The 57,045-nt window shown below is 66.4% G+C and carries 56 protein-coding genes and 1 pseudogene (1 of these 57 only partly in view); 34 read left to right on the forward strand and 23 right to left on the reverse strand.

Annotated features, from left to right (window positions below):
* From ON19_RS26005 to ON19_RS26025, 4 genes are all read right to left on the reverse strand, one after another.
* Nucleotides 1-3,964: non-ribosomal peptide synthetase (locus tag ON19_RS26005; protein ID WP_043698480.1), on the reverse strand; the 3,964-nt coding region annotated here is incomplete at its 3' end.
* Between the two features lie 450 nt (nt 3,965-4,414).
* Nucleotides 4,415-4,630 carry a hypothetical protein gene (locus tag ON19_RS26015; RefSeq protein ID WP_043698390.1) on the reverse strand — a complete coding sequence of 72 codons (216 nt, stop codon included), beginning with the start codon at nt 4,628-4,630 and terminating at the stop codon, nt 4,415-4,417.
* 67 nt (nt 4,631-4,697) lie between these two features.
* On the reverse strand, nt 4,698-5,432 hold the full coding sequence (locus ON19_RS26020) for a cache domain-containing protein (protein ID WP_157229846.1): 735 nt from the start codon (nt 5,430-5,432) through the stop codon (nt 4,698-4,700).
* Between the two features lie 3 nt (nt 5,433-5,435).
* The gene (locus ON19_RS26025) at nt 5,436-6,182 is read right to left on the reverse strand and encodes a FadR/GntR family transcriptional regulator (protein WP_218006478.1); all 747 of its coding nucleotides are present in this window, start codon (nt 6,180-6,182) and stop codon (nt 5,436-5,438) included.
* Nucleotides 6,183-6,480: 298 nt separating this feature from the next.
* On the opposite strand from ON19_RS26025, the gene ON19_RS26030 reads away from it, so the two are divergent.
* A complete protein-coding gene (locus ON19_RS26030; protein ID WP_157229847.1) occupies nt 6,481-6,723 on the forward strand; it encodes a hypothetical protein in 243 nt (80 codons plus the stop codon).
* 139 nt (nt 6,724-6,862) lie between these two features.
* Here the strand turns inward: ON19_RS26030 and ON19_RS26035 are convergent, their stop codons facing one another.
* On the reverse strand, nt 6,863-8,464 hold the full coding sequence (locus tag ON19_RS26035) for an aldehyde dehydrogenase (NADP(+)) (RefSeq protein ID WP_043698397.1): 1,602 nt from the start codon (nt 8,462-8,464) through the stop codon (nt 6,863-6,865).
* Nucleotides 8,464-9,378: a 5-dehydro-4-deoxyglucarate dehydratase gene (kdgD, locus tag ON19_RS26040; RefSeq protein WP_043698400.1), complete on the reverse strand. Its 915-nt coding sequence runs from the start codon at nt 9,376-9,378 to the stop codon at nt 8,464-8,466. Before kdgD ends, ON19_RS26035 begins: the two co-directional genes overlap by 1 nt.
* Nucleotides 9,379-9,483: 105 nt before the next feature.
* On the opposite strand from kdgD, the gene ON19_RS26045 reads away from it, so the two are divergent.
* The 10 genes from ON19_RS26045 to ON19_RS26090 all read left to right on the forward strand — a co-directional run bounded on the left by ON19_RS26045 (nt 9,484) and on the right by ON19_RS26090 (nt 19,531).
* Complete coding sequence (locus ON19_RS26045) at nt 9,484-10,407, forward strand: LysR substrate-binding domain-containing protein (protein WP_043698403.1); 924 nt, start codon at nt 9,484-9,486, stop codon at nt 10,405-10,407.
* A 125-nt stretch (nt 10,408-10,532) separates the two neighbouring features.
* On the forward strand, nt 10,533-11,939 hold the full coding sequence (locus ON19_RS26050) for an MFS transporter (protein WP_051169318.1): 1,407 nt from the start codon (nt 10,533-10,535) through the stop codon (nt 11,937-11,939).
* Complete coding sequence (gene gudD / locus ON19_RS26055) at nt 11,936-13,282, forward strand: glucarate dehydratase (protein WP_043698406.1); 1,347 nt, start codon at nt 11,936-11,938, stop codon at nt 13,280-13,282. Before ON19_RS26050 ends, gudD begins: the two co-directional genes overlap by 4 nt.
* A gap of 200 nt (nt 13,283-13,482) precedes the next feature.
* The gene (locus ON19_RS26060) at nt 13,483-14,043 is read left to right on the forward strand and encodes a hypothetical protein (protein ID WP_043698408.1); all 561 of its coding nucleotides are present in this window, start codon (nt 13,483-13,485) and stop codon (nt 14,041-14,043) included.
* Nucleotides 14,040-14,738, forward strand: coding sequence for a hypothetical protein (locus ON19_RS39205; protein ID WP_051169319.1), 699 nt, complete (start codon nt 14,040-14,042; stop codon nt 14,736-14,738). Before ON19_RS26060 ends, ON19_RS39205 begins: the two co-directional genes overlap by 4 nt.
* Before the next feature lie 16 nt (nt 14,739-14,754).
* Entirely contained in the window at nt 14,755-15,630 is an 876-nt protein-coding gene (locus tag ON19_RS26070) for a 1-acyl-sn-glycerol-3-phosphate acyltransferase (protein ID WP_051169320.1), read from the forward strand.
* A 187-nt stretch (nt 15,631-15,817) separates the two neighbouring features.
* The gene (locus ON19_RS26075) at nt 15,818-17,590 is read left to right on the forward strand and encodes a hypothetical protein (protein ID WP_227955002.1); all 1,773 of its coding nucleotides are present in this window, start codon (nt 15,818-15,820) and stop codon (nt 17,588-17,590) included.
* A complete protein-coding gene (locus ON19_RS26080; protein ID WP_043698411.1) occupies nt 17,587-17,775 on the forward strand; it encodes a hypothetical protein in 189 nt (62 codons plus the stop codon). Before ON19_RS26075 ends, ON19_RS26080 begins: the two co-directional genes overlap by 4 nt.
* Nucleotides 17,775-18,161 (forward strand): hypothetical protein, encoded by a 387-nt coding sequence (locus ON19_RS26085; protein WP_043698413.1) that lies wholly within the window; start codon nt 17,775-17,777, stop codon nt 18,159-18,161. Before ON19_RS26080 ends, ON19_RS26085 begins: the two co-directional genes overlap by 1 nt.
* Nucleotides 18,158-19,531 carry a hypothetical protein gene (locus tag ON19_RS26090; protein ID WP_051169322.1) on the forward strand — a complete coding sequence of 458 codons (1,374 nt, stop codon included), beginning with the start codon at nt 18,158-18,160 and terminating at the stop codon, nt 19,529-19,531. The genes ON19_RS26085 and ON19_RS26090 overlap by 4 nt, the downstream gene beginning before the upstream one ends.
* A gap of 141 nt (nt 19,532-19,672) precedes the next feature.
* Here the strand turns inward: ON19_RS26090 and ON19_RS26095 are convergent, their stop codons facing one another.
* The gene (locus ON19_RS26095; RefSeq protein WP_218006479.1) at nt 19,673-21,256 is read right to left on the reverse strand and encodes a PstS family phosphate ABC transporter substrate-binding protein; all 1,584 of its coding nucleotides are present in this window, start codon (nt 21,254-21,256) and stop codon (nt 19,673-19,675) included.
* 504 nt (nt 21,257-21,760) lie between these two features.
* On the opposite strand from ON19_RS26095, the gene ON19_RS26100 reads away from it, so the two are divergent.
* Nucleotides 21,761-22,111, forward strand: coding sequence for a peptidase inhibitor family I36 protein (locus ON19_RS26100; protein ID WP_043698416.1), 351 nt, complete (start codon nt 21,761-21,763; stop codon nt 22,109-22,111).
* 195 nt (nt 22,112-22,306) lie between these two features.
* Here ON19_RS26100 and ON19_RS44755 read toward each other — a convergent pair.
* A pseudogene (locus tag ON19_RS44755) lies at nt 22,307-22,606 on the reverse strand (transposase); the annotation flags it as partial.
* 361 nt (nt 22,607-22,967) lie between these two features.
* On the opposite strand from ON19_RS44755, the gene ON19_RS26105 reads away from it, so the two are divergent.
* Genes ON19_RS26105 through ON19_RS39215 form a run of 4 tightly spaced genes read left to right on the forward strand, consistent with a single transcriptional unit; the run spans nt 22,968 to nt 25,920 of the window.
* On the forward strand, nt 22,968-23,258 hold the full coding sequence (locus ON19_RS26105; RefSeq protein WP_043698419.1) for a hypothetical protein: 291 nt from the start codon (nt 22,968-22,970) through the stop codon (nt 23,256-23,258).
* A 2-nt stretch (nt 23,259-23,260) separates the two neighbouring features.
* Complete coding sequence (locus ON19_RS39210) at nt 23,261-24,952, forward strand: alpha/beta hydrolase (RefSeq protein WP_051169324.1); 1,692 nt, start codon at nt 23,261-23,263, stop codon at nt 24,950-24,952.
* A gap of 10 nt (nt 24,953-24,962) precedes the next feature.
* Nucleotides 24,963-25,532, forward strand: coding sequence for a hypothetical protein (locus ON19_RS26115; protein ID WP_157229849.1), 570 nt, complete (start codon nt 24,963-24,965; stop codon nt 25,530-25,532).
* A 13-nt stretch (nt 25,533-25,545) separates the two neighbouring features.
* Complete coding sequence (locus ON19_RS39215; protein WP_051169325.1) at nt 25,546-25,920, forward strand: YbaB/EbfC family nucleoid-associated protein; 375 nt, start codon at nt 25,546-25,548, stop codon at nt 25,918-25,920.
* Between the two features lie 397 nt (nt 25,921-26,317).
* On the opposite strand, the gene ON19_RS26125 is transcribed toward ON19_RS39215, so the two are convergent.
* Nucleotides 26,318-27,061, reverse strand: a complete 744-nt coding sequence (locus ON19_RS26125) for an HAD family hydrolase (RefSeq protein WP_051169333.1) — start codon at nt 27,059-27,061, stop codon at nt 26,318-26,320.
* Between the two features lie 44 nt (nt 27,062-27,105).
* Nucleotides 27,106-27,564 carry a MerR family transcriptional regulator gene (locus ON19_RS26130; protein ID WP_051169326.1) on the reverse strand — a complete coding sequence of 153 codons (459 nt, stop codon included), beginning with the start codon at nt 27,562-27,564 and terminating at the stop codon, nt 27,106-27,108.
* A 95-nt stretch (nt 27,565-27,659) separates the two neighbouring features.
* Here ON19_RS26130 and ON19_RS26135 point away from each other — a divergent pair, with 95 nt between their 5' ends.
* On the forward strand, nt 27,660-28,433 hold the full coding sequence (locus tag ON19_RS26135) for an SDR family NAD(P)-dependent oxidoreductase (RefSeq protein WP_043698424.1): 774 nt from the start codon (nt 27,660-27,662) through the stop codon (nt 28,431-28,433).
* 89 nt (nt 28,434-28,522) lie between these two features.
* Here ON19_RS26135 and ON19_RS26140 read toward each other — a convergent pair whose 3' ends face one another.
* Entirely contained in the window at nt 28,523-28,879 is a 357-nt protein-coding gene (locus ON19_RS26140; RefSeq protein ID WP_218006480.1) for an alpha/beta fold hydrolase, read from the reverse strand.
* Nucleotides 28,880-28,952: 73 nt separating this feature from the next.
* Between ON19_RS26140 and ON19_RS42220 the strand changes: the two genes are divergently transcribed.
* The 11 genes from ON19_RS42220 (at nt 28,953) to ON19_RS26190 (ending at nt 42,809) form a co-directional block, all read left to right on the forward strand.
* Nucleotides 28,953-29,405 carry a hypothetical protein gene (locus ON19_RS42220; protein ID WP_169334222.1) on the forward strand — a complete coding sequence of 151 codons (453 nt, stop codon included), beginning with the start codon at nt 28,953-28,955 and terminating at the stop codon, nt 29,403-29,405.
* 551 nt (nt 29,406-29,956) lie between these two features.
* Nucleotides 29,957-30,928, forward strand: coding sequence for an AraC-like ligand-binding domain-containing protein (locus ON19_RS26150; protein WP_043698430.1), 972 nt, complete (start codon nt 29,957-29,959; stop codon nt 30,926-30,928).
* Between the two features lie 160 nt (nt 30,929-31,088).
* Nucleotides 31,089-31,361: a hypothetical protein gene (locus tag ON19_RS26155; protein ID WP_043698432.1), complete on the forward strand. Its 273-nt coding sequence runs from the start codon at nt 31,089-31,091 to the stop codon at nt 31,359-31,361.
* Nucleotides 31,362-31,477: 116 nt separating this feature from the next.
* Nucleotides 31,478-31,663 (forward strand): hypothetical protein, encoded by a 186-nt coding sequence (locus ON19_RS42225; protein WP_157229851.1) that lies wholly within the window; start codon nt 31,478-31,480, stop codon nt 31,661-31,663.
* Nucleotides 31,664-32,046: 383 nt separating this feature from the next.
* A complete protein-coding gene (locus tag ON19_RS26160) occupies nt 32,047-32,433 on the forward strand; it encodes an SseB family protein (protein WP_043698434.1) in 387 nt (128 codons plus the stop codon).
* 24 nt (nt 32,434-32,457) lie between these two features.
* Nucleotides 32,458-33,117, forward strand: coding sequence for a hypothetical protein (locus ON19_RS26165; RefSeq protein WP_043698437.1), 660 nt, complete (start codon nt 32,458-32,460; stop codon nt 33,115-33,117).
* A 2-nt stretch (nt 33,118-33,119) separates the two neighbouring features.
* On the forward strand, nt 33,120-39,119 hold the full coding sequence (locus tag ON19_RS39220) for a putative T7SS-secreted protein (RefSeq protein ID WP_051169327.1): 6,000 nt from the start codon (nt 33,120-33,122) through the stop codon (nt 39,117-39,119).
* Nucleotides 39,119-39,616, forward strand: coding sequence for a hypothetical protein (locus ON19_RS26175; RefSeq protein ID WP_043698440.1), 498 nt, complete (start codon nt 39,119-39,121; stop codon nt 39,614-39,616). Before ON19_RS39220 ends, ON19_RS26175 begins: the two co-directional genes overlap by 1 nt.
* Before the next feature lie 270 nt (nt 39,617-39,886).
* Complete coding sequence (locus ON19_RS42230) at nt 39,887-40,774, forward strand: Rrf2 family transcriptional regulator (RefSeq protein WP_157229852.1); 888 nt, start codon at nt 39,887-39,889, stop codon at nt 40,772-40,774.
* A gap of 447 nt (nt 40,775-41,221) precedes the next feature.
* Nucleotides 41,222-42,055: an AraC family transcriptional regulator gene (locus ON19_RS26185; protein WP_051169328.1), complete on the forward strand. Its 834-nt coding sequence runs from the start codon at nt 41,222-41,224 to the stop codon at nt 42,053-42,055.
* Nucleotides 42,056-42,275: 220 nt separating this feature from the next.
* Entirely contained in the window at nt 42,276-42,809 is a 534-nt protein-coding gene (locus ON19_RS26190; RefSeq protein WP_157229853.1) for a hypothetical protein, read from the forward strand.
* A gap of 373 nt (nt 42,810-43,182) precedes the next feature.
* Here ON19_RS26190 and ON19_RS26195 read toward each other — a convergent pair whose 3' ends face one another.
* The 7 genes from ON19_RS26195 to ON19_RS26225 form a co-directional block, all read right to left on the reverse strand.
* The gene (locus ON19_RS26195; protein ID WP_083899646.1) at nt 43,183-44,943 is read right to left on the reverse strand and encodes a sensor histidine kinase; all 1,761 of its coding nucleotides are present in this window, start codon (nt 44,941-44,943) and stop codon (nt 43,183-43,185) included.
* A 109-nt stretch (nt 44,944-45,052) separates the two neighbouring features.
* Nucleotides 45,053-45,706: a response regulator gene (locus ON19_RS26200; RefSeq protein ID WP_043698535.1), complete on the reverse strand. Its 654-nt coding sequence runs from the start codon at nt 45,704-45,706 to the stop codon at nt 45,053-45,055.
* Between the two features lie 170 nt (nt 45,707-45,876).
* Entirely contained in the window at nt 45,877-46,527 is a 651-nt protein-coding gene (locus ON19_RS26205) for a DUF2267 domain-containing protein (protein WP_043698445.1), read from the reverse strand.
* Nucleotides 46,528-46,741: 214 nt separating this feature from the next.
* Nucleotides 46,742-47,749: an Acg family FMN-binding oxidoreductase gene (locus ON19_RS26210; protein ID WP_043698448.1), complete on the reverse strand. Its 1,008-nt coding sequence runs from the start codon at nt 47,747-47,749 to the stop codon at nt 46,742-46,744.
* Nucleotides 47,750-47,997: 248 nt separating this feature from the next.
* Entirely contained in the window at nt 47,998-48,321 is a 324-nt protein-coding gene (locus ON19_RS26215; RefSeq protein WP_051169329.1) for a hypothetical protein, read from the reverse strand.
* Nucleotides 48,322-48,865: 544 nt separating this feature from the next.
* The gene (locus ON19_RS42235) at nt 48,866-49,009 is read right to left on the reverse strand and encodes a hypothetical protein (RefSeq protein WP_157229854.1); all 144 of its coding nucleotides are present in this window, start codon (nt 49,007-49,009) and stop codon (nt 48,866-48,868) included.
* 64 nt (nt 49,010-49,073) lie between these two features.
* Entirely contained in the window at nt 49,074-49,730 is a 657-nt protein-coding gene (locus tag ON19_RS26225) for a TetR/AcrR family transcriptional regulator (protein WP_043698541.1), read from the reverse strand.
* 183 nt (nt 49,731-49,913) lie between these two features.
* Here ON19_RS26225 and ON19_RS43365 point away from each other — a divergent pair, with 183 nt between their 5' ends.
* The 5 genes from ON19_RS43365 to ON19_RS44765 all read left to right on the forward strand — a co-directional run bounded on the left by ON19_RS43365 (nt 49,914) and on the right by ON19_RS44765 (nt 52,501).
* Nucleotides 49,914-50,426: an MFS transporter gene (locus ON19_RS43365; protein WP_218006481.1), complete on the forward strand. Its 513-nt coding sequence runs from the start codon at nt 49,914-49,916 to the stop codon at nt 50,424-50,426.
* Between the two features lie 60 nt (nt 50,427-50,486).
* Nucleotides 50,487-51,323, forward strand: coding sequence for an MFS transporter (locus ON19_RS43370; protein WP_218006482.1), 837 nt, complete (start codon nt 50,487-50,489; stop codon nt 51,321-51,323).
* Entirely contained in the window at nt 51,320-52,009 is a 690-nt protein-coding gene (locus ON19_RS39225; protein ID WP_051169330.1) for a helix-turn-helix domain-containing protein, read from the forward strand. The genes ON19_RS43370 and ON19_RS39225 overlap by 4 nt, the downstream gene beginning before the upstream one ends.
* A gap of 27 nt (nt 52,010-52,036) precedes the next feature.
* Entirely contained in the window at nt 52,037-52,270 is a 234-nt protein-coding gene (locus ON19_RS44760; protein WP_368854287.1) for an aromatic-ring hydroxylase C-terminal domain-containing protein, read from the forward strand.
* A gap of 63 nt (nt 52,271-52,333) precedes the next feature.
* Entirely contained in the window at nt 52,334-52,501 is a 168-nt protein-coding gene (locus ON19_RS44765; RefSeq protein ID WP_368854288.1) for a GNAT family N-acetyltransferase, read from the forward strand.
* A gap of 94 nt (nt 52,502-52,595) precedes the next feature.
* Here ON19_RS44765 and ON19_RS26240 read toward each other — a convergent pair whose 3' ends face one another.
* Nucleotides 52,596-53,357, reverse strand: coding sequence for an enoyl-CoA hydratase (locus tag ON19_RS26240; RefSeq protein ID WP_043698547.1), 762 nt, complete (start codon nt 53,355-53,357; stop codon nt 52,596-52,598).
* Nucleotides 53,358-53,527: 170 nt separating this feature from the next.
* Between ON19_RS26240 and ON19_RS26245 the strand changes: the two genes are divergently transcribed.
* A complete protein-coding gene (locus ON19_RS26245; RefSeq protein WP_043698454.1) occupies nt 53,528-53,719 on the forward strand; it encodes a hypothetical protein in 192 nt (63 codons plus the stop codon).
* On the opposite strand, the gene ON19_RS26250 is transcribed toward ON19_RS26245, so the two are convergent.
* The 4 genes from ON19_RS26250 to ON19_RS26265 form a co-directional block, all read right to left on the reverse strand.
* Nucleotides 53,709-55,013 (reverse strand): MFS transporter, encoded by a 1,305-nt coding sequence (locus ON19_RS26250; protein WP_063709493.1) that lies wholly within the window; start codon nt 55,011-55,013, stop codon nt 53,709-53,711. The two genes, ON19_RS26245 and ON19_RS26250, sit on opposite strands and share 11 nt — an antisense overlap.
* Before the next feature lie 84 nt (nt 55,014-55,097).
* Nucleotides 55,098-56,084: a glycine betaine ABC transporter substrate-binding protein gene (locus ON19_RS26255; protein WP_043698457.1), complete on the reverse strand. Its 987-nt coding sequence runs from the start codon at nt 56,082-56,084 to the stop codon at nt 55,098-55,100.
* Nucleotides 56,081-56,818 carry an ABC transporter permease gene (locus tag ON19_RS26260; protein ID WP_043698459.1) on the reverse strand — a complete coding sequence of 246 codons (738 nt, stop codon included), beginning with the start codon at nt 56,816-56,818 and terminating at the stop codon, nt 56,081-56,083. Before ON19_RS26260 ends, ON19_RS26255 begins: the two co-directional genes overlap by 4 nt.
* Nucleotides 56,815-57,045, reverse strand: partial view of an ABC transporter ATP-binding protein gene (locus ON19_RS26265; protein WP_043698462.1) — the final stretch only. It continues 1,050 nt past the right edge of the window; the window shows 231 of its 1,281 coding nt (coding positions 1,051-1,281); its start codon lies off the right edge, out of view; it ends in the stop codon at nt 56,815-56,817. Before ON19_RS26265 ends, ON19_RS26260 begins: the two co-directional genes overlap by 4 nt.

Raw genomic sequence — 57,045 nt, forward strand, 5'->3', positions numbered from 1 at the left:
AGCGGGAGGTCAGGTAGTCGACCACGACGACGGTGCCGCCGTTGGCCAGCGCGCACCACAACTCCCACACCGAGAAGTCGAACGCGAAGGAGTGGAACAGCGTCCACACGTCGGTTTCGTCGAACTCGAACAGCGACTGGGTGTTGGCGAACAACTCCACCACGTTGCGGTGCGCCACCCCCACACCCTTGGGCACACCCGTGGAACCGGAGGTGTAGATGACATACGCCAGATTGTCCGGACGCAACCGTGACACCCGCTCCGCATCACCCACCGGCGCCGCGGAATACGTTCCCGCCTCCGACAACAGCACCACCGGCAACTCACCCGCCGGTACCGCGTCACGCTCCTCGGCGGTGGTCAGCACACACACCGGCGCGGCGTCTGCCAGCATGAACTCCAACCGCTGCACCGGATAAGCAGTGTCGATCGGCAGATACGCCGCACCCGCGATCAACACACCCAACAACGCGACCGGCAACTCCTCGGTGCGCGGCACCGCCACCGCCACCAAAGATTCCGGACCCGCGCCGTGGGCGATCAACGCACGCGCCACCTGATTGGCGCGCCGATGCAACTCACCGAACGTCAGCGACCGGTCACCGAAGCGGATCGCGACCGCGTCCGGACGGGTGCGTGCTCGGGTGGCGATGACCTCGACCAGGGTCGCTTCCGGCACGATCGCACCCGGGGTGGACCACTCGTGTAACACCAGTTCCCGCTCACCGGGGGCCAGCACATCGATATCACCCACGACCACCGACGCGTCCGCGGCGACCGCGGTCAGGATTCGGGTGAACCGGTCGGCGAAATCCCGCACCGTCGCGGAATCGAACAGATCGGTGGCATACGTGAACGCCGCCGACAACCCCCCGACCTCACCGTGGCGGTCGATGTTTTCCGCGATCGCCACCTGCAGATCGAACTTCGCCAACGGCACCGCCAGATCCACCGCCGACACCGACAGCCCCGGCAACTCCAACTCCGTCGCCGCGAGGTTCTGGAAGGTCAACATCACCTGGAACAGCGGATGCCGCCCCGGCGAACGCGGCGGATCCAGCAACTCCACCAACCGCTCGAACGGCACATCCGCGTGCCCGAACGCCTCCACATCCACCGAACGCACCGCAGCCAGCAGTTGGTCGAACCGCGCACCGGGATCGATGTCGGTGCGCAACACCAGCGTGTTGACGAACATGCCGATCAGATCATCCAACGCCGCCTCGCCGCGCCCGGCGACCGGAGTGCCCACCGCGATATCCCGGCTGCCCGACAACCGCGCCAGCAGCACCGCCAACGCCGCGTGCACCACCATGAACAACGTCGTATTGTGTTCGTGCGCAACCCGGCTCAAGGCGGCACGCACATCGGCATCGATCTCGAAACCCAGCGTGGCACCGTGATGCGAGGCCACCGCCGGACGCGGCCGATCCACCGGCAACTCCAGCTGCTCGGGAAGCCCCGCCAATCCGCTACGCCAGAACGCGATCTGCTGCGCGAGCACGGACTCCGGGTCGTCCTCGTGGCCCAAAATCTCCCGCTGCCACAACGCGAAATCGGCGTACTGCACCTCCAACGCCGCCCACTCCGGTGCGCCACCACCCAGCCGGTCGACATAAGCGCTCATCAGATCCCGCGTCAACGGACCCATCGAAAAACCATCCCCCGCGATGTGATGCACCACACACACCAGCACATGCTCGGTTCGGCTCACTTCGAGCAACCGCACCCGCACCGGCGGCGCCACCGTCACGTCGAAACCCTCACCCACCACGGCGGCGACCAGCGCGGGCACCTCCGACTCCTGGGCCCGCTCCACTACCACCTCCGGCACCGCCCGCGGATCCGCTACCGGCAATACCACCTGCCGGCCCTCACCGTCGAGGTCCGGGTAGACGGTGCGCAGCACCTCGTGCCGCTCGGCCAGATCCCCCACCGCCGCCCGCAACGCCGCCACATCCAACCGCCCCGACAACCGCACCGCGACCGGGATATTGTTCACCCCGCTCGCGGGATCGAATCGGTTCAAAAACCACATCCGCTGCTGCGCGTACGACAACGGCACCCGCTCCGGCCGCGGCTGCGCCACCAACGCCCGGCCCGCCGCCGACCCCGCATGCTGCTCCACCCGAACAGCCAGCGCCGCGACCGTGGTCGCCTCGAACAACAACTGCACCGGCACCCGCACACCCAACGCCGCACCCACCCGCGCCGCCGCCTGCGCCGCCAACAACGAATTCCCGCCGAGCTCGAAGAAATCGTCGTCCGCACCCACGCGCCCGTCCTCCTCGGGCACCAGCAACGTCGCGAACACTTCCGCGACGATCTCCTCCACCGGCGTCGACGGCGCACGAAACGCCCGCGCGGCGAACACCGGCTCCGGCAACGCCGCACGATCCAGCTTGCCCACCGGCGTCAACGGAATCTCATCCAAGACGATGATGGACGCGGGCAGCATATAGGCGGGCAAGGTCTCGGAGATGAAGTCGAAGAGTTCGGTGGTGTCGAATTCGATCCCGGCCGCGTACACCTCGGCCCCCTTGGGAAGGACATAGGAGACCAACATGGTCGTGCCGTTCGGTTGCCGCTTGCCCAGCGTCACCGCGAATTCGACATCCGGATGGCGGCTCAGCGCGTCATCGATCTCGCCCAGTTCGACACGGAAGCCACGCACCTTCACCTGGAAGTCGGAACGTCCGAGGACCTCGATCCCCCCCGAACTCAGTCGGCGCGCCAAGTCGCCGGTGCGGTACATGCGTGATCCCGGATTACCCGCCTCGCTGCCGAAAGGGTTGGTCACGAAGCGTGCCGCAGTGAGGGCCGGGCGGTTCAGATAGCCCGCTGCCAGCGCGGGACCGGAAAGATACAGCTCCCCGACCACTCCGGCGGGGGCCGGGCGCAAGCGTGAATCCAGCACGAACAAACCGAATCCGGGTATCGCGTTACCGATGGTGATCGTCGCACCCGGCACCAGCGGCGCGCTGCTGGTCGCAATGACCGTGGCTTCGGTCGGGCCGTAGCCGTTGATCATCGCGCGGCCGTCACCGGCCCAGCGGTTCACCAGGTGGGGGCCGAACCTGTCCCCGATGACCATGACGACCCGGAGGTCCTCCAGACCCGCGGGATCGACCGATTCCAGCGCGCCGGGTGTGATGAGCATGTGCGTGACGCGTTCGCGTCGCAGCAGATCGGCGAGTTCGAATCCGCCGAACACCGTCGGCGGCGCGATCACGAGAGTCGACCCGGTGGCGAAGGCGAGCAGCAGTTCCAGCACCGACACGTCGAAGTTCGGCGAGCAGATGTGCATCACCCGCGAGCCTTCGGTGACGTCGTAGCGCTCCCGTTCGGACGCCACCATCGCGCCCAATCCGGCGTGCGTGACCACGACACCCTTGGGACGACCGGTCGAACCGGAGGTGAAGATGACGTAGGCCGGGTGCTGTTCGGTGAGTGGCCGCACCCGATCGGTGTACGACACCGGGTGCGCGGGCCGCCGCCCGATTCGCTCCTGGTGCTGCGGATCGTCGAGTTCTATCCAGGGGATGGACGTGCCGAGCGCTTCGCGGTATGCGGACGTGGTCAGACCCAGCGCGGCTCCGGAATCGGAGGCCATGTAGGCGATCCGCTCGGGCGGATAGGTCGGATCGATCGGCACGTAGGCGGCGCCGGTCTTGGCGATCGCCCACACCGACAGCACCGACTCGATGGAGCGCCGAATGCCGATGGCCACAACGTCGCCGGGCCCCACGCCCCGGTCGATCAACTCCCGTGCCAGCCGAGACGACTGTTCATCGAGCTGCCGATAGGTCAGCTCCACGGCATCGGTGGAGTCACCCGTCGGACTGAATCGAATCGCCACCGTGTCGGCGGCGGGTTCGACCGCGGCGGTGAGCAGTTGCCCGAAGAGTAGACCGCCGGAACGGCGACGGCGATTTCCACGCGCAGAACGGCGGTCCATCTTCATTTCCGGTGCTTTCTCCTTCAGGTGGTGCCGGCTCTCGGCAACCGAATCATCGATCCGGCCCACGAGATCGCTACTTGCTCGCGAGGGTGTCGCAGACAGACTGATAGCCCTCCCGCGAGAAGTCCAGACTGTCCGCCCCCGTCGGGACAGTACACAGCCCGTGACCTGCCAACGGCGCGGCATACTGCAGCGTCGGGCCAAATATGCTGTGTCTCACATCTTTCGCCGACCAGGTGCACCAGTGCGGCGCGGGCCTGCCCGGCGCTGCTCGGTCGGCCTGCTTCTTCCGCTCGCCCGACTCCGTCACGTCGGCGTGGGGCGAGACAGCCGTTGCATCGAAATGACAAGCATGGCAAGCAGTTTCGGCAACATCAAGGGCGCATCCGCGAATTCGCGTTCCGACCGCAGCGTCCCCTCGGGCTGCGCCCATACCGGTTGCCGACCGCGGCGTCAGGGGAATGTGCAGGCGGGGCCGCCACCGGAGCTGTCTACGTACCCGGCGCGCAACATGCGCAGCAGCAGGCACAGCGCTTGGGTTGCCGACCCGGTCGAGGCCGACCCGGTGTCCGCGATGGTCGCCTGCTGCTCGAGTGGCGCGGCGGACGCGGTCGACAGCGGAGCGAGGAGTGTGGCCGTCACGAGGAGGCTCGCGGTGATCGCCTTCATGGCCTCGAGTATTCGGCGAACTCGTCTGGGACGCACGACCCCATTCATCGGGGCGCACCGCATATCGTCAGTGAGATCCCAGCGGCTGCAAAGACCACGGTGTCGCCTCGACCGGCACCGCCGCGGCAGGTCGATGCATCCGGCTCGTCTTGGATCCGGTGGTGAACTCGGAATCGGTTCCCATGATGACGCGGCCCTCGCCGTTGACCAGTACCACCCGCTGACCCGCCGCCCGGAATCGCGGAAGCAGCACCTCTTCGATCGAAGCGACGGGGACGTCGGCACCAGCTATTCCGAGAAAGGTTCCCGATGCGATCGTGACCGGTACCGCGAATGTGCAGATGTATTGATCAGTACACGCGTAGTCGAGGCACGGTCCGTGGGCCCACCGGCGGCCCTGGTCGCGCGGGATCGCGAACCACTCCATTTGCGTGTAGTCGTAGAAGTATTCACTGCGCGGATCCAATTCCAATAACAGGCGTTGCGGTCCGCGCTGCGTGTTCAGGAACCACCACTCCAGATGCCGGGGGCGATCCGCGAGAACGCCGTCAGCCAGCACTACACCTGCGCTTTCGAACAGATTTCCGCGCTGCTCGAGTTCGCCGACAATGGTCTCGCGCAGCGGTGCCAAGTCGGTCGATCGGGGAGTGTGCCGCGGGTTCTCGGCAAAGCCTTCCCACAGTGTCGTCAGCCCGGCCCCGATGATCCCCAGCGACCGGTAGATCTCGTCCGCCAGTGCTGTGACGGCGGAAGCGAGCGACTCGACGGTCACCGGAGTGGGAAAATCATCGGTTTTCCTCATCGATCAACTGAGCTCCAAGCGTAGGGCGACGAGGCGGCGGATTCGTGATTCGGTTTGTGACTCTGCCAGTTCTCTCGCCCTAGCATCGTCTTCTCGCTCGATCGCGTCCACCAAGTCGCGGTGAGCGGTGGCTTCGGCCGCCGGGTCGAGTTTCAGCCGGGGTAACCAGAGCAACGCGGAAAGTTCGGCCTGCAGCGCGACCTCGGCACGGGTCAGTCGGGTGGATTGTGCGCAGACCGCCATCTCGATATGGAATCGGCTGTCGGCCCGGCGTGCCGAAACGGGTTCGCTGCTGTCCTTCAACCGGTCGGCCAAGGACCGCAGCCTGGCTATATCGGCCCGCACCCCGCGTCGCGCGGCGAAAACGGCAGCCGCTCCCGTGACGGCGAAGTGTTCGTCGCCCAGATCGCGCAACTCCTGGATGCTCATCTGCTGCAACCGAGCCAGCGAGCTGCTCTCCAGGACGTCTGCCGCGCCACGGATGAAGCTGCCACCACCGCGGCCGCGTTTGGTGTGCACGATGCCTCGCTGCCGCAGTACGGCCAGCGCCTCACGCAAGGTCATCGTCGACACGCCCAACTGATTGGCGAGGTCGGTCTCGCTGGGCAACTGCTGGCCATCGACCATCAGGCCGAGGCTGATGGCAGCGCACAATCGCTGCACCACGGCCTCGGTTTTCGGACCGCCACCTTCGAGCGGTGACAGCACGGCGCCGAGAGCGGTCAATCCGGCGCTCTCCTGCTTGGACAACGCGACTCCTCGGTGGTGGATGTGCATCGATCCTAGCCAGGAACCCTTGAAATATGAACTCTAATGTCTTAGGTTCTAGACCGTGGAACTTGCCTCCTTGGGTGCATCGACGCGCCGGCGGCACGATCGAAACAGGATTTCTCCATGTTCGAGAACCAAAGCAGTGATAGCGGGCACCTGCGCGCCCGCGACCGTGCGGGCTCGCCGGCCGAGATAGCGGCCCGCAGTGGAATACGGGCCGAGGCCCGTGGTCGGCAGGAGCGGAGCGCACGGCGCCGGGGTGTCGACAATGGATGATGTGCGGCAAACGGAAGTCGACGGAGTACGGGTGACGTGGCGTTTCGTCCACCATCACTTGATCGCCATCGTCGCCGTGAACAACGCGTGCGATGCATCGCCGGTGGTCTGTTTCAGTCCGGACAACTACCCCGATCTCGCGCAGGCACGAGAGCTTCTTCCGGAGCTGACGCGGCTGTGGGACGCGATACGCCGCGAATTCTGGGCGAAGCTCATCCCGCCGCTGCAACAGGCATGGGCGTGAGCTAGGAGCCGATCGCGCCGCGCCCGCCGTCGAGCGCTCCGCGATCCGGACGCACCGTGCCCTCCTGTGGAGTGGCAGGTCACCGCACGCCCGGCCACTCAGCCAGGCGTGCGGCGTCGTACCCGCGCGGGACTGGATCTCAGTCCCGCGTGATGGCCCCGTCCACGCGCCGCCAGATGCCGAGCGGGTTGTCCGCGCGGATCTCGTCGGCCAGTAGATCGTCGGGGACGTTCTGGTAGGCCACCGGGCGGAGGAATCGCTCGATGGCGCGGCTGCCTACGGAGGTGGTCGAGGGAGCGCTCGTCGCGGGGAACGGGCCTCCGTGGACCACCGCGTGCCCGACCTCCACTCCGGTGGGCCAGCCGTCGAAGAGCACCCGGCCCGCGATCAGTTCGAGTTTGCCGAGCAGGGTCCGGGCGAGTGCGCGATCCGCGGGCGCGGCGTGCACCGTGGCGGTGAGCTGGCCCTCGAGCTCGTCGACGAGGGTGGCGAACTGCTCCGCGCCGGCTACCCGGACGATGATCGAGGCGGGCCCGAACACTTCCTCCTGGAGTTCCCGGTCGGCCAGGAACCGCTCACCGGTGGTGACGAACAGTTGTGGCACACCGGTGCAGGCGGCCCCGGCCGCGGTGCCGGTCGCGACTGTTCGCACCGCATCGGTAGCGGTCAGCCGTCGCGCTCCCGCGGCGAACGCCGCCGCGATGCCCGGGTTGAGCATCGGCGCACCGGGCGCGACGGCGATCTGCGCGCTCGCCGATTCGACGAAATCGTCGGCGCCGGGCCCGTCGGCCAGGAAGACCAGGCCGGGACTGGTGCACAACTGCCCGACGCCGGTGGTGAGCGAGGCGACGAATTCGGCGCCGAGCTGTTCGCCGCGCTCGGCCAACGCGCCGGGCAGCACGAAAACCGGGTTGACACTGGACATTTCGGCGAAGACCGGAATGGGCACCGGCCGCGCCGCGGCGGCCGCGACGAGCGCGAGCCCGCCTCGCCGCGAGCCGGTGAAGCCGACGGCCCGGATATGCGGGTCGCGCACCAGCGCCGAGCCGGTGTCGACGCCGCCGTGGATCAGGGAGAAGGTGCCCTCGGGCAGGTCGTGCTCGCGCACGGCCGCGCGCACCGCACGGCCGACCAGTTCGGCGGTGCCCGGATGGGCGGGGTGCGCCTTCACCACCACCGGCGAGCCTGCGGCCAGCGCGGACGCGGTGTCGCCGCCGGCCACCGAGAACGCGAGGGGGAAGTTGCTCGCCGCGAACACCGCGACCGGGCCGAGCGGGATTCGGCGTTGCCGCAGATCGGGCTTCGGCAGCGGGCTGCGTGCCGGGTCGGGCCGGTCCCATCGGGCGCCGGTCCAGCTCCCCTCACGCACCACGCCCGCGAAAAGCCGCAGCTGGCCGGTGGTTCGCGCGATCTCGCCGCGCACCCGGGCCTCGGGCAGACCGGTCTCGGCGATCACCCGGTCGACCAGGGCATCGCCCAGCGCCTCGATCTGCCGGGCGATGCTGTCCAAGAACGCGGCACGCTGCTCGAAGCTGGTGCGTCGATAAGGCTCGAAGGCGGCAGCGGCCAGCTCTGCGGCACGGGCCACCGTCGCGGCGTCGGCTTCGCGATACACCGGAGCGAGTTCGGCACCGGTCGCCGGATTCGTCGCGTGGAACGGCGCGTCGACGCCAGGGACGTCCGCGGCGCCCACCAGGTTGGCGCCGGTCAGGTGCGCTGCGTCGATCTGAGAGGCGGTCATCAGCTCACTTTCTTCACGAGATCGGCCAGCTCGGCGAGTTCGACTTCGTCGAGGTCGGTCAGCGGGCTACGGACCGGTCCGGCCGGGCGTCCGATCACTTTCATACCTGCCTTGATGATGCTCACCGCGTAGCCCGGCTTCCGGTTGCGCAGGTCGCAGTAGGGGATCACGAAGTCGTTCAGCGCGGTGCGGACGAACGCGGTGTCGCCGCGGCGCAGCGCCCGATAGAAGGCGAGCGCGAACTCCGGGACGAAGTTGTAGATCGCCGAGGAGTAGGTGGTGACGCCGAGGGCCAGGTAGGGCAGGGCGAACATCTCCGCGGTGGGCAGCCCGCCCACGTAGGTCAGCCGGTCGCCGAGTGCGGCGTAGATCCGGGTCATCTGCTCGATGTTGCCGATGCCGTCCTTGAACCCGATCAGGTTCGGGCACCGGTCGGCGAGTTCGGCGACGGCGGTCTCGGTGTAGGCGGCATTGGCCCGCGAATAGATGATCACGCCGAGGTCCGTGGCCGCGCACACCTGCCGGACATGGGCGACCAGCCCCTCCTGGCTGGCCTCGGTGAGATAGGGCGGCAAGAGCAGGATTCCGTGCGCACCCGCCCGTTCCGCGGCCCGCGCCATCTCCACCGCGGTGGACGTGCCGTAACCGGCCGGCGCGATCACCGGCAGACCCTCCGGCGCCTCGGCTACCGCCGCGGTCACCACCTGCTCCACCTCGGCGGGGGTCAGCGAGAAGAACTCGCCGGTGCCGCCCGCGGCGAAGAGACCGGACGCGTCGTAGCCGCCGAGCCAGGCGATGTTCTCCCGGTAGGCGGCCTCGTCGAACGAGCCGTCGGCACGCAGATGGGTGACCGGGAAGGACAGCAGACCGGAGCCGAGCTTCCGGGCGATGTCCTGCGGTGCGGCAGTGGTCATGGTGGTCGCTCCTGTTCGATGGGCCGGGCTGAGCCCACCCTAGGAACGACTTATGATTCACGTCCAACACTGTTTACATATCTATCAATACAAGGTCGGTATCGAATGTTCACCTTCGTGCAGCTCACCCATTTCGTGGCCGTCGCCGAGGAACTGCACTTCGGGCGTGCCGCGGAACGACTTCGGATGACGCAGCCGCCGCTGAGCAGGCAGATCCAGCTGCTGGAGAAGGAAGTGGGCGCGGAACTGTTCGATCGCTCCAACCGCACCGTCCGGCTCACCCGGGCCGGTCAGGCATTCCTGGTGGACGCTCGTCGCCTGCTCCAGCAGGCCGAGCGCGCGACGCTGGCGGTGCGCCGGGTCTCGGCCGGTACCGGCGGTGTGCTGCGGGTGGGTTTCACCGGCGCCAGCGTGCACTCCGGCCTGCCGCTGGTGCTGGCCACCGCACGCTCGCTGCTGCCGGACGTGGACGTGGAACTGCGCGAACTGGTGACCATGGACCAAGTCGAGGCGCTTTCGGACGGCTCGCTGGATCTGGGCATGGTGCGCCCCCCGATCACCCGGCCGGATCTGACCGCCCGCACCTTCGTGCGAGAAGGCTTGATCGCCGCGTTGCCCGGTGATCATCCGCTCGCCGTCTCGGCCGACCCGCTGCCGGTCGCGGCACTGCACGGCGCCGAAATGGTCATGCACGCGCCGGTCGAGGCGCGCTACTTCCACGAATTGGTGACCAGCGTGCTGCACGCCGCGTCGGTGGTGCCGGTGGTAACCCAATACATGACCCAGGTGCACAGCATCCTGGCCCTGGTCAACCTGGGCTGGGGTGCGGCGCTGGTGCCCGAATCGGCGGCGGGCATGCGTTTCGACAACGTCCGGTATCGGCCGCTGGCGCAGGTCGCGCAGGTGGTGGAACTCGATCTGGTCTGGCGGCAGGACAACGAGAACCCGGCGCTGGCGCGGCTGCTCCCGGGGCTGGACGCGGGGGAGGAAAGTCTCTTCGATACCTTTCCTGTATCGATTCATCCGTAATTGGTGTTGGACGGGAATCGTGCCCGCTCTCTAAGTTCGGTGCTGTGAGGCGAGTCACTCGCCCCGAGGATCTCTTCCCACAGCACCGCGCAGCGCGGTGGTGGTTCGACCGAAAGGAGTGGACGATGTCGTTCACTCGGCAGCCGACGGCGGAACTGGATACGGCCGTATCGAAATTCTTTCGACGCGTCGTCCCGCTGTTCATCGTCATGTTGATCTGCAACCAGATCAACCGATCGAATATCGGTTACGCCCGTGAATATCTGGAGGCGGATGTCGGTATCGGCGCCGCCGCGTACGGGTTCGGCGCCGGTGTGTTCTTCATCGCTTACGCGCTGTTCGAATTGCCGAGCAACGTGATGATGGAGAAGTTCGGCGCCCGCATCTGGCTCACCCGGATCATGATCAGCTGGGGCCTCATCTCCGCGGCGATGATGTTCGTGCAGAACGCGACGATGTTCTACGTCCTGCGCTTCCTACTCGGCGCCGCCGAGGCGGGCTTCTTCCCCGCGGTGATCTTCTACCTGGCCAAGTGGCTGCCCAACAGCCACCGCGGACGCGCAACCGCGCTGTTCGTCGCCGGGTCGTCGATCGCCGCGGCGATCTCCGGGCCGCTGTCGGGCCCGCTGCTCTCGCTCGACGGCGGCGGCGGCCTGCACGGCTGGCAATGGATGTTCGGCATCGAGGGAATGGTCTCGGTGATCGTCGGCTGCGTCGCCTTCTTCTTTCTGGATTCCCGGATCGAAGACGCGAAATGGCTGACGCCAGGGGAACGAAAAGCGCTCAGTGGCACCATTGCCGAAGAAGAGATCGACAAGGCCGTCAATTCGGGTGTCGCGCACAAAGCGTCGCGCTGGCGCATGCTCGCCGATCCGAAGCTGCTGCTCTTCTGCTGGATCTATTTCGCGATCCAGCTTTCGATCTACGCCAACACCTTCTGGCTGCCCTCGATCATCCGCCGCATCGACGGCGTGAACGACATCACCGTCGGCCTGCTCGCCTCCCTGCCCTGGATCTGTGCCGTGGTCGCCATGTACGTCTCGGCCAGGATCGGTGACCGCACCGGCAACCGGCGGCCGCTGCTGATCATCGCGCTGCTCACCGCGGCAGTGGGCACCTACCTGGCCGCCATCGCCTCGCCGTGGCTTGCCCTGGTGTTCCTGTGCATCGCCGCCATGGGCTTCAAGAGCGCCAGCCCGCTGTTCTGGTCCATTCCGCAGTCGGGCCTGCATCCGCTCGTCCTGGCGCCCGCCATCGCCATCATCAACTCCATCGGCAACCTCGGCGGCTTCGTCGCACCGTACGGCTTCGGGCTGGTGAAATCGGCCACCGGTGAGGTGACCTGGGGGCTGTACGCGCTGGCCGCGGCCTCGGTGCTCGCCGCCGCGTCGGTGCTACTGGTGCGTCGTGAAGCGCGCTCCGGCTCCACCGACTCCGGGTTCCGCGCCCATCGCCCCGACCATGCCGCCGATCGCGCGTCAGCCGCCGCACCGAACATCCACGCCGTCACCACCCTGGAGAACCGGTCATGACATCCTCGCCTCGCACCCCTCGCGTCACCGGCATGCGCGTCGTGCCGATCGCGGGCCACGACAGCATGCTGCTCAACCTGAGCGGCGCGCACGCTCCCTACTTCACGCGGAACCTGGTGATCCTCACCGATTCCGAGGGCCGTACCGGGGTGGGGGAGGTGCCCGGTGGCGAACGAATCCGCGCCACCCTCACCGACGCCAGGGAATTGGTGCTCGGCCGCTCGGTCGGCGAATACCACGCCGTGCTCGATGACATCCGCCGCACTTTCGCCGCCCGCGACGCGGGCGGGCGGGGCAGCCAGACCTTCGACCTGCGGGTCACCGTGCATGCCGTCACCGCGGTGGAATCCGCGCTGCTGGACCTACTGGGGCAGCACCTCGAGGTGCCGGTGGCCGCACTGCTCGGCGACGGCGTGCAGCGAACCGCGGTGCCGGTGCTCGGCTACCTGTTCTTCGTCGGCGACCGCACCCGCACCGACCTGCCGTATCGATCCGGTGCGGACGAGCACGCCGCCGCCGACACCTGGCTGCAGCTGCGGCACGAGGCCGCGCTCACACCGGACGCGGTGGTCGCGCTGGCCCGCGCCGCGCGGGAGCGCTACGGCTTCCGGGACTTCAAGCTCAAGGGCGGCGTGCTGGCCGGGCGGGACGAGGCCGCCGCGGTCCGGGCGCTCGCCGAGGAATTCCCGGACGCGCGCATCACCCTGGACCCCAACGGCGGATGGCTGCTGCGCGAGGCCGTGGAACTGTGCCGCGAGCTGACCGACGTGCTCGCCTACGCCGAGGACCCGGTGGGCCCGGAGGGGTCCTACTCCGGTCGTGAGGTGATGGCGGAGTTCAAGCGGGCAACCGGCCTGCCCACCGCCACCAACATGATCGCCACCGACTGGCGCGAACTCGGCCACACCGTTCGGGCGGGCGCCGTCGACATTCCCCTCGCCGATCCGCACTTCTGGACCATGGCGGGCTCGGTCCGCGTCGCCCAGCTGTGCGACGCGTGGGGCCTGACCTGGGGCTCGCACTCCAACAACCACTTCGACGTCTCCCTGGCCATGTTCACCCACGTCGCCGCGGCCGCTCCCGGCGCCATCACCGCCATCGACACCCATTGGATCTGGCAGGACGGCCAGCGCGTGACCCGCGACCCCTACCGCATCGCCGACGGCAGGCTCACCCTGCCGTCGCGCCCCGGCCTCGGCGTCGAGCTCGACGAGGAGCGGGTCGCCGCCGCCAACGAGCTCTACCACCGGGAGGGCTTGGGCGATCGCGACGACGCCGCGACCATGCAGTACCTCGTGCCGGGCTGGCGTTTCGACAGCAAGCGGCCTGCGCTGGTGCGCTGAGCCGGTCGGTAGGGAACAGGAGCGAAGGAGGCTCGCCCAGCCGAAACCCGTTCCGGCGAAAGGTCATACATCCGTCGGCTGTATCGCGGGCCGCCCGCACGGCAGCAGGGCCGAGCACGCCGAACGCATCGGAGATCGAGGGTTTGGAACCACCCAGAAGAGGCATTACCCCTGCGAACAAGCTCGGCAAGGAGGTCAAGATGTCGGCTGGAGTATGGGTGATCATCGCCGTCATCGTCATTGTCGTCGCGGCCCTTCTGGCGTTCCTGGTCTGGCCGATGGTGCGCAGGCAGCGACTACGCCGCAGATTCGGCCCCGAGTACGACCGGACGGTGCGGGAACTCGAGGACCGCAAGACGGCGGAACAAGAGCTCGCCGAACGCGAGCGCAGGCACGCACAGCTGCGACTACGTGACCTGTCGGAGGACGAGAAGCGGGTCTACACCACGCGTTGGGTCGAGGTGCAGGAGCGATTCATCGATGACCCGGCCGGTGCGCTGACCGAGGCCGACCGCCTCGTCACCACGATCATGGCCGAGCGCGGCTACCCCACGGAGAATTACGAGCAGCAGCTCGCCGATCTGTCCGTGGAGCACGCCGAGCCGCTGGGCCACTATCGCGCCGCGCACGAGATCGCGACGCGACCGGCGGGTGCCGAGGTGTCCACCGAGGACCGGCGCACGGCTGTCGTGCATTATCGGGAACTTTTCAAGGACCTGCTCGGCGTGGCCGACCAGGAGAAGAAGGGCGTGAAATCATGAGCACCGAATCCGAGCGGCGGCCGCGTACCAGGGCGGAAGAGGATTCGGCCAGGGCGGGGGAGCCCGCCGGGTCCGAACAGTACGGCGAGACGGCGGACCGTCGGCAGGAAGCCCACGCCGGGCCGGTCGGCGAAACCGAAGGGGTCCAGCGCGACACCGGACAGGCCGTGAACCCGATCGACGACTCCGAGCGCCGGCCGACGGGCGGCGGTGCTTTCGAACCGGACTCGCCCGCTCGGGTGGCCGATGACTCGGGGGCGGTGCGCGAGACCACCCCAGCAGGGCAGTCCGCGACCGGCACCGAACGCGCGGAGTTCGCCGGCAACGCCGAGCGCAGCAGCGTGGGCGCTCCGACGCAGGGCGCTCCGCAGGACTCCGCCCATGGCTCCGACGCAACGGCGACCGCTCCGGCGGCAAGCGACCAGCTCGCGCCCTTGATCCCCGAAGCCGATCTCGATCGCCTGCGCACGCAGTGGCGGGAGGTTCAGGTCACCTTCGTCGACAACCCGAGGGCCGCCGTAGACCGCGCCGACGAACTGCTCGGCGGCACCATCGACCAGCTGGTCGCGACCTACCAGGAGCGCAAACGCGCACTGGACGCCCGGCTCGGCGACACGTCCGACACCGAAGGCCTCCGGCAGGCGTTGCGCGGTTACCGAGGATTCTTCGACCAGCTGCTCTCGACCGGCGCCTAGCCGAAGCCCGTGGCCCATGGATGTCTTTCGACTGGCGACGGGAACGGTCGACCGAGCGACGAACTGGGTCGCCCAGCAGGTAAAGGCCCGGATACCCACGGCTGACCCCGGCGACCGCGACCCGGAGTTCATCGCCGACACCGTGGGCCTCGGCTGGCTGTTCGTCCGCCTCTATTTCCGGGCGGAGGTACGCGGCCTGGAACGGGTTCCCGAGAAGGGGCCGGTACTGCTGGTGGCCAACCACTCCGGCGGCAACGTATCGCCGGAGGTGCTGGTCACCACGCTGGCATTCGTCCGCCGTTTCGGCCCGCACCGGCCCTTTTTCCAGCTGGCCCACGACATGCTGATGGCCTACCCGGTGATCGGGTCGTTACTGCGCCGCTTCGGCACGGTGAACGCCGACCCGGGCAACGCCGAGCAGGCGCTGCGCGACGGTGCGGTGGTGCTGGTCTATCCCGGCGGTGACTGGGAGGTCCACCGCCCCAGCTGGGAGGAGGACCGCATCGACTTCGCCGGTCGCACCGGCTTCCTCCGCTTGGCCTGGAACGAGCGGGTGCCGATCGTGCCGGTGGTCAATATCGGTGCGCAACAGAGTGAGCTGGTGCTCACCCGCGGGGATCGGATCGCGCGCCTGCTGCGGCTGGACCGCATGCTGCGGCTGAAAGTGTTCCCGATCTCGATCGCCCTGCCGTGGGGACTGGACATCGGTGATCTCGCTGGGCACGTGCCCTTGCCCAGCAAGATCACCGTCGAGTTCCTGGACCCGATCGACCTGCGCGAAGCGCTGGGTCCGGAGCTCGACCTGGAGCGGGCCTACCGGCACGTCACCGGGATCATGCAACGCACACTGACCAGGCTGGACGAGGAACGCGATCTACCGATCGTCGGGTGAACGGAATCAGTGGGGCGATTTCGGCCTCAACCTCCCACTGTCGTCAATTTTTATGATACCGTTCGTAACATATATCCGCTTCGTGTGATGGAGGTCTCCCGTGCGCGCAGTCGCGCATGATCAGATCGGATGGTTCGCCGCGCCGGGCACCGAGGGCGGCGGAGCGGCGCTGGACCAGGTAGCGGCCATGACCGGCGCTGCCGGGGTGGTCGCCATCGTGCTGCTGTGGATCGGTTACCTGCATCGCACCCGGCGAATCACATGGCTGCAGCGTGTGGCCGACCGTCTGGGGCGGCTGTTCAATCGACCCGGCTGGGTCGCCCTCCCGCTCGCCATGTTCCTCGCGACCATTCTGACCGCCCTGTTGGGCTTCATCTGGGACGTCAGCCTGCACGTGGGCAACGGGCGCGACGACGGGCCGCTGGCGAATCCGGCGCACTACTTCATCTTGGCGGGGTTGTTCTTCCTGTTCACCGCCGGGATGTCGGCGATCGTGCTTCCGCTGGACGAAAAGCCCGGCGCCGCGGCGGTACGGATCACCCGCACCTGGTACGCGCCCGTCGGCGGCATCCTCATAGCGGGCGCCGGTCTCTACGCGCTGATCGGCTTTCCCCTCGACGACATCTGGCACCGGCTGTTCGGTCAGGACGTCACGCTGTGGGGGCCGACGCATCTGATGCTCATCGGCGGCGCCGGTTTGTCACTGGTCGGTGTGCTGCTGCTCGAGTTCGAGGGCAGGCACAGCAAGCCCGAACCCGACCGCGCCGACGGACGGCTGATGTGGCTGCTGCGGTCCTTCGCCTTCGGCGGCCTGCTCATCGGCCTGTCGGTGTTCCAGGTGGAATTCGACTTCGGCGTGCAGCAGTTCCGGCTCGTCCTGCAACCGATGCTCATCGTGGCCGCGGCCGCCATCTCCCTCGTCGCCGCCCGCGTGAGCCTCGGGCCGTTCAGCACGCTGGTCGTCGTCGGCTTCGCCGCCCTGGTCCGCACCGTGGTCGCCGTGCTGGTCGGCGGGCCGATCATCGACGCGCCACGCAACGTCTTCCCGCTCTATCTCGGCTGCGCGGTCGTGGTGGAACTGCTCGCGCTGCTGCCGCTCACCCGGCGACCGATCTGGTGGGGCGCCGCGTGCGGACTCGGCATCGCGACGGTCGGACTGTGGCTGGAATCCCTCTGGGTCCGTGCGATGTTCGTCAATTCGTGGCCGGCCGCGATGTGGCCGGAACTGCTGGCGATGGCAGTGCCCACCGGCGTCGTGGGCGGTGTCGTCGGTGCGCTGCTGGCCATGGCATTGCGCGGTGAAGCGCTGCCGCGTCCGCCGGTGCGACGCGGGTTGATGGTCGCCGCGGTCGTGATCGTGGCAGCCGCGACCGCCAATGGCCTGCTCACCGACGTCCCGGAGCGGGCCGAGGCCACGGTCACCCTCCGGGACGCCGCATCGGACGCGGGCGGACGCATGGTGCTCGCGGACGTTCGCGTCACACCCGCCGATCTCGTCGGCTCCGACCCGGAATGGATGCAGATCCTTGCCTGGCAAGGCGGGATCGGCGCGGACAGTCCCGGTCGCGGTCTGGTCGTGGATCAGCTTCAGCGAGTGGGCTCCGGCCACTACGTGTCCACCAAACCTGTTCCGGCACATGGGACGTGGAAGACCGTGCTACGGCTGCAGGACGGCCGGGTGCTGACCGCGGCGCCGATCTTCATGGCCGCCGACCCGGGCATCGGCGTGGAAGAGGTCCCCGCCCTCGACTCGTTCACCCGGCCGTTCATCGCCGAGATCACCGTGCTGCAGCGAGAGCGCTCGTTCGATTTCCCGTCCTGGTTGTTCACCGCGGCGTCGCTGGTCGTGCTGCTGTGCAGCCTCGTCCTGGTCTGGGCGTTGTCCTGGGGCGCGGCACGAATCAACGACCGGTATCCACACGCGAGCCGACCGGCCGCGGAGCCGGTGGTTTCCCGATGACCCAGGGCTACGACGGCGTGGACGTCCTGGCCGATCATTCGATCCTGCTGGCCATCCCCGCTTTCCTGCCCGCCTTTCTGGTGGTCGCCGTCGTCGTGTTCGTCGCGCTGCGTGATCGTCGTGCGGAGGAGCGCGATCGCGCGCCCGGTTCGCCGTCCGAGCACGGCGTGGAGAAGGAGGAGTGATGGCATCGGTGCGGCGTCGGGTCGCGCTCGTCCTGCTCGGCGGTCTGCTCGTGGCAGGCTGCGCCTCGACCGATCCGGCCACCACCACCTCGACGACCGCGGTGGCCGAAGACCCGGACAGTCTCGTAGTCGCCGTGCGGATCGCCGAGGGATCGGTGAGCCCGGCCGACGTCCGCCTGGAGACTCGGGTGGGACGACCGATCGAGATCGTGGTCGACAGCGACACCGACGACGAACTGCACGTCCATGCCACGCCCGAGCACACCTTCGCGGTCACCCCGGGCACCGGACAGCGATTCCGCTTCACCGTGGACGTGCCGGGGCGGGTGGAGATCGAACTGCACCACGCGCGCCGCACAGTGGCGACGCTGCTCGTGCGCGGATGACGGTTCTGGCCCACGGCATCGGCGGAGCCGCCGATCTGCCGATCCCGCTGTCGTATGCCCTCATCGGGGCCGCATGGGCCTTGACGTTCTCCTTCGCGCTGCTGGCTTTCGCCTGGCGCGAGCCGCGTCTGGAGCCGCGATCACCGGGTGTCGCGCTCCCCGCGATCATCGGAACGGTCGTGGACTCCAGGATGGTTCGGGTCGCGATCTCGGTGGTGAGCGTGGCCGCTGCCGCCGGGGTGCTCGCGATCGGTCTGCTCGGTGCCTCCGATTCGGCCGACAATCCCGTTCCCGGTGTCGTCTACATCTTCCTGTGGGTCGGGGTCATGGTCGCCTCGCTGGTCGCCGGACCCGTCTGGAAGGTGCTGTCCCCGGCGCGCGCACTGCACCGCGCCATCTGCCTGGCGTGGCGCCGCCCGCCCGGGCACGGGCTGATCCGGTATCCCGGTTCCTGGGGGCAGTGGCCCGCGGTGCTCGGTCTGTTCTCCTTCGTGTGGCTCGAATTGGCCTACCCGGACCCGGGTTCGGTGGCGGCTGTGACCACCTGGCTGGCGGCATACCTCGTCGTGACCACGATCGGCCTGATCATCTACGGCACCGTGTGGGCCGAGCGCGCCGATCCGCTCGAGGTGTACAGCAGCCTGCTGGGCAGATTGAGCCCGTTCGGACGCCGCGCCACCGGTGAACGCGTGCTGCGTTCGCCGCTGGACAACCTGGCGGGCACTCCGGCGCGGATCGGTGGGGTGGCCGTGGCCGCCACCCTGCTCGGCTCGACGGCGTTCGACAGCTTCACCACATTTCCTTCGTGGCGCGGACTGCTGGCCGATGCGGGCAGCGGCGGATCCGATGTCCTGCCGGTCGTGCTGAACACGGCGGGACTGCTCGGGTTCATCGTTGTCGTCGGCGTCGCGTTCCGGACCGCCGCCCGGGCGACCGGCGGCCTGGACGAAGCGCAGCGGCGGCTGCTACCGGCTCGCCTCGCACACAGCCTGACACCGATCGTCGCCGGCTACCTGGTGGCCCACTATCTGACGTTTCTCGTGGAGAAAGGACAAGCGACGGTGATCTTGTTCGCGGATCCGTTCGGGCGAGGATGGAATCTCGCCGGGCTCGCCGACCGCGATGTCGCCTATGTCCTGTCCGCCCACCCCGCGGCGTTGGGGACGATCAAGGTGCTGGCCGTGGTCGTCGGCCACATCCTCGGTGTCGCCGCCGCGCACGACCGCTGCCTGCGGTTGCTGCCGCGGGCGCATCGGCTCACCGGTCAGCTGGCCCTGATGCTGACCATGGTCGGTTTCACCTTCACCGGTCTGTATCTGCTGTTAGAGCACCCATTCGGCAGCGAATTCGCCACGAAAGTGGGTTCATAGCGCGTTTCTTTACCTCATGGTTCAGGTTCGCGGGGCCGTTGCCACTCGCTCGGTGACAGGGGATGCCGATCTTCACGGCACGCACTGTCGGATCGTTTTCGGCGCGGAAGATGGAGCGACGATTCTTGAAAAGCGTGGCGTTCACGACGGCGGCTGGCAGAGCACCGGATTCTCCAGGTCGGCGCACGCAAGGTTGCCGTGTGAGCGGATGATGTCCTTGCCGACCTCTTTGGCCAGGTAGCGCAGGAAGCTCGCGACCAGGGAATCCGCTTTCGGTTCCTGATAGGTGTAGGCGTACTCGGTGCCCCAGAACGGGTAGGCACGATGGACCGCGTCGTCCCGCGTCGCCTTGTGGCCGTCGATGTGCACGAGCACCACATCGTTGTTCTTCGACGCCGAACCGAATTCGCTGTAACCGATCGCACCGTCGATTCTCGCGACCGTACTCAACATGGCTTCGGTGGAGGACTGGAAGCAGTGCGGCGTTCCGGTCGTGCCGTTTTCGATCGTTTCGCAATCGCGGGAGTTGGGACCGGACTCCCAATGCTCCAGAATCCGCTGCTGAAATGCCTGCCGGGTGCCCGAGTCCGGATAGCGGCCGACCAGTCGCACCGGCACGTCCGTGCCGCCTATCTCCTTCCAGTTTGCGATCTTTCCGTCGTAGAGTTCCTGAATCTGCTTCGGCGAGAGGTCGGACACTCCCGCCTTCTTGTTGACGACGAGCGTGAACAGAGCGAGCGCGATGGGCTGGGCCAGCAATTCCGGATACTTGTCCGGCTTGACTCCGTCGGTGATCGCCACCATGGCGGGACTCCGCTGCTCCCGCTTCCCGGTCTCGTTCAACTTCTGCAATCCGGAATCGCTGCTGTCGAAATCGAAAGCGAATTGCGCTCCCGGACAGGTCTTGCGGTACGACTCCGCGGCGTCCTTCATGACCGCCGAAAATGCCGTCGATCCGGTGAGAGTCAGATTGCCGGACGCGCAGTCCAGCGGAGCCGAATCCGGGCTCTGGAGGATGGTCACGGTGGTAGTGACACCGAGACCCACGATGACCACCACCAAGAACGCGATCAAGGTCAGCACACGCTTGGACCATTCGGTGGGTGCCTCGGTCTCGGTCACGGTGCCACCCTCGATGGCCGTGTGAACCTCCGCGGGTGCGGACACATACCGGTGGAAGCGGGAGCCGCCGGAATCCCAGCGCCGCAGGACGGCCAGAATCTTGTAGTGGCCGCGACGTTTCAGCGGCACCCTCGGCAGATCGATGATTCCCGCGCCTGCCGCCTCGTCGTCGAACATCCGAATGCGCGGGTCTCCGTTGCGCTGCTGTTCGAGGTTCAGGCCCAGCGTGCCTCGCAGTTCGGTGACCGCGACGCCGAGCACCCTACGACCGGGAAGGCGCACCCGCACACCGGTCGGATTGTCGTCGTTGACCAGATAATCGGACCCGACGATATCGGTGACACCGTGGTTGTGGACGCGCAACAGCACGATCGACACGTCGGCCAGATCGGTGCCCGCAGGCAAGGTGAGATTCTCGAACACTTGCGCATGCCCGGACTGCACCTCACCTGTCAGCGGGGTGTCCATCTGGACGCGATACCCCAACCGCTTGCGTCCGGCGATGCCGAACTCCCACACGGCAGCGCACACCGGGACGATGACACCGAGAAGGGCGAGAACCAGACCGACAATGCCGATGATGGCCTCGAGTTCCACAGCCACACCTCCTCCCCCTGAGATTTCAATTCGAATCAGATTGTGCAGGAGAGCTACTCGCGAAACGTCACCCGACAACAAAAGTTGGCTGGCTGTTCATCGACCTCGCGATCACGTCCTCGCACTATTGCGGAAAGAACCGCAAACAAGAGGCCGTCCAGTTTGATTGCGCGCATGCCAGTGGATCAAGATCTCGGTCACATCGACCACGCTGAACGTTCTCCTCGTCAAACCAAGCTCCCACCGCTCGAACCGATGGAAGCAGCCAACTTCATGCGAGGACCGCACCAGCCGCCACGCACTCACCAGGAGTGGGGAATTACGTGAGCGGCCACCTGAGGAATTACATGAGCGGAAGCCAGCTCGCCGGGGGAATTCCGTGAGCACCGACACCACCAGGGTTCCTCGGCGCGAGGTCAAGTTCGTCCTATATCCCACTATCTGATTGCGCGATGCTTGGGACGGGGCGCCTCGCAACCGAAACCGAACTACATGACAGGAGTTCGACAGATGAAGAGGATCATCACCACCGTGGCCGCTGTACTCGCCACCGGGGGAGGAATCACGTTCGCCGCGCCGGCGGGAGCGCAGCCACCGTGCGACGACGGCAATTTCTGCATCTTCCACGATAAAGGAGGTGGCGGCAGCCACTACTCGCTCGATCAAGGTATCGGCGACCTGGGCGGGGTCGCCGGCGGTCTCAATGACCACGTGTTTTCGGTGTGGAACAGAGACGACCGGAACTGGTGCCTGTACGCCGACGCAGACCATGGCAACCAGCTCCTGCTCGTCACGCGTGGTCCGCTGATCGACCTGGAAGAGCGCGTGGCCTTCCAGGTGTCCTCGGTGGAACCCTGCTAGCGCAGGAATGTCGAGCGTGACGGACCGGATCGGCCGGACTTGTTGCGTCACAGCCAGACCGACGGCAGGGACGGGCGCGCGGTTGACCGGCGAATTCGGGTGTGTCGTCCGGCGGCGGGTCTGAGCGCAGCGAAGCGTGACGTCCGGGTAGGAGCGAGAGATGTCGTTTTCCCACCAGGCGCTGAGTCGGTTGAGGTTGATGCCCGCAGCGGTCAGCAGGTGCTGGAGGCTCGTTTTGGCCAGGCCGCGATAGCGGGAGCGGCGCAGGCCGCAGGGTCGGATACCCCCTGAGCGATAGTGCCTTCCACGCCCGCGCGGTGCTGGTAGCTGCCACTGCTCGGTCTGTTGTTCGGCGCGAGCGAGTTGGAGAGCCTGGTGCTGGGCGCGATGCCGCAGGGTGAGCCGCCGACCTGAACCGGAGCGGATGCGCTGCTCCCGAGCGGGGCAGGATCGACACGCTGAGCTGGGGAATCGACCCCTGACGACCGGGATCCCGTCCTGGGACCGATCGGCTTTCCAGGATCAGGAGCAGGTGCCCTGCGGGCAGGTCACCTGCTCCTGGCTCGATACCTGGTCAATTTTGTTCTATACGGATCCCCCAGTGCTCCGCATCCTTTGCGGTGCCGGGAGTTTCCAGCAAAGGGGAGATGATTCATGTTCGGTACGAGGGGGGACAGGGCAGCCGTGGGGTCGGCCTCGCCCGCGGGCCCCACGATCGCCGTGTTCGCGAGTGGCAAGCACAGCCGACATCGCAGCGCACACTCGACGGGGTTCGCCGTGGACTCGTGGGTCGCGGTTCGAGCGGGTGCCTTGGCACGCAGCGGTTCGCTCGGTGTCGCCACCGTCAGGGGCAGCGATGGGTGAGCTCTTGGAGGTTGATCTCGACACGCTGCGCTGGCTCGGAGGGCAGCTGGGAGGACACGCCGATGCGATCACCACGCTGCGGCTCTCGGCGGTCGTGAATATGGGTGATTCGCCGATCCAGGCTGTGTCCGCGCAGGTCGGTACCGCTGTGCTCGAGGTGTTCGGGCTGATCGGCGGCAATCTGAAGGAGCTGTCGGAGAAGACTGTCGGCGCGGTCAAGACCTATGAGGACTTCGAGCAGGTCAATACCGATCTACTGAACCGATACAACGAGGGCCGGTGAGCATGGCCACCCTCAGCCACGTCTTCGCCAGCAACCCGCAGTCGATGATCGACTTCGCCGCCGACCTCACGACGCAGAACGACACATTCACCGACCGCGTCGAACAAGCGACCCGCGACGTGAACCGTGGCATGGACAGCTGGAAGGGCAACGCCGCGGCCGCCGGGTCCGCTCGCAACTTGGCGAATCGGATGGAGGCCAATCACCTCGCCACCTCGATCGTCGCGATCGCCGACCACTACAACTCCTACGCACCCGCACTCGAGGCCACTCGACGCTCGCTGCTGAGCATCGTTCAAACCGGCCTGCCCAAGATGGGAATGACCGTCGACGACGCGGGCAATGTCACCGCGCCCCGGCTGCCCGTCGCCGGTACCAGATACTCGCCGGAGACCGTGGCGATGCTGCAGCAGATACTCGACGGTGAGGCGGCGGGTTACCAGGCCCGCATCAAGGCTCTGCTGACCGAGTTCGGCGATACCGAAACCAACGCGGCGCAGGCGATCAGCGGTGAACTCGCCGAACTCGGCGAATACCGTGGCGACCCCGACGGACCGCCTATCCGGCCGGAGATCCTCGCCCTGGTGAACAGTGACGAGGTACGCGCCGATCCGAAAAAACTGCACGACCTGTGGCAAACACTCACCGCGGCGGAGAAGGACGAGCTGTACCGCAGCGACCCCTTCCTCGGCAACCGCGACGGTATCCCACAGGTCGACCGCGATCACTACAACCGGCGCCACCTGGTCGACCTGCGCGCCGCAGCCCAACGCCGACTAGACGAACTTCAAGCGAATCCGCCTCAGAAGCGGGGTCTCGACCCTATCGATGACGCGCTGCGCGAGTCGGAGTGGCAGCGAAAGGTCGATGAGGCCAAGCACAAGGTGTCCGAGTACGACGGTGTGGCAAATGGATTGAAGCCCGGTGCGGACCAGGCACCACGGCTGTTGTCGATGCTCGACGATCAGGGGCGCGCGGCGATCGCGGTCGGAAACCCGGATACCGCGGGCAACGTCGTGACCTACATTCCAGGCACGTATGCCGATATCGCGACGATCGGCGACGGGGCCGAGCGCGCGGAACGAATGCGCTGGGCGGCCGAGGACGCGGATCCGTCGACGCGGACATCTGTTGTCGCGTGGTACGGCTACGACGCGCCGCCGGATCTGCCCCGGGCCGCTTTGGATTCGTACGCGGTGGCCGCGGCCGAACCGCTGGACAATTTCCAGGCCGGATTGCGTGCCACCCACGATGGTGGCCGGTCCACCAACACCGTGGTCGGTTACAGCTACGGGACAACAGTGATCGGCCACGCGGCCACCGTTTCGGAAGATAGCGACGGCAAGTTGGTTCCTCACACGCTCGACGCCGACAAGCTGATTCTTGTCGGCAGCCCGGGCATAGATGCCGACAGTCCGAAGCAGTTACACCTCGCCGGAGTGAATCCGGAGAACAACGCTGAACACATCTGGATCACCACGAACGAGAACGACACGATCCAGGTCACGCCAGCAGTCGTCCATGGTTACCAACCTGTGATGGTGCCCGGCTTCGGGCAGAATTTCTACTCGGAGGGCTCGGAGGACGGCGGGTTGAGCACCGAGGCGCACGAGTCATATTGGAATCTCGGAAATCCCGGCCTGACGAATATGGGCAGGATCATCAGTGGCGTCGGGGAATTGGAGATGCGATGAGCAGACACCCGTGGTCGATCCTGCCTGTCGCCGTCATGGCGGCCAGGACGGCGACAGCGTTCGGTCAGGTCGCAACACCGGAAGGAACATCTCAGCCATGACAGACGGCATCCCGGTCGAGGCGAGGCTGACCGAGGCAGCGGCACGGCGGCGGATCATCGACCAGCTGACCGACACACTGCGGCTGCTGCCCGCCGGTGTGTCACTGACGTGGCAGCACCCCGAGTTCCCCGAAACCGTCTTCGGCGATGCGACAGTCGTCTCGTGCGTGGACGACGACAGCGTGCCGGACCCGCCGTATAACATCGCCGCGATGTACTGGGTAGCCGGGGTTCCTACAGGCAAGCGCGCCCAGTACCTGGAGCTGTTCGTTCGGGCCTGGGATGCGCTGGGCTGGAGGCCTCTTCGCGACAACGCGGACCCGCGGATGCCGCAAGTTCGCGCCGGTACCCCCGACAGGTACCTACTGACCCTCAGACAGAATTTGCGCGGCGATCTGTCGGTGTCAGTGTCGTCGCCGTGCTTCCCGCACGACAAACGCGGCGGCGATGTGAATCCGTCGACCATCAACCATCCGTGAGGCAGGCACGCCGATGTCGCAAGGACGCAAAGATTTCGAGGAGTTGGGTGCGAAGGTGCAGCGCGCACAGCACGCGCTTGCCGAGATCCGGAGTATCGGCACCAGCGGGGGAATCCGGGTGGAAGTCGACGCGGAGAACCACCTGCTGTCGGTGTCGGTCCCGGACGCGCACGAGATCATCGAGGCGTACAACGCCGCCGTCGCCAACAAGCGAGATATGGTCGATGAAGCCATGCGCGAAGTAACCAACGATGCTCGCGTCGAGGCGATATCCACTTTCACCCGGGCGGCTGCCGCGTTGCGGGACGCCCAACGGCAGGAGCAGCCGTCCTGGGAGGAGCACCCGGGCAACGACTCTCATTCGTTCTGGAGCGATCGCAGCTTCTGATCCGGTCGGCCCGGCGCTGTCTGCTCGGCAATCTACGAATGTGACGTGTGCATCACGGAATAATCCACATTTTGCCCATCCACGACGCGGGCACCTCATTCCGCGGCGGGATTCTACTGATCAACCCTTCCGGGGTTTCGCCGGTCAGTCGGCGAATAGCGGTATCCGAGAATCACGTTGAGTGTACGCATGCGGAGTTCTCCGTACCCATGGCGGCAGAGACTGCCGTAGGGCGGCCGCAGGTACCGAGTTCGAACTTGCGGAACTCGAAGTGCTGTGGAACTCGCGCCATTCCTGATCGGTGGGTTTGCGGTATTCCGCTTCGGGCGGCGGTCCGGGTGAGTGTCGAGGAAGGCCGGTAAGTACGGACGAGTTGCTCAGGAACGAAATGGTGATGTCAGATATCGGAACTGTCTGAATGCCTGATCGGTCCGGTGAGTAGCGGCTTTAGTTCGGTGAGGGTGGTGAGGCGCGGAACGGATGTGACGGTCCCGATGCGTTCCCGGTCGAGCCAGATCCCACGCATGCCGGCGCGGGTGGCAGCTTCGGCATCGGTATGAAGCCGGTCTCCGATATATGCCACTCGCGACGGATCGAGTCCGAGCTGGTCGCAGGCGGCGGCGAAGATTCGCCCATCGGGTTTGGCTGCACCCGCCTCGCTCGAGATCGTGACGTAGGGCAAGGCGGCGGCGAGTCCGACATGGTGGATTTTGCGGCGCTGCTGATGGGCATCTCCGTTCGTGATCACACCGAGGCGCAGCCGAGGGTGGTTTGCAGTCAGCGACGCGACGGCTGGACCCACGTCGGGGTAGGGGCGCCAAGCCCGCTCATAGTGCTGGAGATAGCGCGCGAACCAGGCGTCCGCCTGCGCCGTGGTCCAAGAGCCCAGACCGAGTTCTTCGGCCAGACAGGCGATTCGCAGGCGGCGTTGCTCGATGAAGGTCAATTCGCCCGCCAGGTAGCGGTCCATCATCGTGGCTTCCAGCTCCAACCAGCGGCGGGTCACAAGATCCTGATCGATGACTGGTTGCTCGGGGTTGCCGAGGAAGGTGGCGGTGACCGCTGCCGCGGCGGCCGACCGGTGATCGATCAGCGTTCCGTCGAGATCGAACAACACGGCGTCGACGCTGACGGTGTTCATGCTGATCACGCCCTTCGGTGGTGCGGCGGTCGACTTCTGCCGGACTATCCGTATTCGTGGGGATCCGGGGCAGTGACAGCGGAATTTCGGTCATACGCCGCCGCTGCGAGTGCTGCGGCGTGTGCTCGCAGCATGCGGTGGTGTACCGGGCAGTCGTCTAGGTTATCGTGCCGGCAGTCCAGAGCGTGTTGAAGCGCTGTCTGTGCCCGCTGGATCTTCTGGACGCGGTGGTCGAGTTCGCGCAGTTTGGCCGAGGCGATGTCCCGCCAGTTCGAAGTGGTTCGGCCAGTCGGGTCGAGGAAGTCCGCGATCTCGGACAGGGTGAAGCCGGCCAGTTTGAGCACGTCGATGAAAGCCACTTGTTCGACGGCGCTCTCGTCGTAGAACCGTTTGCCTCCAACGCGTCCGGTGGTGCGTAGCAGACCCTTGCGTTCGTAGAAACGCAGGGCAGACGACGCCAGCCCGGTACGCGCCCGAAGTTCCGATATCGACAGCTCACCCATTGACTTGAACCATAGTTCAAGGTGCATGCTGCTCGAGACGTCGCAGTCGAGGCGACACCAGAGTGGCCGCAAGAAACGAACGGGGAGGATTTCCGATGTCGAGTGGAACGCGCGTCGCCGTAGTCACGGGCGCCGGCAGGGGGATCGGGCTTGCGATCGTGCAGGCACTGGTCGAGGACGGGTTCACGGTAATCGCAGGCAGCCGTACGGTCACCGATGCGCTGCGGAACGCGACACCGGATGCGCTGGAGATCGATCTGGCGACCATCGATGGGCCCGCGCGCCTCATACAGCACGCTGTCGACCGGTGTGGAGGGATCGATCTGCTGGTCAACAACGTCGCAGGCACCTCGAAACCCGCTGGTGGATTCGGGCAACTCGACGATGACGCGTGGTTATACACGTTCGATCTGACGTTCATGTCGGCCGTCCGTGCGACGCGAGCGGCGCTGCCGAGTCTCCTGGACCGCCGCGGCTCGGTGGTCAACATCAGTTCGGTCAACGCCAAGCTGGCGCAGCCGCGGTTGATCGCCCAGTCGGCGGCCAAAGCGGCGCTGTCGAACCTCGGTAAATCACTCGCCGAGGAGTTCGGTGGCCGTGGGCTGCGGGTGAACACGATCTCCCCAGGCCCGGTATGGACCGATGTGTGGACTTCCCCGGGTGGGCCCGGCGACGTGCTCGCCAGGCAGGCAGACATCCCCCGGGAGGATCTCGCGGCGAAGCTTCCAACGGCAGTTGGTGTGTCAACCGGACGCTTCACCGAACCGCAGGAGATTGCTGCGCTCGTGGTGTTCCTGGCGTCCGGTCGAGTCGCCAACATGAGCGGCTCGGAACTCGTGATCGACGGCGGGATGATGAAGACAGTTTGAGAACCGCCGAGCCCGACGCGATCGCGCAGGCGTGGCCGCGAGCAGCGGTGCGGATGTGCGATGCACCTTCGCGGAAGTCGTTCCGATATTCACTTCGACGTATGCGCGAGGATGGCGGCGGCCAGCTCCTCGTGTACTTCCAGGGGCAGCGTGTGGCCCATGCCCGCCACGATCATCAGCTGTGCCTCCGGGATCTGCTCGGCGATAATCGTGCCGTGGCCGGGTTTGGCCGGCTCGTGGCTGCCCTCGATAACCAGCGTGGGCGCTTTCACCTGGTGCAGCACGTCCATTGGCTCGAAGTCCGGCTCGGCGGCTGCGGCTAGTCGGTGGTTGGACACTGCGGACAGGTCGCGGGCCCGGTCGTAGATCCGTTCCTGTAGCCGACGCGCCGCGTCTTCGTCGAACGGCAGCCCGGTGCCGTGCAGCAGGCGTTGCTCGGCGATCATGCCGTCGATCCGGGCGCGCCGGTCCTCTGGCGGTGGGGTGGCGATCAGTTCGCGGACCTCGAGGAGGCACCTGATGTGCCTGTCGCTAGTCGTGGAAGTGTCAGCCCTCGACATTGCAAATGTCGTCGACCGCTACCTCAGCGAGGACTCGAAACCCTCGGGCACGCCGAACACATACACCGGTCCCAGTGACAATCTGCCCTCCAGCAATGCGGGGGATCCTCGGCTCGGTCATCTCCTCGTTCAACGCGGTCTCGAGGACCGTCTTGGTGAATTGTTTAGCAACCTGTTCGGACCGGTCGAAGACAAGCCTTGCTCCCTGGCGGACGAACACCAGGGCCGCAGTCAAGCAAGCCGCGTAGCGCAGCGGGTACCCGCATCCGCACATTCTGGCCGTCGTCGCCGCGAGGTGGGCGAGCGGCAGTGCTTCCTTGGGTCGGCGATGGTCGTGGTGCTGAATATTCAGTGGCCGCCACAGGTGCTCGGACTGTTCGGATGGTGCGCATCCGGCTTTTCGGACCTGTAGCGGATGGCCGGATCATATTGTGGCACAATATAAATCGTAGTCGTTCGCGGGGGATGGCCATGCTTGTGCATGAGTTCGGCACCTTGGGGTTGCCGAGGGCGGACCAGCTGGACTGTTGGCGCGACCTGATGGACCAGTGGTTCGTTCCCATCCGGCTTCGCAGCGCCACCGGTAGCGGCTTTTCCGCCTCAGCGCGGGTGCTGGCATGGGACGGCGTGCAGATCTCCGCGCCGGCAAATCCGTCCGGGCGGGCACTCACACTCGCCTCGGTCACCGTGGACCTGCTGTCCGCCGCACTGGCCGCGCCGCTGGAGACTGCAGAAGCTGTTCGCCGCGGGCGCCGCCACATGCGCGGCCTGGATCCGGCGGCTCCGCCTGGAACGCTGTCGCCGCGACCTGGCCACACGCACAGGCAGGAACCCGCGCCCGCCGCGCCCGCATGTCCTGGCATCGGAGACAGCAGGTCTGCGGACTGCGTCGCCACAACGGTGATCGCGGCTCGTTCGGCAGGGACTTGCCCACTCACGCCATTCGAAGGGAGATAGGTAGCGATGCTGGTGACCGAGTTCAGCACAGAGAGCTTGTCGATCGAGGACCAGTTGGCGTGCTGGCTGGACCTCATGGATCGTGACCTTGTTCCCACTCGGATGCGCAGCACCACCGAGGAGGGCTTTGCGGGCCGGGCGCGGACGCTGACCTGGGAAGGCGTACAGATCTCCGTGATGTCCTACCCGTCGGTGCAGGTTACGCGGACTCCGAAGCTGATCCGGCAGTCCGATCCGGAGGCCTACCAGGTCAACCTTGTGCTGGACGGTGAGGCTGCGATCCGTCAGGCGGGCAGGGAGGCGATCTTCGGTGCCGGTGAGTTCGCAGTGTTCGACACCTCTCGCCCGTTCGAAGGATGGCGTTCTTGCGGTCTCGGTGGTCGATCCATGACGCTGCAGATCTCCCGGGCGCTGCTGCCGCTGCCCGCAGGCGGGATCGACCGGCTCACCGCCATCCCCTTCGGCGCGCACCACGGCATAGGCGCTGCATTCGCCCGTTGGCTGACCGATCTCACCACACGGGCCGACGAGTTCAGCCCCGCCGACGCACCCACACTCACCTCCGTCACCGTGGACCTGCTGTCGGCTGTCCTCGCCGCACCCATCGACGCCGAGGGAATGCTGGTCCCCGAGTCGGGTCGGCGTGCTCTGCGATTGCAGATCAACGGCTTCATCGAACAGCGACTCGGTGACCCCGCTCTGACGCCGAAGGCGATCGCCGAGGCTCACCACATCTCCTTGCGCAGCCTGCAACAACTGTTTGCGGCGGACAAGACCACCCCGGCGACCTGGATACGCCGACGCCGATTGGAACGCTGCCGCCGCGACCTGGTCAACCCGTATTTGCGCCATCGACCCATCCATTCGATCGCGGCCCGGTGGGGATTCACCGACCCGGCACACTTCAGCCGTGTGTTCCGTAAGTCATTCGGCCTGCCGCCCAGCGACTACCGCCATAACGCCCTTCTGCGCGAATAGCCAAGTCCGCTGCGCGAATGGACAAGGACCGACACGTTCCTTTCCGACATACTGAACTCGATACCAACGTTCCGATCTCTTTTAGCGTTGGTCGGAACCGGACGGGTTCTCAACGGCGCGAACCCATTCTGGTGTGCCAGGGAACTGAGGGGATGACTCGATGCAAACGACCATTCGGAGGATCGCGGCATCGGCCGCCACGACCGCTGCCGCCGCAGCCTGCATTCTCTTCACCGCAGCACCCGCTCAGGCCGACGCGGCTGACTGCGTGTGGTATCTGGAAAGTGTCGGCTACGTTGCCGGTGAGGGGGTGTACAACGCGTGCCTGAGTGGCGAGGGCGCCGTCGGCACCACCCTGTGTCTTCAGGCTCTTTACGATCTTCGGGTCGCCCAAGGACACGCCAACGAGGCATGCGGCCGGGCGCAGTGGTGAGTGGCCCCTTCGGGGCGAAGTGCCGGTGACGAAACGTGCGCGGCAGCCCGCTCGGCCGAACGCGCGGAGGTCGGCCGGCACTCAGGTGAGTAATCCCGACCTGAAAGGAATGTTCTATGAGAAAGCGCATCCCGAGAATCGCCGCGCTGGCTGCCACGGCCGTCGCGACTTCCGCGCTCGCCATCGTCACGGCAGGCCCGGCGCAGGCGGACACGGCTGACTGCACCTGGTATCTCGACCACATGGGTTACTCGGTCGGAGACAAAGCCACTGACGCATGTACTAAAGCGGCAGCCAACTAGGGGGCGATGGCTGGGCGTACTGCGACGACGACCTGCGCGCCCTCGGCGTCCACCCGAACCACTCGGCCGAAGCATGCTGGCGCGGACTGAAGTGGTAGATACGAATCCTCGGCGGTTGTGACGAGGCATCCTGTCCCATCGACTCGCACAGCACCTCGATCGCACCGGTCCGAAAGCGACCTTCCCCCGATTTCCTCTGTCATGAACAAGTTCTCGACATCTGCAGAATCTTGTCGAGGGAGTTGCAGTGCAGCTGGGAGCGCTTGTGGCACAGAAATTATGGCAAATAGCAAACATTCAGCCGACTCGAAGCTCAGATCGGCAGAGCGAGACTGTGGGTGCTCGTTCAGCGGACATACACCACAGAGGGAGGTCCGCGGGGCATGTCCGACGACTACGGCCGGGATGCTCTGCGGGGTGAAATCGCAGCATTTTATGGCGGTTTCGGTCAGCCTGAGGCGCTGCTGGCGGCATTTCGGTCGGCTGCTCTGCTGGTGCCGGTGAGCGCCGACGATCGCGTTCAGGTTTCGCAGGTGGGCGGCATCGACTGGCTGTGTGCCTTCACCAGTGTCACGGAGTATGCCCGGTACGTGATGGCGCGCGGCCGAATGATAGACGGCGGCATCGAGCCTGATCGCCAGTACCGGTATCACTCGCTGCTGGGATCGCGCCTGCTCGCGTACGCGGAGTCGCGGGACCAGCCCACTGGCGTCGCGGTCGACGTGGTGGGGTCGGCGCCGATGGCATTTCCGCCGGATGTGACCGAGTAACGAACAGAAGCGGGAGGGACGGTCATGACGCAGAAGGTGAAGGTCGACCCTGCGGTGCTGGTACAGGCCGCGCACGGGATCGAGGCGACCATCGGTGAGCTGTCGAATATGGGCATCGGCCAGACGGGCAACATGGGCCGCGGGTTCTCGCTGTTGACTCTGTCGACGATGGAGGCGGGCAAACACACGGTCCAGAAGACTTTCGAGACCTTCACCGAGCGCTGGTCGTGGGGTGTGCGATCACTGGTGCAGGCCGGCAATTCGATCGCCCACACGCTGGGGTTGGCGGCCGGGCGCTACGACGAAATGGAGAACAAGTCAGCGGAAACCCTGAAGAAGATGTGGACGCACACCCTGGGCAATCCGCACCTGACGGATGAGCAGATCGCGAGCCGATCGTGGGGAGAAACTCTCTCCGACAACACGTTCAATCATGTGCGTAACGCGGACTACAGCCTGCAATCGTTCCAGCAGGCAGCCCAGACGATGCAAACCAACGCCAGGGTGATCGAGGCGGTCGGGCCGCAGGCACTGGCGAACGCCGGAGTGGCTGCGGCGGTCTTGGTGCCGCAGCCGGGAACTGCCGGGCTCGCCGCCCCCGGCCTCACCGGAGAGACGCCGGGATGGAACACCGGTGCCGCGAAGGAGGCCGCGGAAATCATGAAGGAGCGAGGGGGGCAGTAGCTTTGGGATTCGGCGATTTCCTCGACGACATCGGTGACGCGATCGAGAAGGGCGTCGAGGATGGCATCGAAGGGCTCGGACAGCTCGCCGAATCCACTCTGGACGCGCTCGGGGACGGGGCGGATGCGATCGGCCTCGACAGTCTCGGCGAGGGCCTCGATGATTTGGGCGACAACATCGCCTCCGCCACCGGCGGCGACGTCGATGAGCGGGAACTCGGCGAGACGGAAGATCCCAAGGAACTGATTCGCGGCGAGCCCTCCGAAATCGGTTCCACGGCACAGACCTTGCGAAAGATGGCCGGTGCGCTCGAATCCACCGGCCAGGCACTGAAGAAGATCGACGCCGCCGATTGGGTCGGGCAGGGTGCGGACGCGTTCAACGAGGTCTACGACAAGCAGCCGAGACTGTGGTTCGACGGCGCCGACGCGATGACCGCGGCAGCCGACGCGATGGACGCCTGGCTCAACGAGGTGAAAACTGCACAGGCGAAGGCCGCGGACGCCATCGACAAGTGGAAGGCCGCCGACGCCGAGGAGCGCAGGCAAAAGACCTGGTGGAATTCGCTTTCCGGGGAGCAGCAGGCGAATACGCCCCTGGTCGACACCTGGACCTCAATGCGCAGGGAGGCACGCGACATCCTGCGCGGCGCGCGGACGCAGCGCGATAACGGCGCCTCTATAGCGGTGAGCGCCTTCGCCGCCGCTGCCGAGAAGGCGCCGAAGGAACCGCCGTTCCATGAACGCTTGATAGCCAACCTGTCCGACCTGGGCGGGGTCATCCAACATGGGCAGTTCGACTTCGTCACCGGTCTGCTCACGAGCTTCACCGGACTGGTGCAGTTCGTCCGCCAGATCAACCCGACCGACATCTACAACCTGACCCATCCGGCCGAGTACGCGGCCGGCTTGTCGAATCTCGGTACGGGGTTGGTTGTCGCGGTGGCCGATCCGGGTGCCGCGGTGTCCGCGATATTGTCCGACGCGCGGCGGAATCCGTTCGAATTCGCCGGCGCGTTGACCGGTGACGCCCTGCTCACCGTCGTAACCGGGGGCGGTGGAAGCGCCAAGGTCGCGATCAGCGCATTGCGACGAAGTGCGGATGCCGGAAGAACTGCCCTCCGCTTGGCGGACGATGCCGGTGACCTCGGCCGACGCCTGCCGACCGACACACCGGGCCGCCCTGGCTCGAATCCTTCGGCAGGCGCTCCGAACTCGAGCGCGGGTCCCGCACCGAATACCGGGCACACACCCACCGGTACCAATCCGGTCGATGCGGGCAGTCGACCGGAGGCTCCCTCGCCGAACGGCGACAACGGAAGTAACTCGTCATCCAGCCCTGAGCAACCCCGACCGCGCGCGGATGCCGATCCGCCGCCCCAGCATGCCTATCCCGATCCGGATCCGTCCCCGCGGGTGGATCCGGATTCGCCGCCGCAGCGTTCTGATCCCGATCTGCAGCCGACTCCGCGTACTGAGCCGGATGTGTCGCCTGCTCGGGAGACTGTGCCGGATTTTCCTGCTCCGCGTACTGAGCCGGATGTGTCGCCTGCTCGGGAGACTGTGCCGGATTTTCCTGCTCCGCGTACTGAGCCGGATGTGTCGCCTGCTCGGGAGACTGTGCCGGACTTTCATCCTCCGCGTACGGAATCCGATCCGCCGGAGAGGCGCACCGACTCGGCACCGCATCCTCACCCGAATTCTGATTCCGTACCGCCCGTGCGCACCGATCCGGACCACTCTCCCGACGTACGCACAGACGACACACCGACATCGCGGACGGTCCCGGACACCACGCCCACAACACGCACGGACGCCACCCCGACGCCGGGAATGCACGGCAGTCCCGGGTCTCATATCGGTAGTCCCAGTCCGCGCATGAACCCGGACGCCACACCGTCTGCACACCCGCAGCCAGACTCACCAGCACGTCCCGCACCCGCAACGCGGACACCCGACGCAACCCCACTCACCCGCGCGCATCCAGACCCGACGCCCGCAGCGCGCTCCCATTCCGACCCGGCGGCGGCCGCAGGCCCTCACCGCGACCCTGTCCCGGCGGTCCGCGCCGAACCGCACTCGTCGCCCGCTGCCCGCATACAACCCGGCTCGCCATCGCCCGCGCGTCCGACGTCGGACCACACACCGCAGCGCACACACGCCGATCCACCGACACGAACCGACCCGGATGGGCCGTCGCGTCGCTCTGATCCGGATCCCGGCCGACGCCCGGATGACGATCCGAATTCGAAACTCACGCAGCGTGATCCAGAGCGAAGCCCCGATAGAGATGAGGCCGGATCGCGTGACCCAGACGATTCCCGAACGGACCGCGATGCACCGCGCGAACGTGATTCGAAGCCGGATGGTGACTCTGACGCTCCGACACCACAGGACCGAACGTACGCTGATCGCAACGCGCACCAGCACACGCGCGACTCCGGCGCGGAAACGGATCGGACAGCGGAGCAGAAAACCTGTTCCAAAGACCCCGTCGATATCAGCACCGGTGAATTCCTGCTTCCCGAGGTAGATATCGAATTGCCGGGCGTGCTGGGGCTGGTGTTGCGCCGGGCTCATCACTCGAACCACCGCTTCGGGCGCTGGTTCGGGCCCTCCTGGTCCGCGACCTTGGATGTGCGGATCGTCGTCGTCGACGAGGGTGTCACGTTCATCGGCGAGGACGGGATCATGCTGGCCTACCCGCACGCCGAGGTCGGGGTGCCGGTGCATCCGCTGAGTGAGGGCCAGCGATGGTCGTTGATCCGCACCGATTCCGGCGGCTACCGGGTTTGGGATCAACGGCGCGAATTGATCTGGCATTTCGCACCCGAACTCGGACTCGACGGCATCGAAGCAAGGCTCGGCAACTATGCGATCTCCGCGATAACCGACCGGCACCACAACCGCGTCCGCTTTCATTACGACGCCGACGGAGTGCCGGTCGAGGTGACGCACTCGGGCGGATATCGCGTCCGGATCCACTCCCACCGCGGTCGGGTCACCGGTCTCTCGCTCGTCACGGAGGATTCCCACATCGGCGAGTTCGCAACGCCGGTACGGGAATTCGCCTATCAAGCGGGCGACTTGGTCGCGGTGACCGACGCCGACGGCGCCACCACCCGCTTCACCTACGATGCCGAACACCGGATGACGTCGTGGATCGATTCCAACGGCAACCAGATGGTCAACACCTACGACGAGTCCGGCCGCGTGGTCTTCCAGCGCGGCACCGCCGGAATGCTGAATTCCGACTACGATTATCTGCAGCTCCCCGACGGCAGCGGCCGCCTGACCACCGTCACCGATTCCCTCGGCGCGACGACCCAGCACGGTTTCGATCACGAGCTGCAATTGCGCGATCTCATCGATCCCGCCGGCGGCCGTACCCACATCGACCGAAACGCAGACCGCAGGCCGCTGATCGTCACCGGCCCGGACGGGGCAGCCACCACCTACGTGTACAACGGAGCGGGCGACCCGACGAAAATCACAAGCCCTGACGGCAATTCGACCGAAATCGAATATATCTGGCGGAACCGCCCCATCACGGTCACCGCTCCCGACGGCTCGGTGTCGCGCCGCGAATGGACGGAGGACGGCGACCTGTCCGCCATTGTCGACCCAGCGGGCACACGCACCGAATTCACCTACCACTCCAACGGTGCACTCGCCGCCATCGTCGAGGCCAACGGCGCCCGCACCACCGTGCAGGTCGACGCCGCCGGGCTCCCGATCGGCATCACCGACGCACGCGGCGGGGTCACCCGGATCGGACGCGACGCCGCAGGCCGCCCGACGCGGGTCACCGACGCCCTCGGCGCCGTGACGCACTACCACTGGTCATCGAACGGAAAGCTGCTTCGCAGAACAGACCCCGATGGCCACGCCGAATCATGGACCTACGACGGCGAAGGCAATATCCGCACCCACACCGACCGGGCAGGCGGCGTCACCCGATTCACCTACGGCGCCTTCGATCTCCTGCGGTCACGCACCGAGCCGGACGGCTCGGTCACCCGCTACACCTGGGACACCGAGCGCCGCCTCACCGCCGTCCACAACCCTATCGGACAAAGCTGGACCTACGATTACGACAACGCCGGACGGTTGATCGCCGAAACGGACTACACCGGAGCCACCACCCGATACACCTACGACCGAGCCGGACGAGTCGCCACCATCACCCCAGCGACCGGCGTCACCCGCCGCCACCACCATGACATCCTCGGCCGCCTCACCGAGATCACCACCGGCGAGGAATGGATTCGCTACACCCACGATCCGCTGGGCCGCGTCCTGACCGCAGCCAACGGAATCGGCGAGTACCCCACACACACCCTCGAATTCACCTATACCGCAACCGGTTCGATTGCCTCCGAACAGCTTGACGCCCAGTCGCCAATGCTGTACGAGCATGATCAACTCGGCCGCCGCATCCGCCGAACCACCCCCACCGGCGCCGTGACCACCTGGCACCACGACATCCTCGGCCGCCCGGTCCATCTCCGCGCCGACGACCACGATGTCACCTTCGATTACGACCCCCTCGGACGACTCGCCGGCTGGAGCACTGGCGAAATCGCGGTCACTCGCAGCCTCACCGACATCGGCCGCGTCACCCACCAAGAGGTGACCGCTTTCCCGGCGCGAGCCTTGTCCCTCGACCTCTCCGCCCGACCGGCCCCACGTCAACTCCGTCGCGACGAATTCACCTATCGCCCCGATGGATACCTCACCGCCCACATCACCGCCCGACCCGACGCCGACGCGCTCCAGCGGGCGTACCACCTCGACCCAGTCGGCCGGGTCACGGCAGTCTTGCACAACGACAGTCCGACCGAGCGTTACTCCTACGACGCGCTGAGCAACATCACCTCCGCCCTGTCCGCCGAACTGCCTCAGGTCACCCATGAAGAGGTCCCTCCGGCACCCGCCGGGATACCGCAGCGGGCCGAATCGCACTCACAGTGGCGGGAGTACCGCAACAACCTGCTCATCCGTGACGGCCGAACCCGCTACCACTACGACGAATCCGGGCGGCTCGTCCGCAAGACTCGCACCCGGCTCTCACGCAAATCCGAGACCTGGTTTTTTCGTTACAACAGCTTCGACCAGCTCACCGATGTCTGGACTCCGGATCGTCAATGGTGGCACTACACCTACGACGCCCTCGGTCGCCGCACCACCAAGCAGCGGCTGTCAACCGATGACACTGTCCTCGAACGTGTCGACTACACCTGGGACGGTACGCAGCTGCTCGAGCAAGCAGCAGCCGCCATCATCCGGTGGCAGTACGAGCCTGACTCTTACACCCCGATCACCCAAATGACCGACCAGGAGGGCGTCGATCGTGAGTTCTATGTGATCGTCACAGATCTGGTCGGCACGCCTGTCGAGATGATCGATCCCGGGTCCGCCCACATCGCTGCTACGGCCAACGCGGACCTGTGGGGAAACGCCTCATGGCACGGTCACGCGAGCACTTCACTTCGTTTCCCGGGGCAAATCCACGATCCCGAGACCGGACTGCACTACAATCTGCACCGCACCTACGACCCGGCGACCGGACGCTTCCTCACCCAAGACCCTCTCGGACTAGCTCCCGCCCCGAATCCCCACGGCTACCCCCACAACCCTACTATCTGGAGTGATCCACAGGGCCTGCTCCCCAAGCGTTGCAGGGTGACCGTATCTCCCGTGGTTTCGGATTGGGCCACAAAGGGCGCTCACGTTCATATCGAAGGTATGGAGGCAGTCGTGTTTCCTCACGGCGACGGCACCGTCGGTGTCAAACCTTGGCGACTGTCCCACGGCGAGCCTACAGAAGCTCAAATGCAGCACGTGCTGGATGAGCTGAGGTCGAATCCGGCGCTTCGTGCCGACCTGATAGAAAAAGCGCGGGCGGCAATGTCTGAAATGAATTCGCATAATTGGGGGTACGAAAAGAACAGAGCCCTGGAGATGCACTATCTTATCAGGGCGCTCGAGAAGATGGGGTGATGAGGTCGCCGAACTACATAGACTTTCTGGCGGATACGGCATGCGCGGGCTCAATTTTGGGCATTCATAGTGGAGCTTCGATCGACGAGGTCAACCGCAGTATCGGATCCGGGGGTTTCGTTGACAATATCGACAAGAAGCAAAGGTCGCTCGTGCGTGACTACGGGCTTATGGAGTTCGGGTTCCAGCGCGACTCTTCAAATGAATGGCAGTGTTGGAGCGCGATAATTCAGGTGCATCGGCTGCAGTATGAAACAACCATACCGCAGCCGATTTTGCGTGTATACGGCAGCTTCCCTGAAGAGATCAATATATCGGAACTGGATTCAGCGCTGCGTAATCGTGGCGCCGATCTCGATGAGATCGAAATGAACATGACAGGCTACAGATACTATAGGATCTCTCGGTCCGACGCTCGCGTGATCGTTTCGCATGACAATAACCAACTCGACTCCGAAGATATGATCTGGTCGATATCTCCGTGGTGGATAGGCTAGCCGTCAGATCCGGTCGAAGAGCGGCCTACTTCAACTCCGACCGGACGAACGCGCTGACGTTGTGACGTTGCAGCAGCAGGTGCATCAGCAGTGCCGGTAGGCAAGGCGAGGCTGGCTACCGCCATATCGGTCCCCACTGGTCGCCTTCGGTGCCCATGAAACTGCGCAGGCCCAGTTGGAGCACGCTGTGCCCCCGGATTGACCAAGGGCGTTAAACTGCAACTACTGTAGTTGCAGTTCGGTGGTGCGGACACTGAGGAGAGCTCCACGATGGGCATCAGTAGCAGGAGCGCGGTCGCGATTCACGCGCTCACGATGCTGGCGCGTTGGGATGATCGTTCGCTGACGTCCGTAGAGATCGCGGACAGCCTGGCGAGCAATGCGGTTCTGGTGCGGCGCATACTCGGCGCCTTACGGGATGCCGGTCTGGTGTCGTCCACCGAGGGGCGTGGGGGTGGCTGGTCCCTTGCGTGTGTTCCGCACAAGATCACGCTCTACGACGCGTATGCCGCAGTCGAGGCGGGCCCGATTCTGCCGCGGCATCCTCATCCACCCAGCGACGCATGCGAGGTGGGGCGCAATATGCAGCGACTGCTCGAAGCGGAGTTCCGCGACGCGGAAAAAGCCATGGAACAGCGGCTCGGCCAAACCACCATCGCCCAGCTGGCCCAGCATGTGCTGGCTCTCGAGCGTGAACTCGCGGTGCACGGTCGGCGACCGAGCCGACGGGCGGCGACCGTTGGCGGCCGTGGTGAGAGAGATCGAGACTACGACGGAGAGAACGAGATGACAGCGCGTACACCCGAAGAGCTTCTTCCGTTGATCACCGCAGCGATAAACGGCGGCGATCCGATCGAGGTCGTGAAGTACTTCGACGAGGAGGGGTGCTTCGCGTTGCCCGATGGCGCGCTCGTGCGCGGGCATGCGGAACTACTGGCGATGTATGAACAACGGCTCGCGCTACAGCCAGCGATAACGACGCACGCTGCGAAGATCATCCAGGCGGGCGATGTCGCGTTGGTGACGAATGTATGGTCCACCCACCTTCGGAATGGCGAGATCGACGGCAAGGACCTGTTCGAGGGCGTGGCGACGCTCGTGCTGCGCCGCCACGCCGACGACAGCTGGCGCGTGCTCGTCGACGACTCCGACAGGTAAGGATCGGGCGCGCACTCACTCACAATCCCCGCCCGTTGGGTAGGAGTCCCGAAGCCACTGCACGTGTTTCACTGGATGTAGTCGCGGATGCATGTGCCATCGTGGGTTTCGTAGTCGATGCCCAATAGCGTGAACGAGTCCCGCTGGCCACCGGCGGCCTGCAGCAGATCGGTATCAGGTGCGATACCGGTTCGTGGCGTTGGGCACAGCGTTACCGGTCGTGAACTTGTGCGCCACGGTAAATTTTGTTCAAGCCGTCCGGCGTGCCTTCGGATACCGTTCATAATGAGATGCACGACGAGTGGGGCATAGCCGCAGTGCAATTGCGTGATACATCAGGCCGTTATACGTTGCCATAGACGGTGATACCCGACTGGGCGGTTGTTTCGAGCGTGATTGCGTGCAGACGCATGCTCGACGGGAACGACGCAAGGGGGCATGCGCGTAGTGACTGAATATGTCGATGCGGTCGGCGGCACCGAGGCCGGACAGGGTCGACCGCGGCGAGTTGATATCGAACCGCATCCACAGTTGCGGTCGCTGCTGGTGCAGAACTATCACGGTTATCCGCACACCGATGTGCCGCCCGAACATCGCAGCCTGCCCGCCGGTGCGGCAGTGCAGTTGGTCATCAAACTTGCCGACTCCGCTGCGCGGCCGCCGGAGTTCCTCATCGGCGTTCGCGGTCACCGCATACCGATCGACGGTGCGTGCGCGCCGTCCTACATTGAACTCTCGTTGGATCCACTGGGGGCCTATACATTGCTGGGCGCTCCCGGTATCGAGTTGAACGGCAGGGTGTCGGACGTATCCGATGTCATCGGGCGTCGGTACCGCGCCGCCGCTGACCGGATTCGAGATCAGCAGAGCTGGCGGGACCGGTTCGATCTGCTCGACAACTTCCTCCTGGAACGTGCCGCCGCCGGGCGTCGGCCGCTCCCCGAAGTGCAGCGGGCCTGGTCGCTGTTGAACATCAGCGCAGGAGCGGTTCCCATCGGCCGGATCGCGCAAGAGGTGGGCTGGAGTCACAAACACCTGATCGCGAAATTCACTCACCATGTTGGGCTGACCCCGAAGGTCGCGGCCAGACTGATCCGATTCGACCGAGTCCGTCGCCGGCTCCTGCTCGACCCCCAGCCACAGCTACACGTCCTCGCGGCCGGCTACGGCTACGCCGATCAGTCCCACTTCAACCGGGAATTCCGCGAGTTCACCGGAACCACTCCCACCGAGTTCCTCGAGCAGAACCGACTGAACGTTGTGCAAATAGCGAATGTCTAGTTCATCGACCTGCCGAGGCGGGGGGCAATTGCAGCGCACGATCAGGGGCAGCGTCGTCTCAGAATCTCGGCTCTCGCACTCACACTCTGTTGCCGATCGAGACGATCTGCGGGCGAGGGCATTTCGGATGATGTGGGGCGCGAGGCGGTGCGGGGAAGGAAGCACGGTGGTTGACCGTATACCGGCATTCAACGACGAGGGACTGCTCGATCGGGTGCGTATGGCCGCGCAGGACGCCGAGCTGGGCGGTCACCGTGAGGTTTTCGTGCGCATGCTTCCCAGGATCTGCGGCGAGACGGTGATCTGTGGGCTCCTAACGGCGGGACTGGTCGTGGCCGCCGTGGCATTGTTCAGCGAATCGCTCACCCGCACAGATCAAACCGGGGGCAAGGGCGGAAATGTCGTGGGCCTGTGGTGCGTGGCGCCGTTCGCGCTGCTGTTCGGGTTCGCGTTCGTCGTTAACCTGTACAAGAGCCTGTTCGGCCCCGCAACTTCTTCGTGTTCCTCCTTGGCCCGCCATCTGGTCGCGGAGAATCGCGGGCCGGGCGCTCATCCGGCGCCGCGTCCGGCGCCGAGTTCCTCCGACAGCGCACCGGACGACTTCCGGCTGCTGCTCACCATGGTGATGGGAAACAATGCAACCGCCGAGCGGCTGATCGCCTATGAGCGAGAAAACCTCCCCGGCGCCGACCGCGCGACCGGGATGGCGAAAGCCATCGAACGCTTGAGGCGGGACCGGCAACGACCCGGCTGATCGCCGGGCTGCTGTTGCAGGCACGGTTGATCGTGTCCGCTGATGATTCATCGAATGCGGAGGATCTCACCTAGCGGAATCGCTCGAAGCGCCCAACGCTCGGTTCACTTCGACCATACGATGATCGGCTACTAAGACTGGTGATAGGACCTGATCCTGGGCAGGAGCAGGTCTAGGTGCCGGGTAGTTTCTGCTCCCACCTGGCCAGTGGAAGCAGGCGGACCGACACCGCCGTGGTGCCGCCGACTGATCGGCATGCTCGTCGCCGCGGTGATGCAGGCGGGTCCGTCGCGATGGGCCAGCCAGCGCTTCCAGGCTGCCCGGTGTTGGTGGTGGCGGGCCAGGCGTTGCAGGGGCTCCTGGCGGAGGCCGGTCAGCGCAGCGGTACTGTCCAGCACAGCCGGGTTCCCGCGCTGCCGGTACCGGCGGCGATGGTGAAAGTCCCGGCCGCGTCCTCGGCGCGCCGCGCGAGATTCCGCAGACCGCTCGGCGTGACCTCGCCGGGCATGCCGCACCCGTCGTCCTCGACGACGATGGTCAGGTCGTCGGCCACCGTGATCTCGACCGAGACCGACTTCGCGCCGGAATGCCGGACGGTGTTGCTGACCGCTTCTCGCACAACGGCTTCGGCATGATCGGCCAGTTCCGGTTCGATCACCGAGAGCGGGCCGCCGATACGCACGGAGGTACGGATTCCGCTGGTGGCGGTCTGCTGCCGGATCGCTTCCTCGATGCGTTGGCGCACCCGCGCGCTGTGGCTGTCGCCGCCGTGCAGGTCGAAGATCGAGGTCCGGATCTCTTGAACCACCTCTTGCAGATCGCTGATCGCTTCGGTGATCCGTTCGCGTACTTCGGGAACGCGGGTGCGTGGGACGGTTCCCTGCAGGCTCAAGCCGACGGCGAACAGTCGCTGGATCACGTGGTCGTGCAGGTCGCGGGCGATGCGGTCGCGGTCGGAGAGGATGTCCAGCTCCCGCACGCGCTGCTGGGCGTCGGCCAGTTGCATCGCCAGCGCCGCCTGCTCGGTGAACGCGGCGGTCAACGCGAGGGTCTCGTCGTTGTAGGGCGCCGATTCCACCGCGCGCAGCGCCACCAGCACACCCACGGTGGAATCGGACGTCTGCATGGGCAGTATCAGCGCGGGTCCGGTGCCGGGGAAGATCTTGCCGAGATCGGCGCGGCGCGCGTCGTCGACGCGCCGGGGGGATCGCAGTCCGAACGCCTGACCGATCGTGGTGTCGCCCAAGGACAATTTGACCACCCGCTCGTGGTCCGGGGCGCCCGCGGTATGGGTGATCACCAGTTCGGTGATCTCCTCGGGCGGGCTCTCCGGGTCCGGTACGACCGCGAGAAAGGTCCGCTCGGAACCGGTGAGCCGGCGCGTGGCTTCGACCAGGTGGGTGAGGACCTGCTCGGGCGCGGTTCCGGCGAGGAATTCGGTGGTGATGTCGCGGGTGGCTTCGATCCAGGCCTGCCGGGTGCGGGCGGATTCGTAGAGGTGGGCGTTGTCGATGGCGATTCCGGCCGCGGCGGCGAGGGCACGCACGATGACCTCGTCGTCTTCGGTGAACGGCTGGCCGCCTGCCTTCTCGGTGAGGTAGAGGTTGCCGAAGACTTCGTCGCGGATGCGGACGGGCACGCCGAGGAAGGTGCGCATCGGCGGGTGGTGGGCGGGGAATCCGACCGAGGAGGGATGGTCGGCGAGGTTGTCCAGCCGGATGGGTGTGGGCTGGCTGAACAGCAATCCGAGCACCCCGTGGCCTTGCGGCAGATCCCCGATCTGTTCGCGGGTCGGTTCATCGATGCCCTGGTAGATGAACTGGGTGAGTTGCTGGTCGTGGCCGCGGACGCCGAGCGCGCCGTAGCGGGCGTCGACCAGGGAGATGGCGGTGTGCACGATCGTCCGCAGGGTGCGATCCAGGTCCAGCCCCGAGGTGACGGTCAGCATCGCCTCGATCAGGCCGTCCATCCGGTCGCGGGCGTCGATGATCTGCTCGATCCGATCCTTGACCTCGCCCAGCAGCTCACGCAGCCGCAGTTGCGAAAGCGTATCGCGGACCGAGTAGGTGTCGGCCGAGGCGTAATCGCTGGTCTGCGCGGCTCCCGGAACACCGTCAGCGCGGCTGCTCGCCATGGTTCAAGACTATTTCACCCGGTTGCCGAAGAGAACGGCCGAACGCTTCGCGAGGACGCGGTACGGCATGCCGCGACAGCGGACCGGCCGGACGTCGACGAGGAAAGGGTCAGAACTCGATCGTGGACCCGGACGGCCGGGATCGGAGTTTGGAGGCGTAGACGGCTGCCTGGGTGCGCCGTTCGAGGCCGAGCTTGGCCAGCAGCCGGGAGACGTAGTTCTTCACCGTCTTCTCGGCCAGGAACATGCGCTGGGCGATCTGCCGGTTGGTCAGTCCTTCGCCGAGCAGGTCGAGAAGTCTGCGTTCCTGCTCGGTGAGCGCGGCCAGCGGGCCGTCCTCGGTGTTCGCGCGCAGCCGCTGCATGAGGGCGGCCGCGGCGCGGTTGTCGAGCAAGGAGCGTCCGGCGCCCACCTCCTTGATCGCCTTCGCCAACTCCATGCCCTTGATGTCCTTGACCACATAGCCGCTGGCTCCGGCGAGAATGGCGTCCAGCATGGCCTGCTCGTCGGTGAACGACGTGAGGATCAAGCAGCGCAGATCGTCGAGTTTGGACAGCAGATCGCGGCACAGTTCGATGCCGTTGCCGTCGGGCAGGCGTACGTCCAGTACGGCGACGTCCGGCCGCAGCGCCGGAATCCTGGCGAGAGCCTGGGCGACGTCGCCCGCCTCGCCGACGACGGACAGTTCCGGGTCGTCGGAGAGCAGGTCTACGAGACCGCGGCGGACGATTTCATGGTCGTCGACCAGAAACACCGTGATCATGGTGGTGTCCAATCCCGGGAAGCAGTTGCGCGGTCGACACTACGCAACGGGCAGGCCGCTCGGTACCGACCAAAGTCCTCTTGTCGGATCTACCGGCATCGCGACAGGGCCACCGCGTGCGTGGCTCCATTTCCAGCGCACGGCGTGTGACGGGCGGTCCCTGAAACGGATCAGCCAGTCGGCGTGTCGGCGCGGGCGAGCCCTTCGGCGATCAGAATTCGATGGGCTTGCTGGGCGGCGGAAACCCTCGCGGTGTCATGCGGCGCCCCACCGGCGGTTTCCTCGAGGCTGCGGGCGAGCACCGTCACCGCGTCGGTGAGCGCTCGTAACCGGTTGTCCAATTCGTCGAAGCGCGATTCCGGCCGGGTGACCGCTGTCTCCTGCAAGGTGCCCGCCAGGTCGGTTCCGCGCAGGATGGCCCGCATGTCTTCCGGCAGCAACGCGAAGACGTGGTCGAGTTGCCCGGGAGAGAACAAGTCGGCCAGCGCGTCGGTCACGGCACCCGCCAGCGCGTAGGCCTCGTCGCGGGATACGCCCGCTTCCCGGGCGAATTGATCGAGGAACGAGGGCACGTCGTGCGGGACGGGGACCCGTGCGGGGACCCAGCCCTCGTAGAAGATCCCGCGCAGGAGTTCGGGCAGCTGGGCGCTCAGGTGCGCGGCCGCGTTGACACCGATGCGGTCACGGACGGTGTGCAGCCAGGCCCGCAGCGCGCGGTGCGCGAATGCCCGGTCTTCGGTGGCGAGTCCGTCGGCGAGGGTGCGCAGCCACTCGTGCGCGGTGTGCACCGCCGGTGCGAGGGGGTCGCGGTGGTAGCTCATGGGAGGTGCCTTTCACGGGTGAATCATGGCTGATCGTGCCGGTGGGATCCGGTCGTACACACGACCGCGATACGGAGAATTTCCTGTCCCATACCGAAGAGACTGCTCGTTCGAGCCCGGACCGGTGAGAGGACTCGTGCCCGCACTGACGGGACCATGGTCACCCGGACGCGGCCGAGCCCCGCCGCGCAGCGGCGGTACCGGTGGCGCGGGGTCAGCGGGAGCCGGTGACGGTGAAGACCTCCGTGACCGGTCGCCGCGGAGTCGGCGGGATCATGCCCGCGTCGTCGGGCGCGGTACCGACGCGGATCAGCACTTGCGGCGCTGCCGGGCGGGGGACCAAGCCGGCGAGCAGTCCGCGTCCGATCGGAAGCTCGGTGATATGTGTCAGCGCGCAGGTCGCCAGGCCCGCGGCGGTGCACTCCAGCAGCACGGCCGACAATGCCTCACCGGTGTGCAGCCACTGCGTCACCGAATCGCCTTCGGTGCTGAGCAGGACCAGTGCCGCGCGGTCCTCGAGCTGGGCACGTCGCATCGAACGCGGCGCCGAGGGGAAAGCGCGGCCGACGTCGACCCGGGCGAATTCCGCATCCGATACCAGCCCGGACGGCGGCACGCCCTCGGGCGTCTCGGGATGCCCTGCCCACCACTGCAATTCGGACTGGTACAGCAGGTCGTCGCGGCGCAGAGCCCCGGCCTGTTCCGAGGCCGCGGCCAGCCGTGGCCTGGCGCTGTCGGCCAGCGCGTCGAGTTCCACCTCGTGCGGCGAGGTGAGCATCCGCAACCGCGGGAGGATGTCGGCGAAGCCTTCCGGCTCGCTCATCGGCAGCCGGTCGGTGCGCCGCAGGTCGATGGCCAGCGCTCGGGAATGGATTCCCTCCGGCGGGTCTGCCCAGGGACGGAACTCGATCACGGCCAGATGATCGGGTCGTTCCCGGTCGGGCGCACGCAGGGTATCGGTGTGCCAGCCGCGGTCGGCGAAGACCGTCCGCAGATGATGCAGCACGGTTCCGCAGCTGATCACCAGCTGGCGGCCGTGCGGGTCGGTCGCGGGCAGCAGCCGGTCGGCGTCGGTGTAGAGGTGCAGGCGGGCGCCGTCGAAGACCCAGCGCCACGGCTGGATGTTGTGCACCGAAGGCGCCCGGGTCGCGAGCCGCAGCGCCTCCAGGATCGTCCGATGACCGGGTACCGGAATGACGGGCGCTTCGTCGTTTGCGGTCATACTGCGAGTCTTTGCGGTGCGGGGTCCGCGCGATACGGGCATTCCGCCCGGACACCAGGGTCCTTGGTCATCCGCCGTCCGTCGGCGGCGCCCGCTCGGCGCACCGGCGCGGCTGCCTACTCCTCGGAATCCGCCACACGATCGCGCAGGACTGCCGCGCCCACCACAACAGCCGGATCGCGTGACCGACGTAGATCGCGGCAGCCGACTACACCAGCCCCGCGCCGTATGCCGCCGCTTGCTGGGAGTCAGTCCCGTTTGTCCAGGTCCAGGCCGCTGAAGTAATAGGCGAGGCCGAACGCCATCAGCGCGCCACCGGCGAGCGCCGCGACGTTCTCGCCCGCCGTTCGAGTCCGTCCGCGCAGTAACGCGGCCCCGGCCGCAAGGTTGATCGCGCCCCACGCGATGTTCGCGGTGGGGGAGGACAGGCCGACGCCCGGCGGGCTCGCGAACGGAGTCGGGAACCGCTCTCCGGTCAGGCCCTTGACCGAATGCGGGACGGCGTTGACGAGCAGCGCGCCCGCGGCAAACTGCCCCAGCGTGCGGGTCGTACGGCGAATTCCGGTGGGCATGTGTCTCCTGGATGACGGCAGTAGGGCCGAGAATATCGAAGCCTCTCGCGATCGCCGCGTCAGAGCGGGAACGCGATGCTCAGCAGCGAGACGACGATGCCGACGGCGGTGTCGACGAGGGTTTCCCGGTCGATCGGCAGGCGGCCGTCGATGAAACCGGTTCCGGACTTCCTACACCCACCGGGCGGTGCCGATCCGCGCGATTTCGGAACCGGAGCTACGCAACGTGCCGGAATCCTGCCCCGCGACGACAGCTGGCAGTTCCGGGCACTGCTGGCTGCCTCCAAGATCCCCGCGCTCACCAGTCGCCTCGGAAACCTGATCGAGCGACCGCCGGAGCGGACCGGCATTCGATCGGCGATGGGCCGGTCGAGTCGCCCAGCTGACCAACGGCGACCTTCGCGGCCATGCCGCGGACAAATCCTCACGCACTGCCGCACCGACAGCTTCAGCCTCGATCGGCGTTGCCGCGCAACGGATCACGATGTGCCGGGCATGGCAGGCCCGATCCCGCCGGATTCGCGGCGGCTCCGGCACCTGCGGATCACACCGCGCGGGTAGCTCGCGCGGCGTGCGCCAGACCTGTCCGGGTGCGGTAGGAGACGGTCAAACCACGTAGTTCCAGCAGACGAGTGCCGAACTCGGTCAGGTGCTGGATACGGTCGAGGATGAGCCGCTGCACCGTCATGTCCAGAGCGCTGGTCGGCTCATCGGCGATGACGACCTTCGGCTTCGCGGAAACAATCGCGGGCTCATCGGTTTTCGGCCGGCCCGTAGGCGCGCAGAAAAGTATCGACCGCCGCCGTGGCGACCGCGTGCATCTCGGCGGTGGCGACCTTCCGGGTGCCGAGCCGCGAGCGGCCCTCCATCGGCCCGGTGATCAACACGAGGAACTGTTCCGCGGCGGTGGCCGGGTCGCACGCGCGCAGGCGGCCGGACAGCGACAGGCGCGCGAGCCGGTCGGCCAGCGCTTCGGCCAGTTGGTCCGACGTGCGGCTCACGACGATGTCGATCAGGTCGGGGAACTGGGCGACCTGGCCGTAGGTCAGCCACCGCAGCGATCGTGATCGCTCGGAGCAGCAGACCCGGATCAGTCGGTACGCCAGGTCTTCCAGTGCGGCGCGCAAGTCGGTGCCGGGGTTGCGCAACCGCTCCACGACGGAAAGGTTCTCGGCCAGTACCGCGTCGCTGACGGCCGTGAGCGCGTGCCGGAACAGCGTTTCCTTGTCGTTGAGGTGGTTGTAGATGGTCGGCTTGGCGACGCCGGCTTCCTCCGCGATCTCCTGGACACACGCCTGCGCGTACCCCCGGCGCGCGAATACGACGAACGCCGCGTCCAAGATCGCCTGCCGCTTGTCGATCCGCCCGCGCGAGGGCGTCTGCCCGGTCGGCGATGTCACTGCTGCCACTCCCGCAGTGTAGCCCACCTCCTGCGCTGTCTTTCCTTGTCGGTTCAGTTTCATGAACCGCCTTGATATGTACCGATTTGGTCATTAGATTGAACCAGCGAGTTAAATTTATGCACGCATTCCAGTCCGGGAGACACCTATGACGCAACCCCTGGAGACCGGCTCGATCCCGCCTTGCGGCGGATGATCGGCGTGATCCTGCTCGGCGGGATCATGGGCATCCTCGACGGCTCGATGGCCGCGGTCGCGGTGGACACCCTGGCCGCCAGGTTCGACACCTCCCTCGCCACTGTGGGCTGGGTGTCCACCGGTTACCTGCTGGCGCTGACGCTCACCATTCCGGTCGGCGCGTGGGCCGTCGACCGCTTCGGCGGCCGCAAACCCTGGCTCACCGGGCTCGTGGTGTTCCTGGTCGGCTCGATCGGCTCCGGACTGGCCTGGTCCATCGACAGCCTGATCGTGTTCCGAGTGATCCAGGGCATCGGAGCGGGCATCCTCGACCCGCTGATGCTCACGTTGCTGGCGCGCGCCGCGGGACCGAATCGGATGGGCCGCGTGATGGGAGTGATGGGCATCGTCGGTTCGACCGGCCCGATCCTCGGCCCGATCGTCGGCGGTCTCATCCTGAGCAGCTTCGACTGGCGCTGGATGTTCCTGATCAACGTGCCGATCGCGATCGCCTCGTTCGTGCTGTGACTGCGGATCCTGCCCATCGACCCACCCCAGGCCACCCGCACCCGGCTCGACGTGATCGGCGTGGCGTTGATCGGCCCGGGAGTCGCCGTCGGCGTGCTCGCGTTGTCGGAGGTCGGCCAGCGTGGTGTCTTCACGACCTGGCACGTGCTGCTTCCGCTGGCCGTCGCGATCGTGCTGCTGGCCGCCTACACCGCGCACGCGTTGCGCAAGCGGGCGACGCCGCCGCTGATCGATGTGCGATTGTTCACCCGCCTCAACTTCAGCGCCAGCGTGGTCGCGGCGGCCCTGCTCGGCCTGCTCAGTTTCGCCGGCATCTTCGCGATTCCGCTGTACTACCAACAGGTTCGGGGTTTCGACGCCTGGGAGGCGGGTCTGCTGCTTGCGCCCTTCGGCCTCGGATCGGCGATCGCGATGCCGTTGGCGGGCCGGCTCTCCGACCAGCTCGGCTCCCGCCGTCTCGCACTGACCGGCGCGGTCGTGGCGCTACTGAGCGCCCTGTGGTTCACCCAGTTCGACTCGCACACCAACTTGTGGTGGACGGCGCTGGCCGCGTTCACCTTCGGGATCGGCACGGGATCGGGAGGCGCGCCGACGATCGGATCGGTCTACCGGACACTGCCACCGGAACTGGTCCCGCAGGGCAGTTCCGTGCTGTACATGCTCAACCAGCTCGGCGCGTCGATCGGCATCGCGATGGTCGCGCTGATCAACGAAACGACCGTCGGCGCGCAGCTGGGATTCCAGCACGCGTACTCGTGGATCGCCGGAGCCGCGGTGATCCTGATCGTCGCGTCGTCGTTCATTCCCGGCAAGCCCGCTCCCGCACCCGCCGAGGACTTCGCCGAAGCGGAGACGGCCGCGCCGGTCGCCGACCGAGCCGACGCGATCCGGCCATGAGTACGCGGCCCGAGCTGTGGCTCGAGATCCTGCAGGCGCCCGAACGTCATCGGCTCACCGTGACCGAGGTTTGCCGCCGGTACCGAATCTCCCGCAAGACCTACTACAGCTACCTCGCGCGTTACCGGGCGCAGGGTGTGGCGGGGCTGGCGTCACGCTCGCGCCGTCCGAAGCGTTTCCCGGGCCGGTCACCGGCCGCGGTCGAGGCCGCCGTGGTGCGAATTCGGCTGAACCGGCCGCGGTGGGGCGCCCGCAGGATCCGAGCGGAACTGATGCGAGGCACTACGAGCCAGGTGCCCGCGATATCGACGGTGCACGCGATCTTGCGCCGCCACGACCTGGTCGGTGCGCGGCCGGAATACCCGATGTCCGACGGGGTTCGGCAGCTCGACGTCGTACTGCACGGGGGGCCACAGGAGATCCCGTCGGTCGCCGACATGGACGACGCGGCGCGGCCGCGCGCGCTTCGCGTCAACTCCCACGGCGCCATCAGCTACCGCAAGCGCAAAATCCAGGTCGGCGCTCAGCTCGTCGGGGAGACCGTGCACACGTCCGAGCACCACGGAATCGTGCGCGTGTACCACGGCCACGAACTCCTACGCGAACTCCAGCTCGGCCCGAAGGGCACCTACCACGGCAACGGCAAGAAATCGCCTGGGCGACCACTCCGGAACAAGATCGCCTGATTCGCGACACCTGCCTGCCCAGCGCTAGTGCGACTTCGCGAGGAGGTTACTCACTCCTGGCCACTTTCAACTAGCGCTACCGGGGCCTTGCGGCAAGGCCCCCGGTTCGCTGCACAGTCTCCAGCCGAAGCCAGATCCTGCGGAAATCGAGGACGCGCGAAGCACGTGCTGCGACCGGACGGCCATGTGGCGTGGGTCGCCGCAGACCAGCAGGACCTGCTCAGCATGCTGGCGAAGTGGTTCGGCGCTGACGTCAGCTGAGCAGATGACGACGCCGACCCCGCTCCGGAAGGCTCATCGGTTCGGCAGCGATAGGGGTCACGACTGCGGCTTCGGCGCATCAGCGCGACATGCCATCCGGACAACCACGCCTCCGCTCGGGTACTGGAAAAGGTCGGATCGACGCTCGAGGGCAGGATGCGCAGCCACCTGTTCGTCCGCGGGGCTCGGCGCGACTCGCTGCTCTACGCCGCTGTCGACGGCACGAACTGACAGCAGGCGACAACCGTTGCACGCCAGTGGCTCGTCGGAGCCGGTGCCGATCAGGCGGTGAAAGCCGTGACGTCGGATGGCGGTGCGCTCGAGCTCAGCTGGATCGAGTGATCTCGGCTTTCTTCGCCGCGAGCCGCGCGGCGAATTCCGGGGATTCGAGGGAGGCCACCTGGGGCACGATCTCGGCGTCGACGGCGTCGGCGTGGGCGTCGAGGTTCGCGGTGTGGCGCATGGTGCGCTTCGTGGTGATCAGCAGATCGCGCGGCGCTTCGGCGGCGCCCGCGGCGAAGTCGAGCGCGGCGGCGAGCAGTGCGTCGTGGTCACCGTCGACCACCCGGTGCGCCAATCCGGCGTCGAGGGCGGTGTCGGCGTCGAGGATCTCGCCGAACAGCGTCATCGCGGCGGCTCGTTGCGGCCCGACGGCGCGCTGCAGCATCCAGGTCATCCCGCCGCCGGGGTGGATGCCGAGCCGCAGGAACCGCGCGTCGAACCGGGCGCGGCGCCCGGCGATCCGGATATCGGCGGCCAGCGCCAGATTGAGTCCCGCGCCGACGGCGGCGCCGCCGACCGCGGCGATGGTCGGCAGTGCGCAGCGCGCGACCGCGAGGAATCCGTCGTAGATCACCCGCAGGCCCTGTTCGCGCGCCTCGCCGAGTGCACTGAGATCGGCGCCCGCGCAGAACGCGGGCGGGGTTCCGGTGACGATCACCGCGTGCACGCCGGTATCGGCCTCGGCGTCAGCCACCGCGGCGGCCAATTGTTCGGACAGCGCCGGTGTCAACGCGTTCCGCCGATCCGGGTCGTGCACGGTGATCACCGCGACCTTGTCCCGCCGCTCACTGCTGATCTCCGCCATGACCGGATCGTAAGCGCCGGGAACGACCGACGACACACGGGGCTCGTGGTCACGCCCGCGCGTGCGGATCCGCACCGTCACTCGGCGTCCGCAAGACGTCACTCCACCAGCGTTCGACGACCGCGGAATGCGAACGCAGCCAGCTGGATATCGGCGATCGGCAAACGGGCATGCACGAAATTGAGGACGCTTCGTCGGTGAAGTACTGGCTGTCGGTCGGGGTGCCTGCCACCAACGGCGTCATCGTCGACGCCGAATTCCTGCACTGGAAGGACTGGTTGCGCGACACCGGCGCGATCACCGGTGCCTTCGAACCGTCGAAGTTCTACACCAATGAATACAACACGCAGGCTACGAAATAGTGCGTGAAGCGGATCGGGCGCCGCTCTGTGGCGGCTCCCGATCCGTTCGGGCCGGACGCCGGCTCGGCTGGTCGGCGTTCTTCCACGTGGTCGATCCGCTCGGCCAAGGGATGTACACCGGATGTAGCGAGCCATCACTCCGGCGCCGAGCGCCGACACCCCTCCGATGGTGAGGACCGCGACGGCCAGCGGACCGATAGCCGCCAGTTCCGCTGATCGCCAGCGGTCCGACGAAGAAGCCGCCGTCGTGGGTGAGCCGCCACGCGGCGAGGAACTCGGCGCGGCTGGTCACGGGCGCGATGTCGGCGCCGATCGTCATGATGACGCCGTTGCCGATTCCGTTGCCGATTCCCATGACGATAGCCGTGATACTGAGCGTGAGTATCGAATCGGTCAGTGGCACAGCGAGATACGCGATGGCCAGGATGACCAGCGACGGCACCGCGATGAATCGCCTGCCGTAACGGTCCATCAGATGGCCCGCAGGGTAGGCGCACAGCACATCCAGGCCCGCCCCGATTCCGAAGATCAGACTGGCGGTCGCGGCCTCGACGCCGAGGTGATCGGCCCATAGTGGCAGCACGGCCTCGCGTGACGACCGCGCGGCGCCCATCAGCAATGACCCGGTGCCCAGCGTCAGCAGCAGGGTGCGATGGGCTCGTGCCACTCCGATCAGGGACAGTGGTGGTTGCGGTACTGCCGACGCCGAGGTCTGCGGATCCGGCAGCCGGGCCATCAACGATCCGGCGACCACGATGGCGATCAACTGAACGGTGAATCCGCCGCGTGTGCCGAGAGCGGTGATCACGGCCGCCCCGAGAAACGGGCCGATGAAGAAGCCCAGCCGCATGGCTCCGCCGAACAGCGACATCGCCCGCGCTCTACGCTCGAAAGGTACAACCTCCGACAGATAACTCATCCGGGCCAGTCCCCACACCGCATTGGATAATCCGACGATTATCAGTCCCACCCCCAACAGCGGAACTGTCGGGGTGAACAAACACAACAGCACCCCGATCGTCCCTGCGGTGCTCGCGCCGATGATGGATATTCGCTCACCGAACCGGGATACGAGCTGCCCTGCCGGAATATCGCCCAGTATCTGCCCGAGCCCCACCAAAGCGACGGTCAGGCCTGCGACGGCCGACGACGCGCCCAAGTCGAGCGCGGTGAGCGCCATGACGGGCGCCGCGGCTCCGATGCCGATTCCATACGCTGCCGCTGGTAGGTAGACGGTGAACAACAGCGGTCGTAGCGAAGTGAGTTCGGCGGATATATCGGATGATGGGACCATTTCGCCACACTGTACGGATACGCCGATCGTTTCCGCAGTGTGCAGATCGCGGTGATTCGAATTCGGTGGCAGCAGCCCCGGCTACTACTCGATGAGCCTTTCGCTCTTCAGCCAGTCGTAGGCGACGTCGGCGGGATCCTCTCCATCGATGTCGACACGACCGTTCAGATCCTGCATCAGCTCATCGGTGAGCTGCTCGGAGATCGTCCCGAGCAGGGTCCGCAACTGCGGGTACCGGTCGATGACGGCGCCACGCACTACCGCCGTGCCGCTGTAGGGGAGGAAGAACTTCTGGTCATCGTCGAGGACGACCAGATTCAGGTTCTTGACCCGGCCGTCGGTGGTGTAGATCATGCCGAAGTTGCACGGGGCGCCCTTGGCGGTCGCCGTGTAGACGACGCCTGCGTCCATCCGCGTGACGTTGCCGGACGGAACGCCGTTCGGAGCGTTGTAGGGGATCCCGTATTTCTGCAGCATCGGAATGAAACCGTCCGAGCGGCTGAAGAATTCGTCGTCGACGCAGAACGTCCGGTCGGCGACGGGGAGCGCGGCCACGTCGGAGAGGGACCGAACTTTCAGTCGCTCGGCGTTCGGCGTCGATGTGCCGAACGCGTACGTGTCGTTGAAGTTGGCCGGCGGAAGCCACTCCAGATCGTGGTCACGCTTCTCGATGTCGTGCACACGCTGCCAGAGCTGCTTCGGGTCCGAGATCGTCTCGGTCTGGTTGTGGTAGTTCACCCAACCGGTGCCGGTGTACTCCCAGAGCACGTCGGCGTCCCCGTTGAGCTGGGCCTGGCGAGACGACGCGGAACCCGGCGCCCCGGTCAGGTCGGTGACCTCGGCGCCCGCCGCGGCCAGGTAGGTCGCGGTGATCTTGCCCAGCAGTACGCCCTCGGTGAAGCTCTTCGAGGTGACGACCAGCTTCGCACCGTCCAGCGGCCGCGCACCGTCCGGCAGACGCGCGTCGTGGAACGTTCCGGACGAGCTCACCAGTCCGCATCCGGCGAGCATCGACGCAGTCGCGGCGAGCGCGGATATCAGGATGAGCAGCCGGGCTCGTGGCGATCTCATGCGATACCTCGTGGGGTCGCGGCCAGTTCGACCAGTCGGCCGAGCCAGTCGATGATCAACGCCAGGAGTCCGACCAGGACGGCGCCGGAGATGAGCAGCTTCGGCAGGAACAGGGTGACGCCGGTCGTGATCAGCGTGCCGAGGCTGGTCGCGCCGATGAAGGTGCTCAGCGTCGCGGTACCGACCAGGATGACCAGCGCGGTACGCACACCGTTGAGGATCACCGGCACCGCGAGCGGTAGCTCGACCTGCAACAGCGTCCGCGCGCCCGAATAGCCGATGCCCCGCGACGCCTCGATCGTGCGCTGATCGACCTGCCGGAGTCCGATGATCGTGTTCTGCAGGATCGGCAGGATCGCGTACACGACGAGACCGACGATCGCCGTGCGGAATCCGGTGCCCAACCAGAAGGTGAACAAGACGAGCAGGCCCACCGCGGGCGCGGCCTGGCCGATATTGGCGATATTGACGGCGATCGGCTCGAGCCGCTGCAATGCCGGGCGGGTCAACGCGATGCCCAGCGGAATCGCGACGACCACCACGATCACCGTGGCCACCACCGTCAGCTGGATGTGCGCGAGGATCGTGGTCCGCAGGTTGTCCCAGCCGAGGGACGCCTTCTCGGTCGGGGTGAACGTCGTCGACCGATACCAGATGACGTATCCGATCCCGATGACGAGGATGACGATCGGCTCGAACCAAACGTCGATCGGGACGCGGCGCAGACGACTCATGACTGCCCGGCCGATCCGGGTTCGTCGTCGGCGGCGACCACCGGCGTGGGCGCCGGATCGGTTCCGTCGATGTAGGTCTCGTACGACAGGTCCTCGTCGGCGCGGCCCTCGGCGAGTTTGGTCCGGATCACCTCGGTGACCGCACCGATGCCGAGCGAGCCGATGACCGCCCCGCGCCCGTCGGTGACGAGTGCGGCGCCTTGGCTGGTGGCGAGCATGGCGTCGAG

Origin of the sequence: Nocardia abscessus NBRC 100374, from assembly GCF_000308455.1 — a bacterium.
GTDB lineage: Bacteria > Actinomycetota > Actinomycetes > Mycobacteriales > Mycobacteriaceae > Nocardia > Nocardia abscessus.

Excerpts from the sequence above, each read along its gene's own strand:
- ON19_RS26080 (WP_043698411.1), top strand. The coding sequence starts at position 17,587 with ATGACCCAGGGCTACGACGGCGTGGACGTCCTGGCCGATCATTCGATC.
- ON19_RS26210 (WP_043698448.1), bottom strand. The coding sequence starts at position 47,749 with ATGACCGCAAACGACGAAGCGCCCGTCATTCCGGTACCCGGTCATCGG.
- ON19_RS26130 (WP_051169326.1), bottom strand. The coding sequence starts at position 27,564 with ATGGGTGAGCTGTCGATATCGGAACTTCGGGCGCGTACCGGGCTGGCG.
- ON19_RS26150 (WP_043698430.1), top strand. The coding sequence starts at position 29,957 with ATGCTGGTGACCGAGTTCAGCACAGAGAGCTTGTCGATCGAGGACCAG.
- ON19_RS39210 (WP_051169324.1), top strand. The coding sequence starts at position 23,261 with ATGGCCACCCTCAGCCACGTCTTCGCCAGCAACCCGCAGTCGATGATC.
- kdgD (WP_043698400.1), bottom strand. The coding sequence starts at position 9,378 with ATGACCACTGCCGCACCGCAGGACATCGCCCGGAAGCTCGGCTCCGGT.
- ON19_RS26245 (WP_043698454.1), top strand. The coding sequence starts at position 53,528 with ATGCACGAAATTGAGGACGCTTCGTCGGTGAAGTACTGGCTGTCGGTC.
- ON19_RS26250 (WP_063709493.1), bottom strand. The coding sequence starts at position 55,013 with ATGGTCCCATCATCCGATATATCCGCCGAACTCACTTCGCTACGACCG.
- ON19_RS26100 (WP_043698416.1), top strand. The coding sequence starts at position 21,761 with ATGAAGAGGATCATCACCACCGTGGCCGCTGTACTCGCCACCGGGGGA.
- ON19_RS26155 (WP_043698432.1), top strand. The coding sequence starts at position 31,089 with ATGCAAACGACCATTCGGAGGATCGCGGCATCGGCCGCCACGACCGCT.
- ON19_RS26085 (WP_043698413.1), top strand. The coding sequence starts at position 17,775 with ATGGCATCGGTGCGGCGTCGGGTCGCGCTCGTCCTGCTCGGCGGTCTG.
- ON19_RS42230 (WP_157229852.1), top strand. The coding sequence starts at position 39,887 with ATGGGCATCAGTAGCAGGAGCGCGGTCGCGATTCACGCGCTCACGATG.
- ON19_RS26255 (WP_043698457.1), bottom strand. The coding sequence starts at position 56,084 with ATGAGATCGCCACGAGCCCGGCTGCTCATCCTGATATCCGCGCTCGCC.
- ON19_RS26160 (WP_043698434.1), top strand. The coding sequence starts at position 32,047 with ATGTCCGACGACTACGGCCGGGATGCTCTGCGGGGTGAAATCGCAGCA.
- ON19_RS26200 (WP_043698535.1), bottom strand. The coding sequence starts at position 45,706 with ATGATCACGGTGTTTCTGGTCGACGACCATGAAATCGTCCGCCGCGGT.
- ON19_RS26260 (WP_043698459.1), bottom strand. The coding sequence starts at position 56,818 with ATGAGTCGTCTGCGCCGCGTCCCGATCGACGTTTGGTTCGAGCCGATC.
- gudD (WP_043698406.1), top strand. The coding sequence starts at position 11,936 with ATGACATCCTCGCCTCGCACCCCTCGCGTCACCGGCATGCGCGTCGTG.
- ON19_RS26195 (WP_083899646.1), bottom strand. The coding sequence starts at position 44,943 with ATGGCGAGCAGCCGCGCTGACGGTGTTCCGGGAGCCGCGCAGACCAGC.
- ON19_RS26140 (WP_218006480.1), bottom strand. The coding sequence starts at position 28,879 with ATGATCGCCGAGCAACGCCTGCTGCACGGCACCGGGCTGCCGTTCGAC.
- ON19_RS39205 (WP_051169319.1), top strand. The coding sequence starts at position 14,040 with ATGAGCACCGAATCCGAGCGGCGGCCGCGTACCAGGGCGGAAGAGGAT.
- ON19_RS26035 (WP_043698397.1), bottom strand. The coding sequence starts at position 8,464 with ATGACCGCCTCTCAGATCGACGCAGCGCACCTGACCGGCGCCAACCTG.
- ON19_RS26125 (WP_051169333.1), bottom strand. The coding sequence starts at position 27,061 with ATGAACACCGTCAGCGTCGACGCCGTGTTGTTCGATCTCGACGGAACG.
- ON19_RS26050 (WP_051169318.1), top strand. The coding sequence starts at position 10,533 with ATGTCGTTCACTCGGCAGCCGACGGCGGAACTGGATACGGCCGTATCG.
- ON19_RS26060 (WP_043698408.1), top strand. The coding sequence starts at position 13,483 with ATGTCGGCTGGAGTATGGGTGATCATCGCCGTCATCGTCATTGTCGTC.
- ON19_RS26015 (WP_043698390.1), bottom strand. The coding sequence starts at position 4,630 with ATGAAGGCGATCACCGCGAGCCTCCTCGTGACGGCCACACTCCTCGCT.
- ON19_RS26020 (WP_157229846.1), bottom strand. The coding sequence starts at position 5,432 with ATGAGGAAAACCGATGATTTTCCCACTCCGGTGACCGTCGAGTCGCTC.
- ON19_RS42235 (WP_157229854.1), bottom strand. The coding sequence starts at position 49,009 with ATGACGGTGCAGCGGCTCATCCTCGACCGTATCCAGCACCTGACCGAG.
- ON19_RS26190 (WP_157229853.1), top strand. The coding sequence starts at position 42,276 with ATGGCCGCGCAGGACGCCGAGCTGGGCGGTCACCGTGAGGTTTTCGTG.
- ON19_RS42225 (WP_157229851.1), top strand. The coding sequence starts at position 31,478 with ATGAGAAAGCGCATCCCGAGAATCGCCGCGCTGGCTGCCACGGCCGTC.
- ON19_RS26075 (WP_227955002.1), top strand. The coding sequence starts at position 15,818 with ATGACCGGCGCTGCCGGGGTGGTCGCCATCGTGCTGCTGTGGATCGGT.
- ON19_RS39225 (WP_051169330.1), top strand. The coding sequence starts at position 51,320 with ATGAGTACGCGGCCCGAGCTGTGGCTCGAGATCCTGCAGGCGCCCGAA.
- ON19_RS26215 (WP_051169329.1), bottom strand. The coding sequence starts at position 48,321 with ATGCCCACCGGAATTCGCCGTACGACCCGCACGCTGGGGCAGTTTGCC.
- ON19_RS26090 (WP_051169322.1), top strand. The coding sequence starts at position 18,158 with ATGACGGTTCTGGCCCACGGCATCGGCGGAGCCGCCGATCTGCCGATC.
- ON19_RS43365 (WP_218006481.1), top strand. The coding sequence starts at position 49,914 with ATGATCGGCGTGATCCTGCTCGGCGGGATCATGGGCATCCTCGACGGC.
- ON19_RS26070 (WP_051169320.1), top strand. The coding sequence starts at position 14,755 with ATGGATGTCTTTCGACTGGCGACGGGAACGGTCGACCGAGCGACGAAC.
- ON19_RS39215 (WP_051169325.1), top strand. The coding sequence starts at position 25,546 with ATGTCGCAAGGACGCAAAGATTTCGAGGAGTTGGGTGCGAAGGTGCAG.
- ON19_RS26045 (WP_043698403.1), top strand. The coding sequence starts at position 9,484 with ATGTTCACCTTCGTGCAGCTCACCCATTTCGTGGCCGTCGCCGAGGAA.
- ON19_RS26175 (WP_043698440.1), top strand. The coding sequence starts at position 39,119 with ATGAGGTCGCCGAACTACATAGACTTTCTGGCGGATACGGCATGCGCG.
- ON19_RS26240 (WP_043698547.1), bottom strand. The coding sequence starts at position 53,357 with ATGGCGGAGATCAGCAGTGAGCGGCGGGACAAGGTCGCGGTGATCACC.
- ON19_RS42220 (WP_169334222.1), top strand. The coding sequence starts at position 28,953 with ATGTGCCTGTCGCTAGTCGTGGAAGTGTCAGCCCTCGACATTGCAAAT.
- ON19_RS26205 (WP_043698445.1), bottom strand. The coding sequence starts at position 46,527 with ATGAGCTACCACCGCGACCCCCTCGCACCGGCGGTGCACACCGCGCAC.
- ON19_RS26165 (WP_043698437.1), top strand. The coding sequence starts at position 32,458 with ATGACGCAGAAGGTGAAGGTCGACCCTGCGGTGCTGGTACAGGCCGCG.
- ON19_RS26105 (WP_043698419.1), top strand. The coding sequence starts at position 22,968 with ATGGGTGAGCTCTTGGAGGTTGATCTCGACACGCTGCGCTGGCTCGGA.
- ON19_RS26135 (WP_043698424.1), top strand. The coding sequence starts at position 27,660 with ATGTCGAGTGGAACGCGCGTCGCCGTAGTCACGGGCGCCGGCAGGGGG.